We start from the raw sequence: 57,671 nt of genomic DNA, 5'->3' as shown, positions 1-57,671 counted from the left end.
GAAACAAGAGGGAGTATTAGGGACAGGGGGACAGGTACCACGTCCCAGTTGAACTGAAATATTTACTAAAGTATATTCAAAAGCCCTAGCTTGGTAATTTCCATTCCAAACTAGGGCATTATTTGAGTCACATAATTTTTATTTAGAGTAATTTGCATTAGTATGTTCATTAATGAATATGAAGTAAATGCACATAAGCCTTAAAACTTCTTGATGCCTGCTCTCCGAAACCCATCAAAGACATTATAGGCCGCAGTTATGATGAAAATCGCAATTGTAACTCCAATAATCCAATTGGTCATCTCGTCAGCAGCAGCTTGAGTACCATTAAATAGATTGAGCATATAGTCAATAAACGAGGCAGAGATGAAATCAGCATTGGTTATGATCACAATCGTAAGGACGATGGAAAAAAGGTTATAAACTCCGTTAAAAATGGCTAATTTATATGTCCATTGGCGGTTGATCCATTTAAAGATCGCTAAAGTGATTTCAGTAATAATGAAAAGGAGAATGACCGGCCAATAGGACAGCAGGACCTCTTGATTAAATGCTGGAAGGATTAGTTCAAGATCATTCACTCTATTTTTCTCATAGACTCCAATGAAATGGTCGGCATTAAAATAGAAAAAGACCCAAATCAAGGTCCAAATAATACTCGCAATAGCTTCCGCTTTTGGAATCGCTTTTTTCTTTGGAATAAACGGAATAGCTTTTAAATCTTCAGGGTTCCACTTTTCTCCAGTTTTTCTAAGAGAAGTTGGCGATACTCCTGAACGTTCTAACACAAAGAACACAAGTGTGATCCAGAATATTGCATGAATGAAGATGGTCATTGCTGTCCAAATGCTTTCCCCGAAAAGAATGGCCATTAATTTTCCAATCCCACCTTCACGGTTCCATTCGGAAAGTGAAACCATGTAATAAATAGCTAGACTAATCCCAATAGCAATAGGCATAACCATTTTAATTACTGAAATATATAGATCGTAAAACAAAGGCCCGATTAAATAAGCGGGACGGTCGCGATATTCATTAGCGAGTAATGCCGGATCTCCCAGTTCGGACAAGGTTTTTTTTACATCTTCCTCAGAATAATCATCTGGGAGCATATCTTCAATAGTGGACCTAAGCTCCATGGCGATGTCATCACGAGATTTTTCGGGCAATCTTCTTGTCACTTCCTGTATATATATATCAATCAGATTCATCGTTGTCTTCTCCTTTTAATAATGAATTCAACTCAAGTGTCATCCTTTTCCACTCTTCTTTTAATTGTTCATAAACCTCTGAACCATAGTCGCTCAATACGTAATACTTTCTCGGTCTACTTTCTGTTGTATCCCAGTTGCTCGTTACGAGTTCTTGTTTCTCTAATCTGCGCAATAGTGGATACAAGGTACTTTGCTCAATCGCGACACCTGCTGTTTCAAGTAATTGAACAAGTGAATAACCATATTGGGGAGTGTGCAATTGACTTAATACAGCAAGTACGAGCGTACCTCTTCTTAATTCTGTTTTATATGAATCCAACAAAGAACTCATTTGTTGATCACCTCATTATTTTATACTGTACATCATACACTAATGTATGTTGAATAACAATGTATGATAGGGAAGTTTACAGTGTCCCATGAAAAAAATTTATTTAGAGTTCCCTTGATTCGTAAGTAAACCATCCACCCAAAAAAGAATAAGACCCTCAATCCAGGAGAATCGAGGGTCTAACATTATCTACTAATGAGCTTTATCTAGGGCAAGTTTTATACCAAAACCAATCAGAACTGCACCTGTAATGCTTTCCATCGTATTTCTTGCTGTCGGTTTTTTCATAAAAGCACTAATTTGATGAATGGAATAGACATATAGGAGAAACCAAATTGCAGTCAGAACTGTATACGTAGCACCCATGATGAGAAAAGGTAAAAAGGTATTGCTTTCAGTGTTCACGAATTGAGGCAAAAACGTTAAGAAAAAGACTGCAACTTTAGGGTTAAGAAGATTTGTAAGGAAACCTTGTTTAAAACATGAAGAATGTCCAATCTGATGTTTGTTGTTTTCATCAGCGTGTGCTACCTCTTCCTTTTTCCGCAAAGACCATAATGTTTTGACTCCTAAATAAATTAAATAAACAGCCCCAACGTATTTAATGACAGAAAATATAAATGCAGATTTTACAATAATTGCTGAAAGTCCTAAAATGGCAGCAGATGTATGAACAAGAAGCGCGCAACAAGTCCCTAAGGCAGTTTTAAGTCCTCCAGTTTTTCCTACTGTGAGGGTATTTTTTGTTGCGATGGCAGTATCAGGTCCCGGTAAAATAATAAGAAGAATACACATGATAATAAACAAATAAAAATTCTCCATTAAATAAACTCCCCCTTATTAATTCGAATAATTGGAAAATTGTTAAATTTAATTTACCATATAAATTTGGTGAATAGGAGCTTTTTTTCGTGGGACAACGGGGACAGGTACCTCGTCCCACTTTTTAAGAATAGGTAAACATCACCGTTCAACCGGAAGAAGGAATCTCCCAATTTCTAGAAGAATATTTATAGAAAAAGAATCTAGGAGATGAAAACGTGAATCCATTGTTTACGATCGACTGCGGAGAGATCATGCTTCGCGAATACAGGGTGGAAGATGCAGACGCGATTTATGAAATTACCTCGCAGCCGGAAGTCCACGAATTTTTACCTGATTTTAAAACAACTCGCGAACAACGATTAGACTGGTCACAAATTACGAAATCCCTTCAAACAAACGATTCTTATCAGCGGTGCCAAATATTGAAAATCAAACTTACCTGAGATTGGGCATGATCTTAAAGGAAACAGGTGAATTTATCGGGTTTTGCATGACAGGCATTAAAGATGAATTGCCGACCCCAAATAGAGAAATTGCACACCGCGCTTTCCCGTTAAAAAGGATCGGCGCTTTTTTCATTCTAAAGATAGCAACACATTCATCGTTTTACGTAGTTCATTTTTCCTTGGGTAAGAGGATTGACCCTTTTTTGAGCAGTGCTGTAAAAATATTTGTATTTATTTATGTATCCTGCCTTCAACTCAGGGGAACATATTGAAAAATATGCATCTAGAGGTGTCTAAAATTCGTGAAAAAACTTGTTATTGCAGCGATCGTAATAGTTGGATTATTGTTACCAATGTTCTTTGCAAAGGCGGATGTCCAACTTGACGGAATTATTCCAATCAATTCAGAGAAAGTGAATTCGGTTCATGTGGAGCGGTTAGCTGGAGGAACTAGGACTTTTCAAATAAATGATGGTTATGAAGAAGTCGTCATCCGAAAGGTCATTAATTGGATCAACACCGCAAAACCTCTCAATGGAGTGAATCAATCTTTATTTTATAAATCGCCCGTAAAACTCCAAGTATTCATGAGTAATGGGGACGTAGCGATCATTGAACCAATTTTCAACTGCGTCACAGAAAACGGAGCAAAGACTTGTTCGATTATGGATGGAGAAGTGTTATTTATCGAAAATCATGTAAAGGTTCGACTAAAGTCTCAAGAGCTTTACGATTGGCTTTTGGTAGGGTGGGAAGAGGAAAGTTATGGACCGTCTAAAGAAGAATTACTTGATGAAACATTATATTTTCAATATTATTCCCATCTCGACAAAAAATACGCTGATTTCGTCATGTGTCCAAAAATCGATAGCATAGAAAGAATCGCTGGTGGCGACCGCGGTCATATCATACAAGCAAGTGCATTAAACTATAGTGCACATCACGGTGATCAACCCTATGACCGAATCCACTTTACGTTAACGGATACTCAGGAAAAGGGTGTTCATATAACGAATGTCTCGATAGAAAAGGGAATTTCCGATAAAGAAAGTGGCATACAATGCAGGCGCTAGAACCATTAGTTTATCCAATATTTGCCGCATTCTGATTCGAGAATAGTGCCTTTTCTATATTTGGGGAAAGGAATCTAACCTCACCACATATTACCGCTTATTAATATAAAAAATCTCCTGTAAAATGAATTTACAACTTTTATAGGAGGATCTTATGAAAAAAATAGTTTCTATGATTCTATCGCTAGTATTGGTGATGGCATTCATTCCACAATACTCTAATGCGGCAACAGCTAAATTTAAAGATATACCTACTTCGCATACTTACTATAAACAAGTCTCTTATTTAGAGGGAAATGGCTATATTACTGGTTACCCAGATGGTACGTTTAAGCCAAATAATAAGTTAACACGTGCTCATGCAGCGATTATTATTAGTAATGCATTAAAATTAGATACAACAAATGTGACTAATCCGAATTTTACGGATGTACCAACTTCACACCCATACTATAACCAAATTGCAGCAGTTGTAGAGGCTGGCGTGATGGGTGGGAAAGGTAATGGGAAATTTGACCCAAGTGGTACATTAACTCGTGGTCAAATGGCAGTTATTCTAACAAATGCTTACAATTTAAAAGGTGTTTCCAATAAACAATTTAAAGACGTACCTTCAAACCATTGGGCATATCAATTCGTGCAAGCTTTAGCTAAAAATGATGTGACAAGTGGTTACAGTGATGGAACTTTTAAACCGAATGCAAACATTACTCGTGCTCACTTTTCCGTATTCCTTTATAGTGCACTTGGTACTTTAGGTAAGAAGATGGAAGTTCACTTCATCGATGTTGGTCAAGGAGATTCGATTCTAATTGAATCACCAAATGGCAAAACGATGCTTATTGATGGCGGTACAAAAGCAGCCGGTGATGATGTTGTCGCTTATTTAAAATCACAACAAATTAGTCAATTAGATTATATGGTCGCAACTCACCCAGACGCGGATCATATCGGAGGACTAATCGATGTTTTTGCTGCTACTCAAGTAAGTAACTTCGTAAACAGTGGGAAAGTTCATACAACTGATACGTACAATGAATTATTGACTGCTGCTACAAATGAGGGATCAAACTATATTGAGCCAACAACTGGACAAACGATTAGTTTAGATCCATCACTGAAAGTACAAGTGCTTCATGCTGATGCTTCAGCAACTGACAATAACGATGCATCAATCGTATTAAAAGTAACTTATAATGAAGTATCTTTCTTACTAACAGGTGATGCGGATACGGATATCGAGTCAAAAATGGCTTCTAGTTACGATGTATCTTCGACAATTTTAAAAGCAGGTCATCACGGATCGGATACAAGTAGTTCATTAGCATTTTTACAAAAAGTACAACCTGCAGCAACTATTTTAAGTTACGGTCAAGATAATAGTTACGGTCATCCACATTCAAAAGTATTAAGTAATTTAATAACGGTCAGTTCAAAAGCTTACTCAACGGCCGAAAGTGGAACAATTACGGTCGTAACAAATGGGGCGACTTATAATATTCTTGGAAAAGAATTTACTGTTGGTACCGTGTCTACACCAACACCATCTCCAACACCTGTTGTTACAAATCCTAAACCAACTACAGGTGGGGATGCGAAATCAGGAACATATGTCATTCCAGGAGCTCCAACAAGTTTCAAAAATTGTACAGATATGAGAAAGTACTATCCAAATGGCGTCAAAAAAGGACATCCAGCCTACTCCACTTCTAGCGACCGCGATCAAGACGGATGGGCATGTGAACAATAATTAAAGTTAAGCCACTCGTAATGGGTGGCTTTTTTTAGTGCGAAAATAAAGGAGAGATAGGTAAAGATGTGTATTGATAGGAAGAGAAATTCGACCAATGCATAAAAGGAAGGCTTACGATTTAAGCGTAGATATTCTGTTTAACTCCTCTAAATAAGACAAATCGAATGATTTAGATGAGATAAAGGGAAAAATTAAATTATGGATTTATCCCAATTCAATCAAAACTTTTCCGTTTAATTATTTAATACTGTAAATATGTAGAAAATACTTTACAAAATATGTATTTATTTATAATTAAACTAAAATTTAATTAACCCTATTATATTAGCTCCTTACAAACCACTGAACACCCCCTATGTGTCAGTGGTCTTTTTATTTTCGAATAAAATTGTGAAGTAAAGTAATCGAATCCAAGCCGTGCTACATTTATGAAAGCGACTTACACGTACGATTCTTAAAGAAACTAGTTCTTTATGGTAAAGTTAAAAGAGATTGTGATATCTTTCGTACTTAAAGTAACGTAAGCACAATCATATTGATGAAAAAGGGATACGAAACATGCCGATTAATTCATTTGAAAATTACCCGATGAGTTGGAAGCCAACGATCGATAAAACGAAAAAGCCGATTTATCAAGCACTTGCGAGTCAATTGGAACAGGATATACTAAACGGTGTTATGCTTCCTGGAACAAAACTTCCTCCACAGCGAGAACTGGCTGACTACTTGGATTTAAATGTGAGCACTATTTCAAAAGCCTTTAAACTATGCGAGCTAAAGGGCTTGTTAAGTGCAACGGTAGGAAGTGGTACATTTGTATCGTATGATGCGTTATCGAATGCCTATTTACTTGAAGATACAAAGCCCAAGTACCTCATCGAAATGGGCGCAACACTTCCAGATAACGCTTCCTACGAACCGCTGTTACTTCAACTAAAAAGTATGCTGCAAGAGCCAGATTATGAAAACTGGTTTGGTTATGGTCGGGCTGGGGAAAGTCTTTGGCAAAAGGATGCTGCGCTAAAGCTAATTAGAAGAGGTGGATTTGAAACAACCGTTGATCACATTTTGTTTGCCAATGGGGCTCAAAATGCGATTGCTGCAACACTAGCAAGCCTTTGTAATCCTGGAGACCGCATTGGTGTTGATCAGCATACATACCCCGGATTAAAAACGGTTGCAGCGTTGCTAAATGTACAAATCGTACCGATAAAATCCGAAAACTATGAAATGAGTCCAACGTCTTTTGAAGATGCGTGCAAAAATGAAAATATTAAAGGCCTATACTTGATACCAGATTATCATAATCCGACAGGTAGCCTTATGTCGGTCGAGAATCGAAAAAGGATAGCTGTCATTGCGAAAAAGTATAATCAGTTCATTATTGAAGATGGATCGTATCATCTTCTCAGTAAAAATCCACTACCAGCTGTCGCATCATTTGCACCAGACCAGGTGATCTATATTGCAAGTTTATCTAAATCATTAGCACCTGGACTACGACTTGCCTATGTAGCAGTGCCGAGTCAATTCAAAGAGAGCATTGCAAAGGCACTTTATAATTTGAATATAACCGTCTCCCCCTTATTAGCGGAACTCGCAGCACGATTGATTGTATCAAATCAATTTGAAGTCTTAATTGAGGGGCATCAGGAGAAAGCTATTCGTAGAAATAAGATGGTTAACCAAATTTTTCATAAATATATTTGTCTTGGTGAAGAAACAGGGATTTTTCGTTGGTTGTTATTACCGGGAAAGATTACAGGTGTTGAATTTGAAACGTTAGCCGCACGAGAGGGAGTACAAGTGTATGCTGCGGAGAGATTCGTAGTTGGAAATAGTTCTCCAGAAAGGGCTGTTAGAATTTCAGTCTGTGCACCGAAAATACTTGAAGAGCTTGAGCAAGGATTACTGATTCTCAAAAGTTTACTAGACGAACTCTCATAATATTGTTTGCCATACAATTTTGACATTGTATGGTTTTTTAGTGCGTGTTACGATATTTCAAACTAATGGACAAAGATAAGGAGGATAAAAATATGAACAATCCAGTAATCATTGTTGGTGCAGGTTTAAGTGGTCTACGGGCTGCATCACTACTTACCAAACAAGGCGTTCAATGTAGGGTACTTGAGGCTAGAGATCGAATTGGTGGTAGGGCTTTGAGTACTTCTATTCCAAACAGTCCAGAACTAGGTAGATTTGACCTTGGCCCCACGTGGTTTTGGCCACAGCATGAAAGCCATATTGCGAATCTTATAAAAGAACTCAATTTAGAAACTTTCGAACAATATAAAACAGGTGAGATACTAATAGAAAGATTCCAAATCAAACCCCCAGAACGCTGTAAATTGCAAGAAGATACTGATGAAATGTGGGTTCGCCTGACAGGAGGTGTACTGTCACTTATTGATGCTATAGCAGAGACAATTCCACCAGAAATTGTGGAGCTAGAAACAAGTGTTAAGAAAATCCAGCTGAATGAGGCTGGGGAAATTTATGTTGTGGCAGAACTTGCTAATGGAAAGTCAAAAGAAATTCCTGCAAGTGCTGTTATTTTAGCTTTGCCACCTCGTCTAGTGGCGCGTTATATTGAATTCTCTCCTACGCTACCACCAAATTTGATATCTGACATAGAAAATAAACCTACTTGGATGGCAGATCAAGCTAAGGCTGTTGCAGTTTATGAACGTCCCTTTTGGAGAGAAATGGGGCTTTCCGGATTTGTGTTGAGTTCTGTTGGTCCCTTACAAGAAATATATGATGCTTCTCCAATTGATGGCTCTGGTGCATTATTTGGTTTCTTCGGAATGCCAGCAGAAGTTCGTAATGAAATGGGCGAAGAGAAAATTTTAAAATTGGTTAATAACCAGTTAGTTAAACTCTTTGGAAGTGAAGCTGACAACCCAAAGGCTATTTTTTATAAAGATTGGTCAAGCGATTCTAAAACGGCTGTTGAAGAAGATTATAGTCCATTTAGAAATTATCAGAACTATGGTCAACCACAGTTAGAAGGTAGTTGGGAAAACAAAATCCTATTTGCTGGTACGGAAACAGACCCACAATCCAGTGGACACCTTGAAGGGGCACTTCGTTCAGCTGAACAAGCAGTTTCAAAAATATTAGGGACATTGGGGACAGGTACCTCGTCCCATTTATAATACAAAAAACTAAATCTAGAATCCAACCTGGTGACAGAATGGGACAGTCTGTAGTAAGTAGTTCGGCGGAGCAAGATTACTCGTTGTTAGGGCTATAATTCAATATTATTTTTTATAGTAAATGTAGAAGATAACTAACGAGTGCGTGACTAAAATAAATCGTAGTATTAGTAATTTAATATTTAATATTAAGACAGAGACAGTCTACCAAAAGGCGCCATTCTTAGGAATCGGCGCTCTTTTTTCATCAAATGAGCAAATTGAAAAGCCTTGATTATTGGCTATTTAAAAATATAATTATAGGTTTGGACTTTTAGTGAGGAAAATGAAGAACATAATCTAAAATAGAAAATTATTAATTCGTCCTAATAATAAGCCATTAAAAAATACTAATATAATAAGTAAATAATCATTTATAAAATTAGTAATCTGAAATTTTAGAATTATGGTTCAATAAATGTTAATATGAATCACATAGTCCCTTCATAAGATTGTCATCTTGATATATAAGCTAGATACATAAAATTGACGGGTTCATCATTGATATTGAAAAAGAAGGTGTCTCATTGGAAAATTGGAGTAAAAGTCGGGGATTGTTTTTATCATCAGTGGCGACGGGAGCGATGTTGAATCCTCTTAATTCCTCCATGATTGCACTAGCAATTCCTAATATTCAAAAGGATTTTGATTTGTCTTTTTTGACTGTTTCATGGTTAATTACTTCTTTTTATTTAGCGGGTGCTGTGACACAGCCTATCGCTGGTAAACTTGGTGATTTGATTGGCCGAAGGAAACTGTTTCTAGGAGGTCTTATATTAGTAGCGATCTCTGCTATGGGTGCACCTTTAGCACCAGTATTTGCTCTTTTAATTATGATGCGATTATTTCAGGCGGTTGGCAGTGGAGCAATTTATCCCGCGGGAATTGGAATGGTTCGTGACCATATTCATGAAAGACAGGGAGCTGCTCTTGGATTCATTGCTCTATCTATGTCGTCAATGGCAGCGCTTGGACCTACGATTGGTGGATTTCTAATTGCGTGGGGTGATTGGCCAGCGATTTTTTTAGTCAATATCCCCGTACTGCTCGTATGCTTTTTACTAGGGTGGATTGTATTGCCGAAGGATGAGGCGAAAAAGAAATTAACTCGACAAGAATTGATTCAAAAAATGGATTTACTCGGTATATTGTTCTTTTCGGTTGGGATGATTGGTCTGCTTTTATTCTTATTATCTCTTAAAGCAACCGTAAATTATGTAGCAGGGATTATTGGTGTGATCTCAATATCGTTATTTGTTTGGCACGAGTTAAAAACAAAAATTCCCTTTATCGATATTCGTTTATTTCATTCGAATCGGAAATTATCTTTAGTATTCTTACAATATATTGTTCTGAATTTCATTTACTATAGTTTGTTTTTTGGTTTGCCTGCATATTTTCAAGATGGTCTCCATTTAAATGTCGCGCATAGTGGTTTGTTAATGCTTTTAGTGACAGGAACAGGGATCATCACGGCACCGTTAATTGGTCGTTGGGTTGATAGATCAGGTGTGGACCTACCAATTTTGACGGGGAATCTATTAATCGTGATTGGTTCTTTATTACTTTGGATTTTCTTTAGTCATGTTCCGGTGATCGTCACGGTGTTAATGGCTTCACTTATTGCAGCGGGGTGCAATTTTGGAAATGTTACATTACAAGTTGCCATGCTTGAAGCAAGTCCAGCCGACATGGTGGGAGTGTCTACAGGATTGTATCAAACGTCTCGACATTTTGGCTCGATACTCTCTGCCGTCTCACTTGGGTTAATATTTGGCGCAAAGTTTAATCCAGAGCACTTCACAACACTAATTATTGTCTTCATTGTGGCAGGAATCACGGTTGTCCTACTAGGTGTGAAATATTCAAGAACTAGGGACATAGGGGACAGGTACCTTGTCCCAAGTGACAAATGAAGTTAAGGGGGAATTTAACGGAGAATTCTCCCCTAGAAACTTTGTTGAAAAATAAAATTGAGGGAGGAGCTAGAATTAATGCAATACATAATTACAGCTTATGATGGTACAGATGAACAAGCTATTAATAGAAGATTAATGGCAAGAGAGAAACATTTAAAATCAGTAGAAAAAAGAGTCAAAGATGGTCAGCATCTATATGGGGCAGCGATTCTTGATGATAATGGTAAAATGATAGGATCAATGATGGTAGTGGATTTTCCATCAAAAGATGAACTAGACAATTGGCTAAAGGTTGAACCATATGTGGTGGAACATGTATGGCAAAAAATTGATATCCAACCGTGCAGCGTAGCATCTATCTTTAGATAATGGGACAACAGGGACAGGTACAGTGTCCCAATCAAAGTGAAGGCGGAAGTTAAATCCAAGTAATGGACTTTAACTTCCGCCTTCAAGTTTAAACATGTTAGTTTGGGAGCACGGCTTTCATCGGATAAAATTCTGTTGTCATTATACCAGCAATAACAGCTGGGTCTTCATCTACAAGTTTTGGAACTTGAGCTTCACTGTCAACTTCGATGATGGCAAGTCCGTGTGGAGCAGAAGGGTTTAAAACTGGGCCAAAGACGAGAGCAATCCCTTGTTTTTGCTTGTCTGTCCAATAGGCAATATGTTTTAACATTATTGCGCGTTCTTCTTCTGTCATATCATGATGAAATGTTAATCTTGGAGGAGTAGACTTTAACATAAAGTGTATTTTACCTGTATTCTCCGACATTCCTAAATGACCTCCAGCAATTACAATTTTTAAACACATATCAATTATGACCAAAAATTCCTTCTGAACACAAATGATCGATATAGAGTAAATTGGAATTGCAAGTGGGACAGTGTACCTGTCCCCTTGTCCCTAAATAATATTCGCATTTTGATCTTGAATGGATCGCTTTGCTTGTGGTCGATGATGGAACAGATAATAGAAGGTAGTTGATAACAATGTAATAATCCCCGCTACCGCATACATCATGCTGTAATTGACGATGGAAGCGATCAGCCCCATGAAGTAAGAACCTAATCCATAGCCTAAGTCGAAAAACAGTAAGAATGTTGCTGTTGCGATTCCTCTACGATGAATTGGGGAAAGCTTAACTGTAAGTGCTTGAAAACATGAAAATAACGCTCCATATCCAATTCCCATGAGTAAACCTGAAACTAAAACCATCTTTCCGGAATGAGATTGACTTAACATTAATAGACCAATCCCAAACAATAATATAGATGGATAATACAAATAATGTTCTTTATATTTATCGAATGCTTTCCCCACGATAGGACGAAACAAAACAATCATCATGGCAAATACAACGAAAAATAGACTTGCTATTTGAGTTTGATGGATTTCAGCAGTAAAAGAAGCTAAAAATCCAGATAAGGAGCTATAAGAAAAAGCAAGTAAAAATGCAAGTAATGAAATCGGCAAAGCTTTTAGTTCGATGAAATCACTAAAATGCATTTTCTTTTTCTCAGTTGGCACTGTCTGATCTAATACAGTCCCATTTTGTTTTTGCTGTGAAACTCGCAAAACAACTGCAAAAAGGAGGGAAAGTACTGAAATGATACAGGCAGCTACTAGTAATACTGTGATGTTTTTGTCCTTCCATAGAAATAGGCCACATGCTGGTCCAATTACCATTGCAAGACTCATAAACATACTAAAATAACCTACTCCTTCACCTTGTCGTGAAATGGGAATGAGCGACGAGGCAATCGTAGTAGTAGCAGTTGAAGCAAGAGCAAAGCCCATACCGTGAATAAAGCGAATGACTAGAAACACAACGATGCCCATTACCCCGAAATAACAGAAGGAGGCGATTAGAAATAGACCTAATCCCACTAAAGCAATTTTCTTACTACCAAAACGGTCAACCCATAATCCGGAGAATGGTCTAATCAAAACAATCCCAAGGGAATAAATCGTAATGGCTAAGCCCATTTGTTGTTCGTTCCCATTTAAAATATCTTTTACATATAAGGGAAAAGCGGTAGCTAAAATATAAAAGTTTAGGGACACAAAAAAGTTACTTAAACACACAAAAATAAAATCTTTTGTCCAAATTTTCTCATTCATTTATTTCTTCTCTTCTTTCTTACATAAATCACGTTTCAATATTAACTTTATGATTATATAGTTAAATAACTTTAATGTATAATTATTATTATTAATAATCATATTAGTTTAGCTAATGTAAAGGGGATTACTATGAATTTCGAACAGTTGGAATACATAAAAGAAGTCATTGAAACGAAATCCATGTCGATTGCTGCCAAAAATCTACATGTTACACAATCTGCAATCAGCCAATCGATTTCATTATTAGAAAAGGAATTTGGCGTTCAACTATTTAAGCGCTCACGTAATGGAACGATCCCAACTGATGAAGGGAAAACCATCATTGCGAAAGTCCTTGAAATCTTAAAGAAAGCCGATGAATTAAAAGAGGAGGTTCAATCCTTAACTTCTTCCTATATCGGGGAATTAAAAATTGCCACAGTCCCTAGCATATTTATGACGTATTTACCTAAAGCACTAGCTAAATTTAAAAAGGATTTCCCGCAAATAAAAGTAACGATTACCGAAATGGACAATAAAGATGTAATCGAAGAAGTGAATCAAAACAAAGTAGATTTAGGTTTGATTGCACTATTTAATACAGTTAAACACACAGTTCCAGAACATATAGCTTTTCACTCATTTCAAACTCAAGGGACCTTTCATGTAATTGTTCCGAAAGATTCTGTATTAGCATTTAGTAAAGAGCTTCAGTTAATGGATATACGAGAGTATCCGTTCGTCATATACGGGAAAAATTTCTATAACAATCTCATTGAGGATTTTGAAAAGCATTATGGCTCATTAAATATCATTTTTAAATCTACTAACTCAGAGGTAATCAAAAAATCCGTATCCGAGGGAGTGGGTATTAGTATTCTCTCTAGTTTAATGTTAATAGACGATCCCTATTTGGAAAGTGGGCGAATTATTTCAATCCCCCTTACAGGGAATCCACTTAATTTTCACCTCCTATTCGGTGGCATCTACTCAAAAAACCGAAGCCAAACCCGACTCATAAAAAAATTCCTCCTTGAATATTTTGAGGGACAATAGGGACAGGTACACTGTCCCAGTTGTAGTTCTCAATTGTACTTACTACTAGGTTTTTGCATACCATTTCATCTTTTTCCCATATTCAATATTGAACTTACCTGTACTTAGCCACTCTCTTTCCTGCGTGTCAATTTACTCCTAATTGCTTATTTTCACTTTCTTAATTTATCATTTGTACGCTGTTTGTTATCGGAAATGAACTTATTATTGCGCAATTTTACTATGAGGTCGATTGCTATCGGTCGACAATCTGGTACTTTAGATTTATACTATTCCCGGATTGTAGGTAAAAGAAATTTTTTAATAGACAATCAAAGGTTATTTTAGAGAGGAGTTTCAAGAAAATGAAACCAAAACAGGACAAGCAGGAAGTGAAATTAATTCCTCTTTTAATAGTTGCTATAATTGGTGCGATTATTTGGTTCATTCCTCATCCAGAAGGTTTAACAGAACAGGCATGGCATTTATTTGCCATTTTTGTCGCAACGATTATAGGTCTAATTATCAAGCCTATTCCAATGGGGAGTATGTCGATTTTAGCTTTAACCGTTATCATCGTGACCAAAACGTTAGCTCTTGAGGAGGCGCTTAGTGGTTTTCAAAACTCGACCATTTGGTTAATTGTCATTGCCTTCTTTATTTCGAGAGGTTTTATAAAAACAGGTCTTGGTACACGTGTTGCATATATATTTGTTCGTTTGTTTGGTAAGAAGACGTTAGGATTATCCTATTCTCTCATTGCCAGTGATTTAATTCTTTCCCCAGCGATGCCATCAAACACAGCGCGTGCTGGTGGGATTTTATTACCAATTATTCGATCATTGTCAGAAACATATGGCTCAAGATCGGGTGATGGTACAGAAAGAAAAATTGGTGCCTTTTTAACAACAACTTCTTTCCAAGCCAACATGGTTACTTCGGCTATGTTCTTAACAGCAATGGCTGCGAACCCATTAGCTGCAAAGCTTTCGGAAGATATTGCAGATACACCAATCACTTGGGTAGGTTGGGCAGTGGCAGCCATCGTACCAGGATTAATCAGCTTGATTGTCGTACCATTTATTATTTATAAAATTTATCCACCTGAGATTAAGGAGACTCCATCTGCAACAGAAGAAGCTCGTAAAAAACTTGATGCAATGGGACCTCTTAAACGTGAAGAATGGTCAATGATTGGGATTTTCATCCTGTTACTTGTACTATGGATTTTTGGCTCAAACTTCGGACTTGATGCCACTTCTACTGCTTTTATCGGTTTAACATTATTATTACTGACTAAAGTATTATCATGGTCAGATATCAAGCAAGAACAAGGTGCATGGGATACACTCATTTGGTTCTCAGTATTAGTCATGATGGCCATGTTCTTAAATAGTACGGGAATGATACCGTGGTTTAGTGAAATGATACAAGGCTTCATTGGTGGAACATCTTGGATCATTGCATTAGTCATACTTGTAATTATCTATTTTTATTCTCATTACTTTTTTGCAAGTAATACAGCCCATGTTAGTGCCATGTATGGTGCATTCTTATCTGTTCTAGTTGTTGCCGGTGCACCCCCACTCGTATCAGCCTTGATCTTAGCATTCTTCAGCAACTTATTTGGCTGTTTAACGAATTATGGTAGTGGGCCAGCCCCTGTGTTCTTTGGTGCAGGTTTCGTAACACAAGAGAAATGGTGGGGAATTGGCTTTGTCATCTCCATTATTCACATTGTGATTTGGCTTGTTATTGGTGGCCTATGGTGGAAAGTTCTTGGACTTTGGTAAAGCGAAAAGACATAGTTGAATTGCCCTTACCCAAAAAAATAAAGGCCTAGGTCTAGTAATAAAACTGGACTTAGGCCTTTTGCTTTTGTTCTAAATATCAATTAACTGCTTCTTCTTCCACTCTTCTCTTTTTCGGAACAAGGAATGTGACAGCAAGGCTAATCACAGCAATTCCACCCATGATGAGAAAGATGTCATGAATTCCAGTTGCAAGAGAAGCTGAGGTTGGAGTACTACCAATTTGTTGATTTAAAAATGATCCTAGTACTGCAACACCTATTGCCTGTCCTAATGTACGTACAAACGTATTGGATGAAGTTGCAGCACCTCGTAGTTCCCAACCCACAGCTGACTGTACAACAATTGTAAAGGTAGTGATGGATAATCCAAAACCTAATCCCATCACAAAGATGATCCCTACCATCAACCAAATAGAGGATGAAGTCGTGATCAAAGGTAAAGTCAATGTAGCTAAAGTTAGGAGACTGATTCCAATAAGTGATACAGGTTTAGGACCTACTTTGATTAAGAAGCGACTACCAATGGTTGCTCCAAGAGGCCATCCAATGGACATTGGTAATAAAATAAACCCGGAAAACGTTGCTCCTTGATGGAGGACATTTTGAATCCATAAAGGAATATAAGTCGTTAAACCGATTAAAATGATACTAGCTAAAAAAGCCACGAGATTCGGTATTAAAATTTCCCGATTTTGAAAAAGTTTTATCGGGATTAGAGGCTCAGGATGCTTCATTTGGATCCGTATAAAAACCCCTATAAATAAAATCACAACAATTAAAAGTACATAGGTCATGACAGAATTCCATTGGAAACTACTACCCCCAGAAAGAAGAAGATAGAGTAGGGCTGTTGATCCGATAGTAAACGTAATCGCTCCACCATAATCAATTTTTCGTTTTTGTTTTTCAATACGTTCTTCAAGGTGCTTGCCAATAATCCATATGGCGATCAGTCCAAACGGTAAGTTAAGGAAAAAGATCCAATGCCAACTAACAAAATCGACTAAGAAACCTCCAACTAATGGTCCAAAGAGGCCAGCGATTCCCCAAACTGAACTAAAAAGTCCCTGCACTTTCGCACGTTGCTCAAAGGTGAAAATATCTCCAATAATCGTAAAGGTAATCGGAATAACAGCGCCAGCGCCAATCCCTTGAATACCTCGAAATACAATTAATTGTCCCATACTTTGTGAAATCCCACATAACATGGACCCGATTAAAAATAAAGAAGTCCCAATGATAAAGATTTTTTTTCGGCCAAAAAGATCAGCTAATTTCCCGAAAATAGGGGTAGTAACGGCAGAGGTTAGTAAGTAAATCGCAAACACCCAACCAATCAGTTCAATTCCACCTAGCTTATTAACAATAGCGGGTGTTGCTGTGCTTACGATGGTTCCTTCTATCGCAGATAAGAAAGTAGCCACCATTAAAGCACTAGTAATTTTACGTTGATATGCATTCATTTTTTAACTCCTTTATGGGACATAGGGACAGGTTCCTCGTCCCATTTTTTACAATAAGAAATAATATACAGTTATTCAACTAAAGTCTATATAAATGAAGAAACTTTTTTGTGACTTAATCGTAAAAATAATACTTCTCTCTATACAGAAAAAAGCAAACACAATGACTGTGCCTGCTCTTTTAATGCAATGTGGAAATAAATAATAGCAAGAATCTCAAAAGCTTATGCAAATACTGACATTCTGTAACTAATTGACTTTAATGTATACTCCAACTTTTTCATAAAGAAAGAAACTTTAATAGTCATGACAGTGAATGCTGATAATAAGCGAATGAGAATTTTCAACATAAATCCCTCCACATTGTAATTTAGTGTTTATCTAACACTGGTATTAGTATTTATTAAAATACAAAATCTATTCGTCACGGTCTATAATTCGTTTACGATCTTCCATTTGTGGTGGCTCTTCAAACCAACCGTTTTTGATCATAATCTTAACTCCCTCATGCCCGTAGAAATAAATATCTTTGGCGAGTAATGCTGTTTTCATCGTTAAATCATTGCGTAAAGTGAAGAAAGTGGCAAAACTATTCCCCACAATACTGAAACCATTTAGTAAAAAGACACAAAACATCATGAGTTTATCAGAAAAAGGAGGGACGGTTGAAGTAGTAACAGTGCTTCCAGAAGTTGCGGAGAACTGAATATCGCTTTCTAATAGAATGTCTTCAAACATCTTAATTTGTTTCTTCGCCAATTCTTTTCCTTTAACAAAGTAATCTCGGACCTCTTTATTCTTTGCGCATTGGGCAAACCCAGTAACGAGTTGCATGCCGATATTATTTGACTCAATCCCGTGATGAATAATACCAACTTCAATATTATTTAAAACACGTTTTTCACCAAAAGGGCTAAATCCACTTAAGTAGCTTTTACTTTCGATATATTCCGTTGTTCGAGGCATGGTCACTTTTGGCGGAAGACTTAAAATACCTTTTTGCAGTAGATAAAGAGTCGCCAATTTATAAATCTTTTGAGTAACCGTCGTAAGCCCTTCATAAATTTGCATAACCTCATTGTTATAAGCCATATTGATATTAATAGTGTACATACCCATACTCACTTCTTTTAATAAACGAAGGAACATAATATCAAATCCATTATCATATAGCTTGGGAGCATCTAAATTTACATCTGCTTTTGTGAACCCTATAGGACAAACCATTCCTTGTTTCTCAAAAATCTTTTCCATTTCTAACACATAAAAATTTAACTCTTGCCAAAGACCTCCGGAAAGATTTCTACTTTCTTCGTCATCCGCATGTTTCATAAAATATTCCAGTAATCTCATGATTAACGTCTTTTCTTGATAAGTAAGCCAAAGTGTTCCAACTTCCGATGCGCTGATTGGGTTAGTAAGCAAAAGAGATCGATCCTCCTCAAATATTCCTTGAGTTAAATTGTTTCCATTTTTGAAATAAGCTATTCGGTTTTGGGACATGGGGACAGGTTCCTCGTCCCATTTTTATAGAAGAGTTTGGTGTAAAATGCTACTTAACAAGCGGCAGATTGGAGGTAGAATGTATGAAGCATAATCTCTAATCTAGTTCAGTCTTTTCTTAATAAATCAAAAAAATTCGATTTAATGTTTGCATTTGTAAGATAATATTTTATACTTTATTCATCAAAATAATTTGATGAAAGGAATAAGTTTATGAACTTGATGACAAATCAATTTGAGCAATTTGAAAAGAAATTCAAAGCTTTAGCTGATCAGAAACGATTAGAAATCATGTACGAACTTTGTCAAAAAGGTCAAACATGTGTATGCGATTTAACCGAAACGTTTGGTATGACTCAATCAAAACTTTCATATCATCTGAAAATTTTATTAGATGCAAACTTGATCACCAAGGAAACAAAAGGTACTTGGAGTTATTATGATTTAAATGATGAGGAAGTTAATAACTTATTATCTGAAGAACTTTGTTGTGTATTTAGAAAAACTGGAAAAGGTAGCTGCTGCTAATTTTTTTATCTACTAAATCAATTTTTTTTGATGAACAATTTCTGGTTTCAGTTCCCATAGGGATGTAATTATCTAATAAGAAGTGTCTGTAAGGCGTAAATAATGGAGGTTTAATTTAGTGATTCTAGCAATAATAGCAACATTAATTTTTTTAACAACACTACTTCTCGTAATTTGGCAGCCAAAAGGCTTAAATATTGGTTGGAGTGCATGTGGTGGGGCTGTCTTAGCTTTATTATTTGGGGTAGTAGGATTTAATGATGTACTTGAAGTAATCGGAATAACGTGGAATGCGACATTATCATTTGTAGCAATCATCCTAATTTCATTGATTTTAGACGAGATTGGTTTATTTGAATGGGCGGCGCTTCATATGGCCAGAGCAGCTAAAGGACATGGAATTAAAATGTTTGTCTATGTCAGTATTTTAGGTGCAATTGTAGCCGCATTATTCGCAAATGATGGTGCAGCTTTAATTTTGACACCGATCGTTTTAGCAATGGTACGTAATTTGCAATTTAAAGAAAAAATGATTTTTCCATTTATTATGGCAAGTGGGTTTATTGCCGATACGACATCTCTACCATTTGTCGTAAGCAACTTAGTAAACATTGTATCGGCAGATTTCTTTCAAATCGGTTTTGTCGAGTATGCTACAAGAATGATCCTTCCGAATATTTTTTCTTTAGTCGCAACCATAACAGTCTTATTAATTTATTTCAGAAAAAGTATTCCGCGTACATACGATTTATCGAAACTTAGAAAACCAGAAGAAGCAATAAAGGACATGAAAATGTTCAGACTTTCATGGGTTGTTCTTGGAATATTACTAATTGGCTATTTTTCGAGTGAATTCACTCAAATCCCTGTTTCACTTATTGCAGGTGTCATCGCCATCTTCTTTTTACTAATGGGCAGAAGTAGTCATGCAGTAAATACAAAATCAGTCGTAAAAGGTGCTCCGTGGAATATTGTCTTTTTCTCAATTGGAATGTATGTGGTCGTATACGGTCTAGGAAATGCTTGGCTAACTGATTCCTTAGCTAGTGTCATTCAAACAACTGCCGAACAAAGGTTATTTGCTGCGACAATAGGCATGGGCTTTATAGCAGCTTTCTTATCGTCTTTGATGAATAATATGCCAACTGTCATGATCGATGCACTAGCTATTGCTGAAACCAATACATCTGGTACGATTCGGGAAGCTCTTATTTATGCAAATGTAATTGGGTCTGATTTAGGTCCGAAAATAACACCGATTGGATCGTTAGCAACTTTAGTGTGGCTCCATGTTTTATCGTTAAAAGGAGTTAAAATTTCATGGGGAACATACTTCAAAACAGGAATTATCTTAACCATCCCAATTCTATTTATTACTTTACTAGGACTATACATTTCTTTATTAATGAACTAAAAGGAGATCGACACCATGTCTAAAAAAACAATTTACTTTTTATGTACAGGAAACTCTTGCAGAAGCCAAATGGCAGAAGGCTGGGCAAAAAAATATCTAAGTGATGAATGGAACGTTTACAGTGCTGGTATAGAAGCCCATGGATTAAACCCAAACGCTGTAAAGGCCATGAAAGAGGCAGATCTCGATATTTCCAATCAAACATCAGATGTGATTAATCCTGAAATCTTAAATAATGCAGATTTAGTAGTTACTTTATGTGGCGATGCTGCTGATAAATGTCCAATGACACCTCCAACGGTTAAACGTGAACATTGGGGATTTGATGATCCAGCTGGAAAAGAGTGGTCAGAATTTCTGCGTGTTCGTGATGAAATCGGTGAACGAATTAAGCAATTTAGTAAAACAGGGAAATAAGAAAACGCCTTTTAACAATTTTTATATTATAGGACAGAAGTGAAAAAGCTAAAGATAATTTCAACCATTGATCGTATTTGTTAACTTATAAAAAGTGTTAGCATTAACAGATTATATATAAAGGTAACTGAATATAGGATTAATATATTAAGGGGACGTAGCTGTAAAGGAAATATAGATATTAGTGGATTACTAGTTTAAATAGTTAAACTTTGAAAGGAGCTCGATTTAAGTGTAAAATCGTGCTCTCTTCACTTAAATTTCTCGTTCTTCTTCAATTTTGAGCATTTCTTCATCTATGATGTCAACTAATTCTTGAATACTAAACATATATAGAACAACCTCTTTGTCAGAATCTTCGATATGAATTTCAGCTTGAATCCTTATTTTTGTAGGTTGTCCTTTATAGATAACATGAAAGATTCCAATTTTTTTTACTTCGTTGTCTTCTTTCATAGAGTTAATTTCAGATTGAATAGTGCTGATTTCGTCCTGACTAAAACCCGACTCTAATATTGAGGTTGATAAACGTTTTAAAAAAGGTTCAACTTCTTCGAGATCAAAATTTATTCCAGCTGCAAATGGTGCTTCTTCGTAGTCGTTTGGATCGTTCTTTTTGTTAATCACAAATAGTTCCTCCAATTCTAAGTATTAATAAGAACATAAATAATCAATATCTATTAGTATGCTTGGCTGCTCTTTCTTTAATTATGCTACAAGATGCTTTTAAATAAGAAATAATAAAAAATAAGGTGAAATGAAATCTATCAATCGGACACAATTCAAGTAAATGAAAAGTGTCTTTTTTTATGATCAATTTTCAAAAGTTGTTTTGCTTATTTGAACCAAAACGGAAAAATGACTAGCAGAACCAAATTGTAAATAAAAAAGCCTCCTTGAAGGAGACTCATATTATTTAACTGTTTGGTTTGCCAGGAGGGTAAAAATAAGGTGGTACCTTGAGCCAACATCGTTTTTTCATAATGGATTTTTAGAATAGCACCATATCTCATCGCTTCAGTTTGAAATTCAAAGAACATTAATCCAACATCGTTTCTTACGGATTGGGCTGCACCTGTCGCGCATATTGAAATTCCTGCGGCTAACTTGGCACCTACTAAATTGGAGATTTCTGAGTCAGTCATTTTTGCTCCCAATGGAATAGCACTTGGATCAGATAAAGGCTTGGGTTCAGAAGTAGGAGGTAAGGGGATACCTTCTTGTTGAAGAAACTCCTTAAGTCTTGTAGCTTGTGAACTAGCACCAGCCAATGTTTTATGAAGTAACTCGTTTAGCTCTTTATCTTCGGTTGTGTTAATAGCAAGTTGCTCAAGCGCAACTGATTCTTCTAAGACGGTTAAATAAGTCCAACATGACATTACTTCGCCGACATGTAGAGCTGTTTTAGGTTCATCGTCAAATAGACTATGTATAACCTTCATCATTGCTTCGAATGCATGTTTTGGCATAGTGATCACCTCCACCTTTATTCTTGACATTTAGCAAAGTTTTTAAAACCGAAAAACTATGACTATAATGTGAAACGTTTTGTATTCATGTTTTGGTAAAGTGTCTTAATATTAATCCAAATGGGAGATTAAAGATTCAGAAAATTGTATTGACTCTCAACTTTTAGTACATTAAAATGAAAAACAAGTCATCTAGATGTATAGATGTATAGATGTATAGATGAAACAGAATGATTGTTATTTAAATTAATCCTAGGAGGGGGAGCATGAGTAATTTTAATACTCAAATTCCAAAGTACGTTCAAATTGCTAATAGGTTAAGAAAAAAAATAGAAGAAATGTACAAAGAAGGACAAGAAAAATTTTTAAGCGATGATGAACTAATAAAAATGTTCGATGTCTCTAGAATGACGATTCGGCAGGCAGTTCAATTACTAGTAGATGAAGGTCTTTTAAACCGTATTCAAGGAAAAGGCACATTTATTGTTCGAAAAGACAAATTAAAAACAGATATTGCTAAATTAGATAATTTTTTTCGTGGCTGGTACTTAAAAAACTTTACTGTCAAGTTGCTATATAGGGGATCTGTGCCTTGTCCAGAAGGAATAGATGAAAAATTGGGAGTAAAGCCTGGTGAAGAGGTTTATCAGGTAAAACGATTACGTCTATCAGAGGGCATACCAGTTGTAATCGATAACCGGTACCTTTTAAAAAAGTATGGTGAACAAATTACTGATGAGGAATATATTAATTATTCTTTCTCACATTTATTTTTAAATAAATTTAATATGGCCCTTTCTGAAGGAGAAATTGAAATAGAAGCAGTTCTTGCTAGTGAAGAGATTTCAAACATTCTGGGTGTTTCTGTCGGATCTCCAATTTTATATAGAAGTGTTGACTTAAAAGTAAAAAGTGATTGTGTTTTAACAGGTGCATCTTCCTATCGTGGGGACATGTACAAATACAAATCAGTATTAAGTTTAGAATAGAGATCGTAGTCATTTTTAAACTAAATCTATAGCTCATCATTATTTTGTAAGGGCTTCCATTTGTGTTTTATGAACAATAAAAAACTATCCAGGAGATGCCAAATAAGAAGTAATTGAAAATGAAATTTTTTTTACAGTCACTAGCGAAAAAATGTAACAAATCTTTTCACTATCACTATACTCAGTAAAAAATTAGATTAATACAAATGATTGTTCTATCAAGGGGGAGGAAATTTATGTTCTATTCTATTTTAATAATACTAGCTATTATTATCGCAATATATCTAGGGGAAAAGCTAGACATTAATACCGGTTTAGTTGCTTTAGCATTCGCTTATATTATTGGTTGTTTTGTTTTGGGGATGCCTATTAATGATTTATTGGCAACATTTCCAACCAAACTATTCTTAGTAATTTTCACGTTAGCGCTCTTCTTTAATTTTGCAGTAGTAAATGGTACTTTAGAGAAAATTGCTCATTTATTACTTTATAGATTTCAAAAACAAACAAAATGGCTACCTTTAATTTTGTATTTTATTACAGCGTTGGTTTCAGGAATGGGTGCTGGTTTCTTCACATCTGTGGCAGTTATGGGTGCGATTGCAATGGCATTATGTAAAACATCAGGAATGAATAAATTGCACGCTTCCTTCGCCGTTTCATTAGGTTCGCTTTCTGGTGCAAATTTCATGTATAGTGCTCATGGGGTACTCTTTAACTCTTTATTAAGTGAAACAGCTGTTGCAGACCTCGCGAATGTTCTGACAAGGGATATCTTTGTTGTTTCATTTATCTATCCAATATTTATCATGTTGTTCTTGATGATTTTTGATAGAAAAAACAGTCAAATTGCTGAATTGAATATTGAAAAACCAGAAGGATTTACAAAAAAACAAAAACTAAATATATCTTTAATCATTCTTCTTATGGTAATTGTATTAGGAGTGCCAATGCTATCTACATTTATGAAAGAGAATGAAATGATTCAGTTTATTAACCAACGTACGGACATTACGTTACTAGCAGTTGTATTTGCAATTCTTGCATACATACTAAAATTAGCCGAGGACAAACCTAAAGAAGTTATGGCAAGAGTACCATGGAATACTTTATGGCTCGTGTCAGGGGTAGGAATGTTAATTGATGTTGCCGTTGAAGCGGGAACAATCGATTTATTAGCCTCTATGATTAATAATATGCCATCCTTTATTGTTCCGATTGCTGTGGCAGTTATTGCTGGTATTATGTCAATCTTTAGTAGTACTTTGGGGGTTGTGGCACCACTTATGTTCCCAATGATTGCTGGTATTGTAGGTCCTACAGGCTTCAGTCCTTCGTTAATTGCGGTTGCTATTATAATTGGCGCCCAATCATCAGCATTAGCGCCATTCTCTACAGGTGGTAGTTTAATCCTTGGTAACAGTGGTTTAGACGAAGAAGAATCCAAGAAATTTTATAATGATTTACTTTATAAAGCAACGCCATTAGGGATAGGGTTTGCTATTGTTGCGACATTGATTTTAATGTTTATTTTATAGGAGATAATTATGCAAAAAATATTTGACGCTCATTTTCATATTATTGATCCAAAGTTTCCTCTTGTAGAAAATCAAGGATTTGTGCCTGATTATTATACAGTGAATCATTATTTAAAGGAATTAAAGGAAATGTCGATTGAAGTAACTGGTGGAGCCATTGTGTCAGGCTCATTTCAAGGGTATCATCAAGATTATTTTGCAGAGGCAATTTCACAATTAGGCAAGAATTTTGTGGGGATTACTCAACTTCCATTCGATACAACCGATGAAGAAATTTTCAAATTAAACGATGTCGGAATAAAAGGAATAAGATTCAACCTATACAGAGGCTTATCTGCTTCACCAAAGGAAATTAAAGAGCTTTCAGAGAAAGTTAATAAATTATGTAACTGGAAGACAGAACTTTATCTTAATTTGCAAACAATTGATAGTGAATTAGAAAAACTAATTTTTACTTTACCAAAAGTATCCATTGATCATCTAGGCATGCATAAGTGTTCAATAGATCAGTTGAAAAAAATTGTGAATGCAGATATTCCTATTCGTTTGACAGGCTTTGGACGGATTGGCTATGAACGTGATGAAGTCAGAGAATTAATTCCCATATTATATAGAGAAAACCCAAGTTCCCTTATGTTTGGCAGTGATTTGCCTTCAACACGAGCAAACTATCGATTCTCATCTAATGATATTGAATTAATTAAAGAAACAGTAGGTAAAGAAGCGCAAGATCGAATTTTCTTCCGAAATGGGGAAAAGTGGTACCTCGATCAATAACTTGAACAAGATTATATATTGCTGCTTAAACTATGCAACATCATTTAATACATGATTCCTGATATTTCCTTATAGTGGTCAGTTAAAAGATAGATTCGTAACTGATTACTATAAGGGGATTTTTTTATTTGGAAATGGGTGCTACTACAAGTGTTACTTTACTTAATGAAACTGACGCAAAAAGATAATGTGTCTGTTTTTTATAATAGCAAAGGAATGGCTAGAGTGTTTTAGGTGAATACAATTGTATTTTTGTTGCAAATGCAACAAAAATACGGTAAATTTATTTTATCATTTTAATTGTAATGGCAACAAAATAAAGTGTATAAGAAACAAAGTGTTCCTCGTCGATTGCTAGTTCAGTAGAGAGTATTATTTTCTAATAAGGGGATGTGAAGAAATGAATATAATAATAAAAAGATGTAACCGTGAAGATCTACAAACACTTCAAGAAATAAGCATTGAAACATTCAATGCTACGTTTAAAGATCAAAATTCACCTGAAAATATGACAGCCTATTTAGAAAAAGCATTCAACGTAAATCAATTAGAAAAAGAATTATTTAATACATCTTCGGAATTCTTTTTTGTTTCTGTCAATCATGAAGTAGCAGGCTATTTAAAGCTCAATACAAATGAAGCCCAGTCAGAACCAATGGGCGAAGAAGCACTTGAAATAGAGAGAATTTATATAAAGAGCGAATTTCAGAAACATGGGCTAGGTAAAATCCTATTTAATCGAGCAATCGAAATTGCACGAGAACAAAATAAAAACAAAATTTGGCTAGGTGTGTGGGAAAAGAACGACAATGCTATCGCTTTTTATAAGAAATTAGGATTTATAGAAACAGGTGCCCACTCATTTTATATGGGTGATGAAGAACAAATGGACTTAATCATGATCAAAACACTTCAGTGATTTTTTAACCTTTACAATTCCTCGATCTTGGACCAAGATTGTCCAAATGATATGAAAAAGGAGCCTACAACAATGTAGACTCCTTTTTTGTGTTGACTTTTATTACTTGTTGAATCGAAAATCACCTTTTTCTTTTATTGGGCAAAGCTTTTAAACATCGAACAATTGAGATGTCGGGTTGATTACTAGTTGTAGCGATGATGTTTTATCGGATAAGTTGTAGTTGTATTAGAACAATTAACTTGAACAATCATATATTATGTTGTGTAGTGCATCTTTAGTTGTCTTAATAAAAGATCCATGTAACCCAATAAAATAAAACGACTAATGTAAAAATAACGGTAGGTGGAATCACAACGATGGTTACTTTAATATAATCCCACCATGTCACCCTGACCTTTCCGTTTCTAACGATGTGCATCCACATGAGTGTGGCAAGCGTACCCATAGGAAGTAATAATGCACCCATGTCACTTCCGATTACGTTAGCCAAATAGGCAACTTTCAATTCAATAGCGTCAAGAGGCATATTTGTTAGTGTAGTTGTTCCAATCATAAGCGCGGGATGGTTGTTAAAAATATTAGATAAAACGGTAAGCAGGACACCCATTAAAACACTAGTGTTTAGTAAGTTGTCACTTACCATTGGACTCATCACATGAATTAACCAGTCTGATAATCCGATATTATTGAGTCCATAAATAATTACATACATACTAAAGGCAAATAAAATAATATACCAAGGTGTTTTTTTGAGCATATCACCTGGAGGTATTTTTAAATAAGCCCATCTCCAACCTAATAAAACGAGTGATCCAAGGATTGCCATGGTTGAAATGGGAAGTCCTAAATAAGAGGCAATGAAGAGACTACAACGAACCCCAAAAACAAAAAGAAGTACGTTTCTCATAAATCGAGTACGATCTTTCGCAGAATTTCCAAAAGCCGTTTGATTGATGGGATGATAAGAAGGAAGAGTCATCCCTGTTACATTTGTAGGAACAGTCTTTGGTAAGGTTTTTCTGAAATATAAAAAAAGTAAACAAACTAGTAATAATAAACCGAGTGTTGCAGGGACAAACATCATTGCTGTTTGTGAATATAAACTCATATCCACAATTTTTAATGAAATAAGATTAACGATGTTACTAACACCAATTGGAGCGCTGGACGCTGTTGCAATTAACCCTCCCGATAATAGATAGGGGATTTTTTGATGATTTTTTAAGCCCATATTGTTTAATAGCATAATGAGGATTGGTATAGCTATTAAAATACTTCCGTCATTGTTGAAAAAGAGGGTCATGAAAAAGCATAAAAGGTTGACATACCAAAATAATCGAATACCAGACCCTTTTGCTTTTTCGGCGAGCTTCTCTGCTACCCAGTTAAAGAACCCAAAGCTTTCTAACACAATGGCCATGGCAATAGTAGCAATAATCGTAATCGCAGCATCACTGATCGTTTGAGTAATCGTGAGGAGATCTTGCATTGATACACTGCCAAAAAGTATTATAATAATCGCACCGGCTGTAGCGGGGATTGCTTCGTTCATATTTCTAGGCCGCCATAGAATGAAACCTAGAGTAACCAAAAAGGTGAGAATGGTTATTATCGCTATTGGTTGCATAGAATTTTCTCCTATTCTTAATGTCATCTATTCAATTTCCTGGAATAGTTAATCTAGCAAAATAGAATTTGGACCTTTCACCTCCCTTCATCAAATTTGTGCTGCTGCTATACTTATAAATATGTGAAAAACGTGAATTCCCTTGGTTTAAAACCTAAATATATCAAATAGAAACGCATACCTTTTAACACGTTTTAAAGCCTTTTTCAGAAGGCTGTGAAAATTAAAAAATGCATGAATTCAAGTGGAAACTGAATTCATGCATTTTCTTTCATAGATAAATGTATTATGTTTTGATTTTGTAAGATATTTGATAGAAAAAAGTTTTAATGGGACGTCTAAAAAATGAAATTTAAGAATTCGGTGGTCCGCTCACTTATAAAATGTCCTTCTAAACTTGCCGCTGTCTACAGTGTTAGGCAACCGGTTTTTAGCACTTATTAATGGTGATATCATTACCCGGGTAACTACTTATGTCCCAGCCTTATTCCATCTATTGAACCACTAATTATTAAACGGGGAACATTAATCGGGTAGCCAGAATATCTTAAAGTAGGATTCTCTATTTTCATGCCAATTTGGATAGTATTGCTTAACTATTACTTTAGTAAATTAGATATTGCATAATATGGAGGTGAATTTGATTATGGCATTCCAAAATTTAAATAAAGAAATTACTGTCATTGAACTCTTGGGAGGAAAAGTACTAAACGGTTCAGTGATTGAATTGGGTAGTGATCTGATTGTCATTTATGATGGATTGAATTTTGTTTATATACCAATTGACCATATTAAATCATTGGAACTAGACGCTGATAATGAAAATAATATTCAGCAACCATCTGAAAGACCATCATTTATTTCGAATGTGTCGAACAAGGATCTAACGCTTACAAATATTCTTACTCGAGCAAAAGGAATGCACGTGGAGATTTTTGTAACGATAAACAAATCACTACATGGGGTTATTACGTCAGTGTTGGACGATTATTTTGTTTTTGAGTCTCCGATTTACAAAACGATGTTCATTTCAACTCAACATTTGAAATGGCTAATTCCATACATTAAGGATCAGTTCCCATACGGACTAAGTGAAAATGAATTTTTAAGTTTATCAAAGATTAAAAATCCATCACTTATTAATAATTTCATCTCTCAAATTGATCAACTTAAAAATCAACTCGTTGTCTTAAATCTTGGAGAAGAATCTTCTCATATCGGTCGAATTAAAAATATAAATGGTCAAATTATTGAGATTCAAAATGGGAAATCCAGATCGACCTATCTCAACCTCAACCATATTAAAATTGTTCATCAAGTGTAATAAAAACGATGCACTCAGATAAGGAGTTTTTTAAAGGCTCCTTGTCTGAGTTTTTTGCGAAGAAGGACTAGTAAAAAGTATTTTGTAAGATGCCTAGCACTTTTCTATCACCGAAACACTCACCAAAATCATTTCCCTATTTCTTTCTATAAGATAAATATTCTAAAAACCTCTTAGCTGCAAGGGAAAGTGACTTTTGTTCTCTCATAGCAATTCCAATATTTCGATAAGCAGGTACTTCAAGTTCTTTTGCGAAAATTTGGTATGGAATCCGTTGTAAAATGAGTTCTGGTAATATACTAATTCCCAGCCCGTTTTCCACCATCGACATAATGGCATAGTCATCCCATGTTGTAAAAGAAATTTGTGGTGAGATTTGGTGCTTCTCGAATATCTCAGAGATTTCTGCTTTTGCTCCTTTTTCTAATAACATAAATGGACTGTTCACCAATTCGTTGACTGGAAATTGATTGCAATCAGCCAGTGGGTGATCTTCAGGAATAACTACGAGCAATCGGTCTTGCTCCACAAATATTGTTTCCATTTCTGCATTTGTCGGTAGTCGCAAAAATCCAAAGTCGACCCGTCCTTCGATAATCCAACTTTCAATCTCCGTATAATCTCCTAACAGCATTTCAAAATCAATTCCAGGATAGTCCTTCCTAAAGTACTTAATTATATTCGGTAGCCAGTGGGTTGCCACACTTGAAAATGTTCCAATCCGAATGATCCCTGACTCGATATCATGTAAGTCCTCAATCTGCATCATTAACAATTCATGCTCATTACAGATTCGCTGTAATTGGGGCAGTAATTTTAAGCCGTCAGAAGTTAAAGTGATCCCGGCACGTCCTCTTTCGAAAAGAGTAATTCCCCACTCTGATTCTAAATCGTTGATCATCCGGCTAATGCCTGACTGGGTATAGTTTAATGCGTCAGCAGCTCTTGTAAAACTCCCATATTCCACTGCTTTAACGAAGGCCATATATTTTTGGATATTCATATTAGTCCGCCCTTACATTCCATTTTGTTATGTTAGACATGAGAAACATTCAAATTTGTAATACATATGAGTATGCTATGCTATTACTTATTGAAAATCAAGTTTGAAAGGGGAGTATATGTATTGAAGGTTTATGTACTGGAAATTTCACCTGACAGCGTTCAATTCCATATAAATTCTAGTAATTATGGAGAGAATATATGAAAAATGCCTATTTTAAATATGTCGTTGCATTGCTTCTATTTGGTTCAAATGGAATTGTTGCAAGTTACATAGTATTGAATAGTTATGAAATCGTTTATTTACGGACTTTAATTGGGAGCATATTTTTAATTTTCGTATTCGCACTGGCTAAGCAGAAAATGCAGTTTTGGAAAAATAAATCTCACTTGCTGTATTTGTTGATTTCTGGTGTAGCGATGGGAGCAAGTTGGATCTTTTTATTTGAGGCATTTGCACAAATTGGTGTAAGTATTGCCACGCTTGCTTATTATTGTGGCCCGGTCATCGTCATGATTCTTTCGCCACTATTATTTAAAGAAAAGATGACAAGCGCTAAAATACTAGGATTTCTAGCAGTGATAATTGGAATGGTTTGTGTAAATGGGCAAGCTTTTGCAGAGGGCAAAATCTCCATGGGATTGATTTTCGGAATCTTATCGGCCTTCATGTATGTCATCATGGTGGTATTCAATAAAAAGGCAATTAGCATAACAGGACTTGAAAATGCCACGTGTCAGTTAATGGTGAGCTTTTTAACGGTAGCCATTTTTATGGGATTTAAGCAAGGGTTTTCCGTTGAGATAGTGGAAGGAAATTGGATTCCGATTCTAATATTAGGCATTGTTAATACTGGCATCGGTTGCTATTTCTACTTTTCATCCATTGGTCATCTGCCCGTTCAGTCTGTGTCAATACTCGGATATTTGGAACCTCTCTCGGCATTGATTTTTTCAGCCGCCATCTTAGGAGAAACATTATCTCCTTTGCAAATAGTGGGGGCTGTGTTTATCCTAGGTGGAGCAGCCTATGGGGAGATGTTTCGGTCGAAAAGTAATGACCATAATGAATCGTATAAGGTTAAAAATATGTAAAGAACCGAGGTGATCGAATGCATATCCGACCAGCAAAAGAACTCTTTTTAAAGGGGAATGACAAAGGAATCTTACTCTTGCATTCCTATACAAGTCATACACGTGATATGAAAAAATTAGCAGAGTACTTGAACAAGCAAATAGATTGCACGTGTTATGTTCCATTATTCAATGGACATGGAGAACAGTCAGAGTCACTGTTAACCACAACAATACATGATTGGTGGAAAGATGTACAAGAAGCCTACGATTTTCTACAAACTCAAGGAGTTAAAAAAATTTCGGTTATAGGATTATCAGTAGGTGGAATCTTTACGTTAAAACTTGCACAGGAAAAGCCGATTGATCGACTTATTGTCATGAGCGTTCCAAAAGACCGTACACCTTAACGCTTAAAACAGCGACTCATTGATTATGCAAAAGCATATAAGCAACTAGAAGGGAAGTCTTCAGAAGAGATTGCTAAAGAATTAGTGTCGTTTCAAGAAATGTCGCTCCATTAATTTGAAATGTTCCAACAATTTATTCATCGCACAATGGATCATATTTCGGATATCACATCACCTGTAGCTATCTATAATGGGAACAAGGATGACACTTTGTACGAAGAAAGTGCAAATTTTCTATATGAAAATGTATCCTCAAGTGTTAAGCAGATAAAAGCTTTTCCAAACTCCAAACATTTAATTACTTTAGGAAAAGATCAAGAATCCGTTTTTGATGAAGTGTTGTCTTTTATGAAATGAAATAACTTAAAATATTATTCTGCAATCTGTTATTTTAGAATATTGATTTCCGTTCCGGGGACGCTTTCCGCGGGCGTGGCTTGAGCCTCCTCGTCACTGCGTTCCTGCGGGGTCTCAAGGCTCACGCTTTTCCCGCAGGAAGCTTTGCTCTGTAGCGAAAGGCGCAGCCGTCAGCTACACTCGCCCCTTCACTTCAATCAATTTAACTTATGAGTTATTTTACAAAGCAATTTGCTTAAATTATTCTGTAAAAATAGATTTATCCCGGCTTATCTTTTCAATTTTCGGAATCCCTTCCTAAACTTTATTAAAAGGATTTAAACGAAAGGGGAATATTTTTCTTTTTTTCATACAAATCGTTGATACACGTTGCTAATTGTTGAATTCCAAGATGAATCTTGTTTTCATTTACTTGTGAAATGCAAAGTCGAATGGCTGGCTGATTGTATTCGGCTAAAAACATTCTAGTAGCGTTCTCTACAAAAATATGTTTTTCATGTAATCGGTTTATTAATTGATCGACATTGATTTGTGGGGGCAAAAAGATAGTGAGATAAAAACCGAATTTTGGCTTAGTAAATTGTACATATTCCGGTAAATACAAAGCACAAGCTTCTACCAATAGATTCATTTTAGTTAAGTACAATTTTTTTACACTCTCTAAATGATACTGAAACATACCATTTTTTAAATAGATTTCTAGTGCTCCTTGTGAAAGTGGGGAAGTATTGAAGTCTGCGCTAAATTTATAATGTACAAAGGTAGAAATCATCTTTTCAGGGAGTACTACTGTCGCAATACGTAATCCAGGCAAAAATACTTTCGAAAAACTTTTCACATAAATTACTCTTCCGTTAGGTTCATAGGCAAACAACGGATCGGCTTTTGAATCTGTATCTAATTCTGCTAAAAAATCATCCTCTATAATGTAGACATCGTATTTTTCCGCTAGAGCTACAATTTTTTTCTTCTCTTCATTTGTATAATGATGACCAAGTGGATTATGGCATCTTGGAACGATGTAAAAGAACTTTAGATCATTCGTGCGAAATAAATCCTCAAGTCGTTCAAAATCAATACCGTCCATAGATAAGTCAATTCCTAACGTTGGAAGATGATTTAACCTTAATGTATCAAGCATGCCAAAGTAAGTAGGCTGCTCGATTAATATATTCCTTTTTCCATTTGGAAATGGTAGGGCAGACAGAATATGAAGCGCTTGTTGTGATCCGGAAGTAATGACGATCCGCTCAGGTGTCGTGAACACTTGTAATTGTTGTAAATACTTTGCAAGCTCCCCTCGCAATGAGTAAAGTCCTTGATGATCATTATAAGTAAATAATTGCTCTTTATAATGATCAATCGCTTGGTTCATACAATGCTGAAAATCCTCATATGGCATAATTCGTTGATCGGGCCCAGCAGATAAAAAATCAATCTTTTCATCCGGAGTAGGAGTTTGGAAGTAATCAACTACGTAATAACCGCTTTTAGGTTTTGCATAGACAATATGTTGCTTCTCCAATTCAAGTAAAGCCTTTACAACTGTATTTTTACTACATTGAAATTGTTCAGCAAGCAGTCGTATAGATGGTAATTTATCGCCTGTTTTTAACTGCTTTTCTTCTATTTGTTGCTTCACCCATTCTAAAATACCCCTATATTTTATGGTCATCTAAGCTCTCCTTAGCATCTGTCCCATGACAGATGGTGAATTTACTTCTATAAAAAAGAGTTGAACTTCACTACAATCATCCTAATTAGCTAATTGGTTTTACCATGATTATGAATGACATGTAATGCCTTGTGAAGGGGGAATTTGAATGGAAAGCAATTTAAAAAGAGGGATGTTACTCGGCTTGATTGGGATCATTTGTTTTAGTCTTACATTACCAGCGACAAGTATCGCGGTCCCTTATTTTGGTGCAACAATTGTTGGATTAGGTAGGACAGTCATTGCAGCAATCATCGTCAGTATTATTTTTATCGTTAAAAAAGAATCCTTACCAAATAAAAGACAAATAAAAAGTTTATGCATTGTTGCCCTTGGTGTGGTACTGGGGTTCCCGTTATTAACAACATTCGCCATGGAATCACTGCCGGTATCCCATGGTGCGATTGAATTGGCTTTATTGCCCCTTGCAACTGCTGGCTTTGCAATGATACGCGGAGGCGAGCGACCTTCAAAACGCTATTGGATTGCGAGTATAATAGGTGCGATAACAGTACTAGTTTATGCCGCTTTTTTAGGGCTAGGTCAATTACAAAAAGGAGATATTGCACTACTTATAGCAATTCTAATACTTGGCTTAAGTTATGCCGAAGGGGGAAAACTATCAAAAGAGCTTGGCAGTTGGCAAGTCATCGCTTGGGCAATCGTAATAGGAACGCCATTCTTTATGATCCCGGTTGGCTTAAGTCTATCAGCTGACATGTTACAAGCACCAATTGAAGCTTGGATTAGTTTATTTTACTTAGCTGTAGTAAGCCAGTTTTTAGGCTATGTCGCTTGGTACGGTGGCATGTCTCTAGGAGGGATCGCAAGAGTAGGTCAGATTCAATATTTACAGCCCTTCTTAATGATTGGCTTTTCCGTCATCTTCTTAGGAGAAACCATTACATGGCTAACAATTGTTTTAGCAATTATCGTAGTGATTTGTGTGATTATCGGAAAGGGACAGTAGGGACAGGTACCTCGTCCCATTTCACAAGGGGATACACTTAAAGAATCAAAACGTAGTAATGAGTGTTTGACAGAAAACTAGACTGTAACTATAATGGTTACAAGTTGCGTAATTAGTAACAGTTAATCCTATGAATTTGAAATCTGAATTAAAACGACATCTAATGCAATTTCCAGATAGACTTCAAGAGGAGGAATCAGTGTTGTTAAATGATAAACAAAAAGATTCATTTAATATTAAAGAAGAAAAATCTAACGTAAACTTAACGGAACTAAAAAGTTTTCCGGAATTAACGAGTATAGAGTTTGATGATTCCACAGGTTTTGTCTGTGATGTAAGTACAGGTATTTGTGGGCCGGTAACGGAAAAGAAAGAGGGAGAAAAATGAAAATAACTATTTGGTCAGATTTTGTATGTCCATTCTGCTATATTGGAGAAGCCAATTTAGAAAAAGCATTGGAAAATTTTGAGCATGCGGATGAGGTCGAAATCGAGTACAAGAGTTTCCTCCTTTCACCAGATGCACAATACACACCAGGTAAGGACTACTATCAAGCCTTTTCGGATCTAAAGGGAGTGCCTTTAGAACAATCAAAAGCGATGATGAAACAAGTAGTGGATATGGCATCGAATTCTGGCGTAACGATCAACTATGATATTGCGAAATTTACAAACACAGTTAAAGCACATCATGTCTTCCAATACGCGAAGGAACAAGGAAAAGGCACTGAATTCTTTAAACGCTTTTATAATGCGCATTTTAACGAAGGCGAAGTGTTAAGTGATGAAGAAACGATTGTCCGTTTAGCTAAAGAAATAGGTCTAGATGAAGCAAAAGTAAGAACAATCATCGAAGATCAAGAGTACGCGAATGATGTAACAACAGATCTTGCTGAGTCACGTCGGGTGGGCGTTCAAGGTGTACCTTTCTTTATATTCGACAATAAGTATGCAGCCTCTGGAGCACGACCACCAGAATACTTTAAACAAGTATTAGATAAAGTTTGGGAAGAAAAAGCAAATCAATAACTGTTAAGATGAATCGAAAACCTGAGAGAAACTGTTTTTACAGTGTTCTCTTGGGTTTTTTTAGTCTAATTTGATAATACTTAGTATTGAACTAGCATTACGTATGGTAATCCGAAATACATAATTTGCATCAATTGGGTAGAAAAGTAGGAAGCCTTTCCTAGTAATACATAAAATAAATATAGGGATTAATGGTAGTCGACTGGTTATTTACCTAAGGCTATAATGTAACTTCACATATCGAAATGGCAAACCTTATTGAAAAATGGGGACGCAAAGCCACAGATCTAAGACATCCTTGTTATGATGGCTGGGCTATCGAAGGGAGATCACAATGAAACTTTTTGCAAGAAGAATCATGATTATTTCAATCTTTATCATATTGTTTTCATTATTGGATTTCTTAGATAATACAATTATTCGCCTTTTTAAATTTGAGGATGAGGGGTTATTTGAATTAGTTGTAGATTTCATTAGCCCAATTTTTGAAGTAGCTTTAATGTTTTGGGCTTTGTTTACAGGTAAAAAAGTAATAGATCAAATTCAAAAAGAAGATGAACACTATAAACGTTTAGTCCAATTATCTCCTGAAGCCATTATTATTCATAAGAAAGGGAAAATCCTCTTTATCAATGAAAGTGGCGCAAACCTATTAGGTTTAAGTTCATCAAGTGAATTAATAAATCGAAACATCAATGAATTTGTCCATGATGATTCCAAAGAGCTGTTTCACAATTTATTAGGACAAATAGAAAAACGCCCAAATAGTGAATTCAACCAGCAAATTAAAGTGAGAAGAGTGGATGGTGCGATCATTGACCTAGAATATAAATCAACTAAGATTGATTTCAAAGGTCAATCGGTAAGAGAATTGATCGTCAGAGATATTACAATCCAAAAGAGCGAAATTGAAAATGTAAAGCGCTTAGCATATCAAGATGAGTTAACGGGATTACCAAACCGAAGAGCCATCATGAATCAACTTACTCAGTTGTTGAAAACATCAGAAAAGAATGAACTGAACTTTGGTGTTATGTTTATTGACTTGGATGGGTTTAAACAAGTGAATGACTCGTTTGGTCATGATGGAGGAGACATTCTCCTAAAGCAAGTAAGTGAATACTTTAAAAGATGTGTAGATGGAATGGGGACCGTCGCAAGAGTAGGTGGCGATGAATTTTTAGTAATTCTGAATCAAATTAATCACGATGAACATATAAAGGTTGCAGAAAAGATGATTGAAAGCCTAAGTTCTCCAATGATTATCTTTGGAAAAAAAGCTCGTGTTACTCCAAGTATAGGGATCGCCCTATATCCACAACATGGTCATGAAGTAAGAGAATTAATTAGAAATGCCGACGTGGCGATGTATCAGGCGAAACAACGTGGAAAAAATAATTTTCAACTATTTGGGGGAGGGACATAGGGGACAGGTCCCTTGTCCCACCCAAAAGGTGAGAAAGTGAACCTGCCCCTATTGTCCCTATACGAGAGTAAAATGTTACCCGAGTTGCGTGTGATGTCCTTGGATACGCTCAAAAGTTGTTTACATCCTTATATCGCAGTAGGCGGGACAGGTTATATGCCGTCTACATGCGAAAATACGCAATTGCATATCCCAGAAAAATACGCTTCATATATGTGGGGGTATCCAAGTAAATTTCTAAACAGAATGGCCAATGCGAATACAAGAGTAATCCTCGTAGCAGGGGATGGTGGATGGTCTGAAGGGTTTGATGAAAAGCAAGACTTAGAACGCCTACCAAAAAACTATTCTGGAAGTATATGGACAAATCGTATTGATAAGATTTCCCCAATATTAAAAGAATACTGAACCTAAATTATACTTCTAAGCGCGGAGAACGATTTACTTACCGCTAACTACAGATAAAAAAAGAGTAGCCTACCACTACTCTTTCATATTATTTTTCACTAAAAGCAATTTTTAACCCGATTAATGTAAACAAAGACCCTTGAATCATGTTCATCTTTTTAGAGATTGAAGTGTTTTTACGAAGGAACTCCCCAACTTTTCCGGCAAAGATACTGATTAAAGTAAAAATAACTAAAGTTTGAATAAGAAATAGAATTCCTAAGCCAAGCATTTGAGCAGAAACATTACCATTCTCATAGTTAATGAACTGTGGGAAGAATGCTAGGAAAAACAAAGAAACTTTCGGATTTAATAGGTTCATGATGACCCCTTTTTTGTACAACGAACGGTAATCTAAATTGTCCTGATGCTTAAGGTTAAAACTCGAATCCTTTTCCCTAAAAGACTTATATGCCAAGAATAACAAGTATGCAGCACCTGCATATTTTACAACGGTAAATGCAAAAGCTGATTGATAAATCAATGCTGAAATTCCGATGGTTGCCGCTGTAATATGTACTAATAATCCTGTACAAAGCCCTAACGTTGTATAGATCCCAGCGTTTTTTCCTTTAGCCATACTCTGCGCCAAGGTAAACAAATTATCTGGTCCTGGCATAAGAGTGAGGACGATTGCTGCACCCAAAAATGAAATAATCGATAGTAGCTCCATGTTTTTTCCTCCTTTTTATTTTGGGACAGTGAACCTGTCCCCACTGTCCCAATCCCTACACAACTCCAAATTCACTCAATAGTTCCGAACAAATATGAATTTTTACGGCTAAAGAAAGTTGTTCGTAGTGCTCTGGTTTTTTGAAGTTTAATCCGGTAAGTTGTGCTACTCGATCTAGACGGTAACGAAGCGTATTTTCATGTAAGGATAATTTTTTCGACAATTCATGTAAATTTCCGTTACACATAATAAATTGGGTAAGTGTATCGAACAGCAACAAGGTATTCTCCGCATCAAAATCTCTTAATGGATTTAAATAATGTTTGCTAAACCTTTGCATCGGTTCAGTTTGCGCAAAAGGAAAAATAGTTTTAAAGGTTCCAATCTCTTTATATTTTAACAATTCTGAATTTCCTAGATGGTGTAAAAGGGCAGCGTAGAAAGCTTCATGCATAGCTTGTTTGATCTCTTCTATTCGATAATGTAGATCACTTACTCCAATTGCGAACTTTATGTTTGGTTCTAAAAGTGTTTGAACGATTTCCTTAAATAAGATGTCTTGATCATGGGAGTCAATAAAATCATTAGAATATAATAGAAGAAACCCGTTGTTATATCGGAATAAGGAATTAGAGGGTGAATTCAGTTTGCTATTTTTAAATGAAGTTTGAATCTTAAAAAATTGTTGATTATCTAAATGTCCTTGAACATAAAAATATATAATGAAATAGTTATTCTTTAAGGATGGATTTAGTTGTAGCGCATGTTGCCTTATATGATCTGGATCAAGAGATTTATATAAGATTGTATCAATTTTTGTTTGACCGTAATGTAAGTTTCCTAGCAGTTCAATCGAATCTTTTATCGATATAATAATGTTTTCGAAATACATTGTTGAATCAATGAGAAAAATAGGAAAGTCCATTGATTCAGCATAGCGGAGCACAGAATCATGAATGGTCAATCGATAAACATTTTTAATGGCTAAACCACTTGCTTTTTTATTAACCAAGTATTTAATCGCATCATTAATAAGGTATTCTTCATCCTTTGCATATAAAAATGTGGTTAACGCAAATTGATGCTCTTGAAAATTACTATGAATATATCGATCCTTTAAACTGCGATCAAGCTCGTAGTCCAAAATTCCGCATGATGATATTTTTCTACTAAGCCCCTTTTCCCCTGCAATGAGCTTCATTCCATCGAAGACGTTTAAGTCTATTAAATCTTTTAGTGTCACATCCACGAACATTTCCCCTTGTGTTTAAATTCGTAATTTTTAATTATTCAGAATATTACGTGTAAATTCGTCATTTTTCAACATAAAAAGTTAATCGGTTTAGAAGAATTCAAACTAAAAGTTAAAAAAATATAATAGAATGAAGTGAATTTTGTAATAATTTATAATATTGGTAGTTTACAATCTATTCTAACTTTTGTAAAATGTGATTAATCTTATATTGCTAGCTTGGAGGGTGCATATTGATAGGGTTGAAGTGTTAAAGGATTTATTTTGCGGAAAATTATCAGAAATATCAAAAATGTGAAAGAAAACTTTGGAATATACTCCCAAAGGAACTAGTTTTAAAACACATCTAAAAGACACTAGGGGGAAATATCGTGAAAAAGTCATTATTAATGTTATTACTAATTATTGGATCCGCTATTATGTTAGCAGCGTGTGGATCAGATAATGCAGAAAAAGAAGAAGTATCTGCTGACCCAGAAAAATTAGTTGTACAAGTAGGGACAAGTCCAACATACCCACCATTTGATTCAGAAGAAAATGGGGAACTTACTGGTTTTGACATTGAGTTAATCAAAAAAATCGGTGAAGTTGAAGGTTTCGATGTTGAATTTGCAACTATGCAATTTGATGGTTTAATTCCGGCTTTAAAAGCAGGTCAAGTTGATGTGGTAGTAGGTGCATTATCAATTACTGACAAACGTCTTGAAAGTGTTAGCTTCTCAAACGCTTATTATAAATCTGGACTTTCTATTTTAACTAAACCTGATTCAGGAATTAAAGGCTTTGATGATCTAGATGGAAAATTAATCGGTATTCAAAAAGGAACTTCATCTTACAACTACATGATTGGTAACGGTATTGAAGATCAAAACATTAAACAATATGCTGATATTGCAACAGCTTATAGCGCACTTGATAACGGTGGTGTAGACGCAATTCTATATGACAACCCATCTAACATTAACTATATTCAAACACAAGATACAGATAGTGAAATTGTTGGTGACATTTTAGCTGGTGAATATTATGGAATTGCAATCAACAAAGATAAAGAAGATTTAGTTACAAAAATCAATGATGGATTAGCTAAACTTCAAGAAAATGGCGAATACGACAAACTATTTGTTGATTACTTAAATGGTGAAAAGAATGGTTTTGTAGAAGGGGTTGCAAAACCTGAAGATGTACTAATTAAAGTTGATTAAGAGTTTATCTATTAAATAGTATGAGATTCATATAAAGGGAAATTGGTAAAAAGCTAATTTCCTTTTATCTCCTTGCTAACATCTGAGATTTCTATGGCAAGATCATTTTAAAGGAGGGGCGCGAGTGAATACACAAGTCATTTGGGATAACTTTCCACAATTAATGGAAGGTCTTAAGTATACTGTATACTATTCGATTGCAGCAATTGTACTTGCGGTTATTTTTGGTTTAGTAGCTGCTTTGATGAAACTTTCTAAGATTTCTGTTTTAAGAGCGATTTCTTCGATTTATGTTGAGGTCTTCCGTTCGACGCCATTATTAGTACAATTATTCTTTATCGTGTTTGGTTTAACGGGAGTATTACCATTAAATGAATGGTTTGGTCAAAAAGCATACCCGATTATTGCAGCGACAATTACGCTCGCATTACATGAGGGTGCCTATATTTCCGAAATCATTCGAGCAGGTATTCTTGGAGTGGACCGCGGGCAAAAGGAAGCAGCCGCAAGTATTGGGATGAAAGAATTTCAAACGATGCGCTATATTGTCCTACCGCAAGCGTTTAAGCGTATGATTCCACCTCTTGTTAATCAATCAGCACAAACGATTAAAGATACATCTTTATTAGCACCAATCGGAATTATTGACTTAGTTTATCGTGGTCAAATTGTCATTTCATCAACATTTGAACCATTTACAATTTGGATTGCAATTGGTGTAATTTATTTCATTGTTATCTTCTCCGTATCACAATTTGCTGGCTATCTAGAAAGGAGGGTCCAACTTGATAAACGTTGAAAACCTTCATAAATCATATGGAAAACTTGAAATTTTAAAAGGGATCAGTACCGAAATTAAACCTCAAGAAGTGGTTGTTGTCATTGGACCATCTGGTAGCGGAAAAAGTACTTTCCTACGATGCCTGAATGGACTTGAGGAAACAACGAGTGGGAAAATTGAAATTGTTGGAAGAGAATTAACGAATCCGAAAACGGATATTCACGAATTAAGACAACATGTAGGTATGTGTTTCCAACAATTTAACTTATTCAAGCATTTAACAATTTTGGAGAACATTACAATTGGCCCAATTAAGGTTCTTAAGAGAAGCAAGGCAGAAAGTGAACAAATTGCCCGAGAATTATTGAAAAAAGTTGGGCTACAAGATAAAGAAAAAAATTACCCTGACCAGCTTTCAGGTGGTCAACAGCAACGTGTGGCTATTGCTCGTGCATTAGCGATGAAGCCAAAAGTTATGTTATTCGATGAACCAACATCCGCCCTTGACCCAGAAATGGTTGGGGAAGTGCTAAAGGTAATGGCGGATCTTGCACATGAAGGAATGACAATGGTAATCGTAACTCACGAAATGGGCTTCGCTCGTGAAGTGGGTGACCGAGTTATTTTCATGGATGGTGGCTATCTTGTTGAAGAAGGCTCCCCTGAAGAAATTTTCGGCAAACCAAAAGAAGAGCGAACAAAAAGTTTCTTAGCAAAGGTGCTATAACGACCATCGGATCGAGCTAACAAATAAAAATTTGAATTACTAAAGCTGTCTACTAGAAGAGGGTTTTTCCCTCTCAAAGTAAGGCAGCTTTTTTGTTGGTTCCGTCAGAATACTTTTTAGAAATGACTTCTATTAGAAGATAAAAACTAGTAGGAAATTTAATAGAAAAGACGGGGGGATGAAGACCAGAATCTTATCAGAGTAAGAGTGAAAAGATCTTCATGGGGGAATGAAGACCAAAATCTAATCAGAGTACAAGCAAAAAGGTCTTCATCAGGTGTATGAAGACCAGAAACAAATCATGGTACAAAGAAAAAGGTCTTCAATGGAAATATGAAGACCAAAATCTAATCAGAGTACAAGCAAAAGGGTCTTCATCTGAAAAAAGTCAAACTCTAAAAGGAAATCCAATAGGAAAGTCGTTCACCAATAGAATGAATACCAAAACTGGATAATAAAATAACTAATCATTTCCCTACAGTAGTTGTAATAAAATATAAATCGTCTCCAATAATTTGTAAAAAAATACAATCCGACACTAAGCATTTCATAACACCATTTAATATCCTTACGTCTTACATATCAATCAATCTTCCGTTTACACCAACCTGCAATATAGTTCATGTCATTCAATGTCCCACTCGAACCCTAACTCACCCATTAAACAAAAGGTAATTTCTCAATCAATTTACTCAACTAAAATTGATAATAAACTACGAAGAATATATATTTTTTTTAGAATTTCCAACAAAATTCAAATTTGAAACCAACTAAACACTAAAATTATAATAACACTATAAAGATTCAAGTCTGTACATTTGAAAGTCCATACCGATTGTAATCTAGTAAATTAAAAGGAGAGTTCAATATGAACATTAAAGATTTTAAACTAGAAAAATGGTTAAACCCAATCGTAGATGATGCAAAATATAATTTGGGCTCAAGTTGTGTAAAAGCATTTAACGTTGAAGAGTTATTTGAATTTATTGGTGCAGATGTCAATGAATTTACGAAGGAGCTCCAAAAAATGAGTCTTCATTATGGACACTTTTTCGGGTTTGAAAGGCTGTTAATTGCAATTAGCAAAATGTACGAAGATGTTACAAAAGATATGATCTTAACGGTACACGGGGGAACGGGGGCCAATAACCTGGTTATCACGGAATTAGTGGAGCCAACTGACAATGTTGTCGCAATTGTACCGAATTACCAACAGCATTATTCAATTCCAGAGTCTCTTGGGGCTGAGGTAAGATACCTTGAGCTAAAAGAAGAAAATGGTTATTTGCCTGATCTAAATGAATTAAAAAGTTTAGTCGACCAAAACACAAAAATGATCACCCTTTCAAATCCAAACAATCCAACTGGTGCATTCATAGAAAAAGAAATGCTTGAAGAAATTTGTAAAATTGCTGCTAGCGCGGATGCGTATGTGCTTTGTGATGAAATCTACCGTGGTCTAAAAGAGAGTTATATGACGTCAATAGTGGATTTATATGAAAAGGGAATTGCAACAAGTAGTACGTCAAAGGTGTTTTCAATGGCTGGTACACGCGTTGGGTGGATTGTAACAAGGGATAAAGCAACATTTGACCGACTTGAAAATAGACGTTCCTATGACACAATCTGTAATGGAATATTTGATGAATTAATCACAGCGATTGCATTTGAACATTTTGAAAAGATTTTGGAAAGAAGCCGAGAAATTGTTGGTGAAAGCAAAGCAATTTTTGATAAATGGATCAAAACGCAACCTCATTTATCGTGTGATTATGACCAATGGGGGACGACTGCCTTCATCAAATATGACTTTGATATCCCAAGTGATGAATTGTGTAAGGATATCCTTGAAAAAGTAAGTGTAGCTCTCTGCTACGGAGACTGTTTTGAAATTCCAAACACCTTCCGTCTCGGCTATGCATTCGGTGATCCGAAGACGTTAGAGGAAGGTCTCAATGTACTAGGAGAATACTTTGCTAACTTAAAAGTTGCTACAAGATAAATAAATTAATTTTAAAAGGTTGCAGGAAACTAGTTTTCTGCCGCCTTTTATTAATGTAAATCTAAATTAAAGAAGGGGGTAAAATCAAGAGGAAAATACTTGTGAATAAGGACAAACCTTCCTCACATATATATGTAACGAATAATAATAAGGAGGGTCAGAATGGTTAATCCGATTGTTGCGCGGTCATTGGATGAAATTCGTTTTTGGTCAAGAATTATGAAAGAACATGCTTTTTTCTTAAGCTTAGGTTTTACGTATGACCAAAAACAATTAATCGCTGAAGCGCAACACTTTATTGATCTATTCGAAAGGATCGAAGAAAAGTTAAGCAGACTCACGGTCAACTCCGAGCCACGTCTTGTTCAAGCATTTAATAATGAGGTACATCAGGCAGCTGTCGCTATTTGGGCTTATAAAAGAAAAGTGTTAGGTATGACACTACGGTGTGAAATTCGCCATAACAATTACCCTTTACTAATTGATCATATTAGTAGGGAAGCCGCATACTTTGCAAACCGCTTAAAAGAACTGAATGCAGGAGTCCTTGCCCCAAAACCAGATGATATTATTAAAGAGAACGTGTTCTTTCTTAAAATTATGGCAGATCACGCGAAGTTTATTGGCCACCTATTAGATCCGTCAGAAAGAAAACTAGTTGACCAGGCTAGAGAATTTAGTCATGATTTTGACCAATTATTATATCAGGCAATTGATCTAGAGCATATGAAACCACAATCAAAAACAATCCCATTATTAGATCAAATGCTTGATCAAAATCGCGTATCCGTGAAATCTTTACGTGATTTTAAGAAAACTGCTCGCGAATTAATCGAAGCATGTCGGATTAAAAGCAATATTCACCCTCTTTTAGCGGACCATACCTTTAGAGAAGCCGAGAGATTCTTGGAGATTATCGATTTATATGAGGCGACTTTGGAAAATGTCTAACCTTTAATTCTAAGCATCAATAAAATAAATGCTTAGAAGCTCTTTATTGGATGAAGAACATTTTTACAATTTAATGTAACGAAAAGGGTCTTCATCTAGTTAATGGAGACCTTTTTTTATGCTAGATGAATAGGGTCTTCATGTTGGAGACAAAGTTTTTTAAGAAGGTTGAGTTAATAGTTATGTCCTCAGACTTGTTAGTATTCAATGGAAGTATGATATAATTATGGGAAAAAACCCCTTAATGAATCAATGTGATGCAAATATATTTTTGATTTTCATTCTAGAATGCGAGCTAATAAATTCGTAAAAGCAGAGTTCACTGTCGAAAAATAATCGCATGAACCATATTTGTCATTTAATATATTCATATACATAATCACCAAAAGACCAACCACTTCAATTAAATACTCTAGGTTGGAGTTGAAGGAGTAATTAGTAACTATGCATAGAATCGGCGTTATCGGTCCACCCGCATCGATCGAACGTATTTTAGAAGTAGCAAATGAATTTGAACATGAAATTAAATTTATTCCATTTCCTTATCAAGAATCAAAGGAAGCAAAACATATTGTAAAAAAACATCATCATCAAGTGGATGGTTGGTTTTTTTCAGGTCCTATCCCTTATCAGGTGGCACTTACAGTTGAAAATGAAAATATGAATTACGCTTATGCTCCAAACACCGGAGCAGGTCTTTATCGAGCAATCATCCAATTATCTCAAAATCACGGGCAAATTTTGCAAGGATTTACAATTGATATTATTGAGACTGAAGATCTCCAAGAATCATTGAACGAGCTAGAGATTCCAGTTAGCGATTTATATATTAAATCATTTGACATAAATTTTAATTCACAGGAAATCATTCAGTTTCATCTAGATTTGTGGAAAGAAGGGAAGAGTAAGGGCGCTTTAACCTGCTTAAGATCCGTCTATCATGCGTTAGTGGAAGAAGGAATGCCTGTTTATCCGATTGCCATTACCAAGATGGAAATTCGACAAGCCCTACATATTCTTATTGAAAAAGTGAGAAGTTCCTACTTTAAAGATACGCAAATTGGTGTGGAAATTATCGAATTCGATCAGTATGAGCTACAAAGCGAAAAAATCCATACCCGTGTTCAGTTGCTACAGGAGGAATTAAAAATAAGGAAAACGCTCCTTGAATTTTGTGAAAAACTTGATGGGTCGTTCTTGGAAACAGGTAACGGTCGCTATCAGATTTTTAGCTCGCGAGGTGCTATTGAGCGAGAAATCGATATGTTGCAATTGACTGTGCAACAACTCACATTAGACACGGGTATACCGGTAGCGGTCGGGATTGGATATGGAGAAACGGCATCTGCTGCGGAGATGAATGCTTATACAGCTGTTCGACATTCAAAAGAGAAACCTAATCGTGGCTTTATTATCGTGCAGGAAGATGGCGTTATGATTGAATCAATAGGACAAGACGAAGAATTAAGTTATTCATTCCGTTCTCAAGATAAAGAAATGATAGAAAAATTGCATGAGGCAAACATCAGCATAAAAACCTATAACAAAATCGAAACATTAATCCAACGAATGAGCTGGGAGACATTTTCAGCAGCAGATCTAGCTACCCATTTATCGATGACTAAACGTAATGCTCAGCGAATTATTGCAAGTCTTTGTAAGTTAGATCTTGCCGAATATCAAGGAGAAGAATCTCAATCTACTAGAGGAAGACCAAGTAAAATTTATCGCTTAAAAAGTTAAAGTGTTTTATAACAAAAAATATAGTATTTAAACTGTAGAGAAATCGAGAAACTTTCGATTTTTCTGCAGTTTTTTTATTAAAGAAAAAGTAAAAAGTAATAAAAGTTTATATAGGTTATTACTTATAAACGAACAATTTTAATAAATATTATAATTAATGTTCGTTTTTAATTGTAAATAGTAACGAAATTCAATGGTTTACTCTTGATAAAAATTTTTTTATTAAAAATCTGAATTTTAGTATTGTTTAATTTTTATTGAGCATATATAATTTGATTAACGAAAATGTCGTTTAAGTGTCGCGAATGATATGAAGAAAGGATTTGTTTGTTATGGTACAGCAATTAATAGATGTTAATAGATCAATAGAATCGGTTCAAAGTGACGTAATTGGATGGAGAAGATATTTACATATGCATCCAGAAATTTCATTCCAGGAAGAAAAGACGGCTCAATTTGTTTATGAGACGCTTCAATCATTTGGAAATCTTGAAATCTCTCGACCAACAAAGACAAGTGTAGTTGCGCGTCTTATTGGTGGGCAACCTGGTAAAGTGCTAGGTCTCCGTGGAGATATGGATGCACTTGCAATTCATGAAGAAAATGACTTTGAGTTTGCTTCAAAGGTACCTGGTGTGATGCATGCATGTGGACATGACGCTCATACTGCCATGTTGTTAGGGACGGCAAAGATTTTGACTTCCATGAAAGAGTCGATTAAAGGGGAAGTTCGCTTTGTCTTCCAACATGCAGAAGAAATTCATCCAGGTGGAGCTCAGGAAATGGTAAAAGCCGGTGTATTAGATGGGGTTGACTGCATGATAGGCGTTCACTTAATATCAACCATTCCTGTTGGAAAGATCGTGTTGAATTATGGTCCAGTAACAGCTAATTCAGATCGTTTTGACATTACGATTAAAGGGAAAGGTGGACATGCTTCCCAACCTGAAAATGCTATTGATCCATTAGTAATTGGTGCACAAGTAGTGACGAATCTACAGCAAATTGTTGCGAGAAATGCCAATCCGCAAGATAAATTAGTGTTATCCGTAACGAATTTCCAAGCGGGATTAGGCGCTTATAATGTGATTCCAGATTCGGTTAAACTAAGTGGATCTGTTCGAAGTTTTGGAGAAGATGTACGAGAGCTTACAGTTCGTTCAATGGAGAGAATCGTAAAAGGAATTACTGAAGCTCATGGAGCAACTTACGAATTGGATTATCGCTATGGTTATGGGTCAGTCATAAATGAAGAAAACATAACAAAACTTGTCGAAGAAGCAATCTTAGAACAATGGGATGAAAATCCATTACTCGAAATGCCCGCTTTAATGGGTGGAGAGGATTTCTCTGCATTTTCAAATGAGGTTCCAAGTTGCTTCGTATTAATTGGGGCTGGAAACGAAGAGAAGGGGATTACTTACCCACATCATCACCCACGATTCACTGTGGATGAAGATTCGTTTAAAGATGGCGTTAAATTGTTTGTCCATACAGTGCAGAAGATTTTAGGATAGGCAAAAAGAAAAGGGGGAAATTATATGGTAAAAGAAACAGTTGACGTTCAGCCTGCAGTAGCTGAAGTTGAACATAAAGGGATTCTGAAATGGATTGAGACAGTCGGTAATAAACTACCACATCCATTTATGTTGTTTGTATATTTGTGCGGTATTTTTATTATCATCTCTGTAGTGTTAGCTGCGATGAATGTATCTGTAATTCATCCTGTATCAGGTGAAAATGTAGCCGTTAAAAGCTTATTAAGTCAAGAAGGCGTTCATTGGATTTTAACGAATATGTTGACGAACTTTACAAGCTTCCCACCACTTGGTCTGATTTTAGCAATGACCCTTGGTATTGGATTAGCTGAAAAAGTTGGATTAATTCAAGCGGTACTTCGTGCGATGGTATCGAATGTGCCTAAAGCGCTACTTGCATATGCAGTTGTATTTATTGGGATTTTAGGAAACATTGCTTCAGATGCTGCCATAGCGGTAATTCCTGTTATGGGGGCGATGCTCTTCTTAGCTGTAGGTCGACACCCACTAGCAGGGTTTGCAGCAGGTGTAGCAGGTTGGGGTGCTGGTTTTACAGCAAACATTATGATTGCTGGAACAGATGCACTGATCTCTGGAATTAGTACACAAGCTGTTCAAGCAATAAGTGCAGACTTGGTCGTTACTCCTGTCGATAACTGGTTCTTTATGTCTGTTTCGACTTTTATTTTAGCTATTCTTGGAGGCTGGATTACAGATAAATTTGTAGAGCCTCGTCTTGGAACTTATAATGGCAATGTGAAAATGAGTATGGAGCCATTTACTGCTAAAGAAAAACGTGCATTAAAAGCAACAGGTTTAACTGCATTAGCTTTCATTGCCTTCTTAGCATTTTTGGTTGTACCAGAAAATGGTTTCTTACGTGATCCGGAAACGGGAGGGATTTTATCATCTCCATTCATTAAAGGGATCATTCCAATCATTTTAATTTTCTTTATTCTAACGTCTGTCGTTTACGGAAAGGTCGTAGGTGTAATCAAATCTTCTGCTGATGTTCCAGCATTCATGACGGATATGATTAAATCAATGGCTAGTTTTATCGTATTAGTATTTGTCATTGCCCAATTCGTCGCATTCTTTAACTGGACAAACCTTAGCGTTGTGTTAGCGGTGAATGGTTCTGAATTTTTAGAAAGCATTAACTTAACTGGATTCCCAGCGATTATTTTATTCATCTTATTCGTGTCGTTGATGAATTTATTTATCACGAGTGGTTCGGCAATGTGGTCAATGTTAGCGCCGGTATTTATTCCAATGTTTATGTTGATCGGTTATAATCCAGCTTTCGTTCAAGTTGCGTACCGTATCGCAGATTCATCAACAAATATGATTACACCAATGAGTCCATATTTACCACTAATTTTGGCTTACTACCAACAATATAAGAAGGATGCAGGAATCGGAACATACTTCTCTACAATGATTCCATATGCATTATCATTCTTGATTGTCTGGGTAATCATGCTATTCATCTGGTTTACTCTAGGCTTACCATTAGGACCTGGAGTAACAGCAAAATAATGGGACATAGGGGACAGGTTCCTTGTCCCAAAATAATTTCTTGTGATGTTAATATTTGTAATATTGAAATAAAGGAGGTCCGAGCGAACATGCTCAGGCCTCTTTTGAATTTCAAAAAGTGGGAAACGTTTAGGCGATTATGGATTTTTTCAAATTTAATCAGTTAACAGTCGAAATCAAATAGATTTGTCATCATCCGACCTATCAGTAGTATGAAAATTTTCAGCTTTTTTATTAGTGAACCAATTAAATATTGACCAGTGATTTCTGAATAAAAAAACCGACATGTCTCAAAATAATGAACATGGAGGTGAATGGGAAATGAATAAAAACGAAAAGAAACACAAACATGAAGAGTTCGCGGAGGAGGTAGATTTCAATCGCAACCGCCGCAATCGTGAAGAGTTCGCCGAAGAAATCAATTTCCACCGCAGCCGCAATCGTGAGGAATTTGCGGAAGAGCAAAACTTCACTGAAGCAGACAAATAATAATGAATAATGTGAATCATAATGATAAGTTTTAAAAATTTAAAATAGTGAAAGCTACTCAACTCAATCTGACGAAAGATCGGGTTGGGTAGTTTTTTGTTTTTGCAGGTTCAGGATCATTTAATTTATTTGGAACGAACTTCTATAGTTGTATGATAACTGCCAAATAAGAAAAGCTACTAAAGACATAAGATATCAATAGAATATCATACCCATCTAGAATGCTTTGTACTAGTTCAATTATCTTTTGCCAATAGTAATTTTGAACCGTACTATTTTACATAAAGTTAAGTTTGCCTCTTCATACCTATTTTACATACTCCAATCTAAACGAAAGCTATCCGCCTAATCCCTTTCTCCAATATGAATAGGATAGTCTCCTTTTAGAAGTCTTCAAGAATTGTCATTGCCCGTAAGTGACTGTCACTCTATATCGAAAAGATAAGCAATATAATATATTGAAAATTTTGAAAAGTATTATAATTCACCTATTACATGTGATAGATAATTGATAGTTTACCTCTATATACAATTAATATGCAGATAGATATCCTTAATCTAGTAATTGATTCAATATTTGGAATATAGAAATTGGAGGGAACTTATGAAAAAGAAATTATTTGCACTATCATTAACAGGAATTTTGGCGGTAGGTGCTGTTACACCAGCTGCAATACCAGCCTATGCTGTGGGGGAAGGTCCAAACTACAATGGAAATGAATCCATTCAAACATCTAATCTGTACACTTATGATGAAATGGTAAAGTACCTTAAAACGCAAGATGCGAAGCAAGCGGCTATGCAACTTGAAGTGATCGGAAAAACGGTAAAAAATCGTGATATTTATTTAGCGAAATATATTTCGAATCCGAATAACCCAACTGTACTATTTTTAACGCAACAGCACGGAAATGAACAACTTACAACGGAAGGTACATTAGAATTCATCAAACATCTAGGAACAGGTAAAACAAAGGGCATCCTTGAAAACGTAAATATATTAATTGTACCGATGCTAAATGCAGATGGCGCAATGGGCGATGTTAATTTTTCTCTAGATGATTATGTTGCAGATGGGGGACGTCATTTAACACGTTACAATGCAGTTGGAACGGACTTAAACCGTGATCATGTCGATAAATTACAACCTGAAACACAAGCTCTACATGAAAATGTTTTACAAAAGTATGATATTGACTACATGATCGATCTTCATCACCAAGGGACGAACCTTGAACGAGATGGGAAATTAGTTTCAGGATCTATACTTTATCCAACAAACGAAAATGTGAAGCCAGAAGTATTAGAGAAATCCAAAAAGCTAGGTGCCGTTGTCTTTAATGCAGTTGATTCTACTGGCTGGGGTCATATCGGAAAATATAATGGTGGCAGTGGTGAAAATATTGGACGTAACGGTGCAGCTGTTCAATATGACATTTCTACACTATTATTCGAAATGCGCGGAATGTCTGACCATGAGGATCCTTCTCGTGTCATCGGACAAAAAAGTAACGGTTATTTAATTAAACAAACGATTACGACACTAGACGCAACGGTTCGCGCAATTGCAGATGGTTCAATTGAAAACGCAGATATCAGTTTCTGGGATACATTAGACACTCAAACATCTCGCCCTTCAGAATAATAAAAGGCTAAGGATATGAGTAAATATAGAGGCATTTACTCGATGAAAGCTTATAAATAAGATACTAGTTTGATAAAATAAAAATCAAATTTTTGGAGGAATATTATGAAAAAGAAATTTTCAAAAGTGATCTTACCAGCAACACTAGCACTTACAGTAGGTGTTTCCTCAGCAGCCTATGCAGCACCTCAATCCACACCAAACGGACCGTACATTGAAGACAACCAAAATATTTCTCTATCAAGCTATATGTCAAATGCCGAATTAACAAAAAAGCTTGAAAAACTTGCTGCTTCCTCTAACGGAAAGATGAAGCTTGAAATCGCAGGCTATACTAACTTAGCACCAGATGGCTATCAAACGGAAAACGACAAAGGTGAACCAATCTATGTAGCAAAATTTGGAGACAATGACCCAAATAAGAAACGTATCCTAATTACAGCTCAAATTCATGGTAATGAGCAAATTGGGGCTGAAGCAGCAATCGACCTAATTCAAAAGCTTTCTTCTAATGGGAAGGAAGTCAATGAGATTTTAGATAAAGTATCGATCTGGATCATGCCACGCATTAACCCAGAAGGAGCAGACAATCAATACGAGGGGAAATGGTATCCAACTCGCTATACTCATCAGACTTGGTTACCGGAAAACATTAATTTACCATCTGATACAGCTGCACCATGGTACTACAATAAAGATGGTAGTGAACGAGCTCAAAATAACGATGGCCGTGTAGTTTACGGAATCCCTGGATACGATCAAAACCGTGACTATAATCCAAATCTTGACTTTAGAGTAGAAGATCAGAATCTAAATAAGGTTGCTTCATTCCTAAATGATAAGTCAACAAATAATAGTAGATATGGAGGTTTCTACGTAACAGCTGAAGCACGCACAGTCACAAGTGTATTTAAAGAATTCCAACCGGATGTCTATGTAGATGTCCACCACCGTGGGTTCAATACCGTATCCGATGAAGATAATCGATCTGTACCAGTTCAATTTGCAGCAGTAGTGGCAGATCCTTACACAGATCCATTTACAGGCAAGCGATATGAAGTGGATGAAGATGTACTAACACTTGCAAAACAAGTTAATGCGTTATCAGCATTAACGCTGCAAAAAGGAAATTCTCACTTTGGGGCTGTTCAAAAATATCCTGATGTAAACTTACCAGGTACGGCTCTTGGTGCATTTGCACTAAATGATACTTCAATCATGTTAATTGAATTGAAGGGCCAAAGCCAAACTCTTGGACAAAAACAATCGGGTATGTTGAAAGAAACAGTAACACAGCCGCTAATGGCAGTCTTCAAAGGTTTAGCTGATGGTTCCGTTTACGAAGTTGATACAAAAGTATATGACGATATTCCAGAAGCTTCGAATTCAATTAGTGATCCAACTTCGAGAAATTAAAAACCTTCTTATTTAAATAGGACAAAAACATAGTGGCGATACTTTCATAAAAATGATCGTTTGCCACACTTAAAGGAATATCTTTTTAATTAAAAATATCTTACCGAGGATAGCATTTTTGCTATCCTCTTTATTTTGTAAGCTACCGTTTACACATAAAATTATAAATTAATTTAATTAAGAAAGTCACTAATCATTAGGTCCTTAATCTTATCTGCACTAGTAATTGAGAACGATTTCACTTTCTTTCATTTTACAAAACGTTAAAAGAGTTGTTTGAAACCTTTTACACAATGTCCAATTTGAATATTACTCCGCCAAAATATCATTAAGAATCAACACTAAAAGGGGGACTCATGATGTTAGAAACATTTCAATTTAACCTGTCGACGCGTATTGAATTTGGAAATGGACAAGTCAATCAACTTGCTACTTATGTAAAAGAATTAAATGGTTCAAAGGTACTGATCTTAACCGATAAGGGGATTAAATCAACAGGAATTGTCGACCGAGTGACCGGTTTATTGCAGGAGAGCGAAATTGAATATGTGATTTACGATGACGTAAAACCGAATCCACGAGATACAGATTGTATGATTGCTTACCAAATAGCGCAAGAAGAGAATGTCGATGTCCTAATTGGATTAGGCGGAGGAAGCTCTATGGACACTGCAAAAGCAGTTGGGGTCCTTTTGACGCATGGTGGCGATATTAAAGATTGGTATGGGCTTAATGTGTTACAACGTAAAATTACTCCTCTAATTTGTATTCCGACAACTGCTGGTACAGGTAGTGAAATTACCTTTTTCTCAGTTATTACAGACACTACAACAAAATTGAAAATGAATATTCTTGATAATAAAGTTGCTCCACAAATCGCGATCCTAGATCCAGAATTAACTTTAACTCTCCCTCCATTGATTACAGCCTCAACAGGAATGGATGCGCTGACTCATGCTATTGAAGCCTACACTTGTAATTTATCCGAGCCAATCACTGATGCTTTAGCGCTTTATGCGATTGATTTAATCGTTAAAAACCTCCCAGAAGCTGTCAATAACGGAAGCTCTCTAGTAGCAAGACGAAATATGTTAGCTGGTAGTTTAATTGCAGGGATCGCCTTTGGTAATTCCGATGTGGGTGGCGTACACTGCATGGCTGAGGCGTTAGGCGGATTGTATGATACTCCTCATGGCGTCGCAAACTCAATGCTTCTACCATATGTGTTTGAATATAATATCCCTTCTGATCTAGCAAAACACGCAAAAGTAGCAGAGCTTTTAGGGGTTACAACTGATGGGAAATCTGTTGAAGAAATCGCCTACGAAGGGGTGACGAAGCTAAAAGAATTAGCCATTGAAGTCGGCATCCTGAAAATGAGAGATTTAGAGAATATCAATGAAAAAGATTTTGAGTACTTAGCAGAAGCTGCAACTCAAAATGTCTCGGCTCCAAGTAATCCAAGAGAAGCAACGAAAGAAGATTATCTTAATCTGTTCCGAAAAGCTTATTCTGAAAAATAAGGGGTGAATGAATGGGAGATTTAAAATTAAATAGAACGTTAGGGTTTTGGGCTGCCTATTCTGCATCGGTAGGTCTTGTCGTATCCGGTACTGCGATGGTTGTATTAGGGAATGGTTACGGAATTGGGGGGCCGGCATTTAGTATTATTGCCTTAATCTCCTTATTTATCATTTTAAGTGTGGCCTTATCCTATTCGGAAATGGCTGCCATGATTCCTGGGGCAGGGATGGTGGGGGAATACACACTTTCTGCATTAGGAAAATTACCAGCGATTTTCGCCGTACTTGCAGGATATATCGTACTTGTTGGGACAGATGGCGGCACAAATATGATCGTTGGTGGACAATCCTTTGAAACACTTACAGGGGTACCGTGGTATATTGCAGTAATCGTTATTTTAATCTTTTTAGCTGCAATTAATTTGCTTGGGGTATCAGTCTTTGGAAAAGTTCAATCGGTTCTTGCAATCAGTATGATGGCCTTACTAGGAATCGTTGGTTTATTAGGTTTGTTAGGCATTGGAACTCAAGAGCAATTAGCAACAGCACCACCATTCTCTCCAATCACTTGGAAAGAACAAATGGGAACGTTGGGAATTGCCATTTGGTTATACATTGGAATGGAGTTTGTAGCTCCACTTGCAGAAGAAATCAAAAACCCAGGTCGCAATATTCCACTCGCCATGCTTTTTGGTTGTTTTACGATTTGGTTAGTAGACTTACTTTTCGGTTTAGGTGTAACAAAATATATCGCATTAGATGAATTAGCGGCTTCGACAATTCCTCATGTAGATGGGGCAGCGGCAATGCTAGGGAATACAGGTCTCGTGTTAATGGGAATAGTCTCAATTATCGCAGCGATCACAACTTGCGATACGTATTTAGCTGCAGTTCCTCGTATGCTTTATGGACTAGCAAAAGAAGGCTTGCTACCAAAGGCATTTGCGTATCTTCATCCAAAAACAAGAACGCCTTGGGTTGGGATTTTTACCGTAATTGGTTTAACGATGATCGTCTTAATTTACGCATTTGCAAACAATGCTAATATCGATTTTGTAACAACAATGATATCGGTGGCTTGTAGTACGTGGCTCATGTCTTACATCATTACACAAGTGGATGTTTTAATCTTGCGCAAAAAATACCCAAATGCACATCGTCCTTTTAAAACACCTTTATATCCACTACCACAGATTGTTGGGATTGTGGCATGTGTATATATGATTTATACACTGTACGTAGATTTAGCTGTACTGAAAATTTCAGCGATTGTGATTGCCATTTTGATTGTATTAAGTATTGCGTACTTAAAAGGAACTGGCCAAAAGTTATTCCAACCAGTCCCACTTGAGAAAGTATTCGAGGGTATTCAAAAACGTAGTGAATTAGACGAAGCCTACACATCAGAATCTACAAACTCAAAATAGAAATAAAAATGACAGTCATTCGAAATGTCCTGGTGAGAGTGACTGTCACTATAAAGCAAGGGGTGTGCCATGGGAATCTATTCAATCATCGACAATCGAGCTTGGAACTCTTTAAAATTAGTGACAGACCAATTCAACGCTTTTACAACTGTAACGAGAACCGACATAAATCGTATCGAGCTGGACGCTGAAAAGATTGGAATTAAAAGTATGTATTCTTCCTACAAAGTGATGAATAAATGGATGGGCCGTGTGTATATTTTTAAGTGGCATTGTTTTATTGAAGATTCAGCACTACCTCATAACCAAACAATCAAATTACAATATAGAGGGAAATTATTTGGTGAGAAAATTCCAGAGTTTACTTCCAAACATGAATTGGCTACAAAATTAAATAAAGATCCTGAGATTATAAAAATTTGTAAAGCAATTGATTTTGAAAAACTTGAACTTTCTTACTCGAAACGTGACAATGGTTGGAACATAGAAATTTGGCCGAACTATGGTGACTTTATTTGGATGCTCATCCCACCTGTTCGGTATTTCAGAAAACCAAATGATGTGGAAATCCAACAAACCATCCAACTTGTTCAACGAATCCGTGACGTTTTTACAAGTTGAAAGTGAAAATTGACGACACC

At 35.9% G+C, this 57,671-nt stretch carries 54 protein-coding genes, 1 pseudogene and 1 riboswitch (1 of these 56 cut by a window edge); of the genes and pseudogenes, 40 read left to right on the top strand and 15 right to left on the bottom strand.

The genetic code is table 11. The features are described from left to right. Positions 1-20 carry the 3' end of a MarR family winged helix-turn-helix transcriptional regulator gene (locus tag JOD29_RS10990; RefSeq protein ID WP_124764868.1) on the top strand. It extends 433 nt beyond the left edge of the window, so the window shows 20 of its 453 coding nt (coding positions 434-453); the start codon falls outside the window, past its left edge; the stop codon is at positions 18-20. A gap of 180 nt (positions 21-200) precedes the next feature. Here JOD29_RS10990 and JOD29_RS10985 read toward each other — a convergent pair whose 3' ends face one another. From JOD29_RS10985 to JOD29_RS10975, 3 genes are all read right to left on the bottom strand, one after another. Further along, positions 201-1,211, bottom strand: a complete 1,011-nt coding sequence (locus JOD29_RS10985) for an HAAS signaling domain-containing protein (protein ID WP_124764866.1) — start codon at positions 1,209-1,211, stop codon at positions 201-203. Next, positions 1,198-1,545: a PadR family transcriptional regulator gene (locus JOD29_RS10980; protein WP_124764864.1), complete on the bottom strand. Its 348-nt coding sequence runs from the start codon at positions 1,543-1,545 to the stop codon at positions 1,198-1,200. The genes JOD29_RS10985 and JOD29_RS10980 overlap by 14 nt, the downstream gene beginning before the upstream one ends. Positions 1,546-1,737: 192 nt before the next feature. Beyond that, positions 1,738-2,367: a LysE family translocator gene (locus JOD29_RS10975; protein WP_124764862.1), complete on the bottom strand. Its 630-nt coding sequence runs from the start codon at positions 2,365-2,367 to the stop codon at positions 1,738-1,740. 254 nt (positions 2,368-2,621) lie between these two features. On the opposite strand from JOD29_RS10975, the pseudogene JOD29_RS20440 reads away from it, so the two are divergent. The 7 genes and pseudogenes from JOD29_RS20440 to JOD29_RS10940 all read left to right on the top strand — a co-directional run. Continuing rightward, positions 2,622-2,911: pseudogene (locus JOD29_RS20440) on the top strand (GNAT family N-acetyltransferase); the annotation flags it as partial. Between the two features lie 207 nt (positions 2,912-3,118). Beyond that, positions 3,119-3,889: a hypothetical protein gene (locus JOD29_RS10965; protein ID WP_124764860.1), complete on the top strand. Its 771-nt coding sequence runs from the start codon at positions 3,119-3,121 to the stop codon at positions 3,887-3,889. A gap of 154 nt (positions 3,890-4,043) precedes the next feature. Further along, positions 4,044-5,639: an S-layer homology domain-containing protein gene (locus JOD29_RS10960; RefSeq protein WP_124764858.1), complete on the top strand. Its 1,596-nt coding sequence runs from the start codon at positions 4,044-4,046 to the stop codon at positions 5,637-5,639. Positions 5,640-6,200: 561 nt separating this feature from the next. Further along, on the top strand, positions 6,201-7,589 hold the full coding sequence (locus tag JOD29_RS10955) for an aminotransferase-like domain-containing protein (protein ID WP_124764856.1): 1,389 nt from the start codon (positions 6,201-6,203) through the stop codon (positions 7,587-7,589). A 92-nt stretch (positions 7,590-7,681) separates the two neighbouring features. After that, positions 7,682-8,803 carry a flavin monoamine oxidase family protein gene (locus tag JOD29_RS10950; RefSeq protein WP_124764854.1) on the top strand — a complete coding sequence of 374 codons (1,122 nt, stop codon included), beginning with the start codon at positions 7,682-7,684 and terminating at the stop codon, positions 8,801-8,803. Positions 8,804-9,426: 623 nt separating this feature from the next. After that, positions 9,427-10,758: an MFS transporter gene (locus tag JOD29_RS10945; RefSeq protein ID WP_124764890.1), complete on the top strand. Its 1,332-nt coding sequence runs from the start codon at positions 9,427-9,429 to the stop codon at positions 10,756-10,758. 78 nt (positions 10,759-10,836) lie between these two features. Next, on the top strand, positions 10,837-11,130 hold the full coding sequence (locus tag JOD29_RS10940; RefSeq protein ID WP_124764852.1) for a YciI family protein: 294 nt from the start codon (positions 10,837-10,839) through the stop codon (positions 11,128-11,130). A gap of 97 nt (positions 11,131-11,227) precedes the next feature. On the opposite strand, the gene JOD29_RS10935 is transcribed toward JOD29_RS10940, so the two are convergent. Then, a complete protein-coding gene (locus tag JOD29_RS10935; RefSeq protein ID WP_124764888.1) occupies positions 11,228-11,539 on the bottom strand; it encodes a YciI family protein in 312 nt (103 codons plus the stop codon). A 132-nt stretch (positions 11,540-11,671) separates the two neighbouring features. Further along, on the bottom strand, positions 11,672-12,889 hold the full coding sequence (locus JOD29_RS10930; protein ID WP_124764850.1) for an MFS transporter: 1,218 nt from the start codon (positions 12,887-12,889) through the stop codon (positions 11,672-11,674). 132 nt (positions 12,890-13,021) lie between these two features. Between JOD29_RS10930 and JOD29_RS10925 the strand changes: the two genes are divergently transcribed. Next, positions 13,022-13,927 carry a LysR family transcriptional regulator gene (locus JOD29_RS10925; RefSeq protein WP_124764848.1) on the top strand — a complete coding sequence of 302 codons (906 nt, stop codon included), beginning with the start codon at positions 13,022-13,024 and terminating at the stop codon, positions 13,925-13,927. A gap of 344 nt (positions 13,928-14,271) precedes the next feature. After that, complete coding sequence (locus tag JOD29_RS10920) at positions 14,272-15,699, top strand: anion permease (RefSeq protein WP_124764846.1); 1,428 nt, start codon at positions 14,272-14,274, stop codon at positions 15,697-15,699. Between the two features lie 97 nt (positions 15,700-15,796). Here JOD29_RS10920 and JOD29_RS10915 read toward each other — a convergent pair whose 3' ends face one another. The 3 genes from JOD29_RS10915 to JOD29_RS10910 form a co-directional block, all read right to left on the bottom strand. After that, positions 15,797-17,182: an MDR family MFS transporter gene (locus tag JOD29_RS10915; protein WP_124764844.1), complete on the bottom strand. Its 1,386-nt coding sequence runs from the start codon at positions 17,180-17,182 to the stop codon at positions 15,797-15,799. A gap of 224 nt (positions 17,183-17,406) precedes the next feature. Beyond that, a complete protein-coding gene (locus tag JOD29_RS20605) occupies positions 17,407-17,532 on the bottom strand; it encodes a hypothetical protein (RefSeq protein ID WP_275579646.1) in 126 nt (41 codons plus the stop codon). A gap of 67 nt (positions 17,533-17,599) precedes the next feature. Then, positions 17,600-18,607 (bottom strand): DUF3231 family protein, encoded by a 1,008-nt coding sequence (locus tag JOD29_RS10910; RefSeq protein WP_239585671.1) that lies wholly within the window; start codon positions 18,605-18,607, stop codon positions 17,600-17,602. A 300-nt stretch (positions 18,608-18,907) separates the two neighbouring features. Here JOD29_RS10910 and arsR point away from each other — a divergent pair, with 300 nt between their 5' ends. The 3 genes from arsR to arsC all read left to right on the top strand — a co-directional run bounded on the left by arsR (position 18,908) and on the right by arsC (position 21,044). Further along, the gene (gene arsR / locus JOD29_RS10905) at positions 18,908-19,213 is read left to right on the top strand and encodes an arsenical resistance operon transcriptional regulator ArsR (RefSeq protein ID WP_124764886.1); all 306 of its coding nucleotides are present in this window, start codon (positions 18,908-18,910) and stop codon (positions 19,211-19,213) included. A 118-nt stretch (positions 19,214-19,331) separates the two neighbouring features. Further along, positions 19,332-20,627, top strand: coding sequence for an arsenic transporter (locus JOD29_RS10900; RefSeq protein ID WP_124764840.1), 1,296 nt, complete (start codon positions 19,332-19,334; stop codon positions 20,625-20,627). 15 nt (positions 20,628-20,642) lie between these two features. Next, complete coding sequence (gene arsC / locus JOD29_RS10895; protein WP_124764838.1) at positions 20,643-21,044, top strand: arsenate reductase (thioredoxin); 402 nt, start codon at positions 20,643-20,645, stop codon at positions 21,042-21,044. A 255-nt stretch (positions 21,045-21,299) separates the two neighbouring features. Here the strand turns inward: arsC and JOD29_RS10890 are convergent, their stop codons facing one another. Both JOD29_RS10890 and JOD29_RS10885 read right to left on the bottom strand, forming a co-directional pair. Next, the gene (locus JOD29_RS10890) at positions 21,300-21,671 is read right to left on the bottom strand and encodes a hypothetical protein (RefSeq protein WP_239585670.1); all 372 of its coding nucleotides are present in this window, start codon (positions 21,669-21,671) and stop codon (positions 21,300-21,302) included. A 209-nt stretch (positions 21,672-21,880) separates the two neighbouring features. Continuing rightward, positions 21,881-22,513 (bottom strand): DUF3231 family protein, encoded by a 633-nt coding sequence (locus tag JOD29_RS10885; RefSeq protein WP_239585669.1) that lies wholly within the window; start codon positions 22,511-22,513, stop codon positions 21,881-21,883. A 266-nt stretch (positions 22,514-22,779) separates the two neighbouring features. On the opposite strand from JOD29_RS10885, the gene JOD29_RS10880 reads away from it, so the two are divergent. From JOD29_RS10880 to paiA, 4 genes are all read left to right on the top strand, one after another. Beyond that, positions 22,780-23,502 (top strand): GntR family transcriptional regulator, encoded by a 723-nt coding sequence (locus JOD29_RS10880; RefSeq protein ID WP_124764836.1) that lies wholly within the window; start codon positions 22,780-22,782, stop codon positions 23,500-23,502. A 236-nt stretch (positions 23,503-23,738) separates the two neighbouring features. Beyond that, positions 23,739-25,040, top strand: a complete 1,302-nt coding sequence (locus JOD29_RS10875) for an SLC13 family permease (RefSeq protein ID WP_124764834.1) — start codon at positions 23,739-23,741, stop codon at positions 25,038-25,040. Between the two features lie 9 nt (positions 25,041-25,049). Next, positions 25,050-25,817, top strand: coding sequence for an amidohydrolase family protein (locus JOD29_RS10870; protein ID WP_124764832.1), 768 nt, complete (start codon positions 25,050-25,052; stop codon positions 25,815-25,817). 400 nt (positions 25,818-26,217) lie between these two features. Then, positions 26,218-26,736: a spermidine/spermine N(1)-acetyltransferase gene (gene paiA, locus JOD29_RS10865; protein WP_124764830.1), complete on the top strand. Its 519-nt coding sequence runs from the start codon at positions 26,218-26,220 to the stop codon at positions 26,734-26,736. A 286-nt stretch (positions 26,737-27,022) separates the two neighbouring features. Here paiA and JOD29_RS10860 read toward each other — a convergent pair whose 3' ends face one another. After that, on the bottom strand, positions 27,023-28,366 hold the full coding sequence (locus JOD29_RS10860; RefSeq protein ID WP_124764828.1) for an arsenic transporter: 1,344 nt from the start codon (positions 28,364-28,366) through the stop codon (positions 27,023-27,025). 646 nt (positions 28,367-29,012) lie between these two features. On the opposite strand from JOD29_RS10860, the gene JOD29_RS10855 reads away from it, so the two are divergent. Further along, positions 29,013-29,690, top strand: coding sequence for a DUF2642 domain-containing protein (locus JOD29_RS10855; RefSeq protein ID WP_124764826.1), 678 nt, complete (start codon positions 29,013-29,015; stop codon positions 29,688-29,690). Between the two features lie 136 nt (positions 29,691-29,826). On the opposite strand, the gene JOD29_RS10850 is transcribed toward JOD29_RS10855, so the two are convergent. After that, entirely contained in the window at positions 29,827-30,693 is an 867-nt protein-coding gene (locus tag JOD29_RS10850; protein WP_124764824.1) for a LysR family transcriptional regulator, read from the bottom strand. A gap of 200 nt (positions 30,694-30,893) precedes the next feature. On the opposite strand from JOD29_RS10850, the gene JOD29_RS10845 reads away from it, so the two are divergent. The 3 genes from JOD29_RS10845 (at position 30,894) to JOD29_RS10835 (ending at position 32,533) form a co-directional block, all read left to right on the top strand. After that, positions 30,894-31,787: a DMT family transporter gene (locus JOD29_RS10845; RefSeq protein ID WP_124764822.1), complete on the top strand. Its 894-nt coding sequence runs from the start codon at positions 30,894-30,896 to the stop codon at positions 31,785-31,787. 17 nt (positions 31,788-31,804) lie between these two features. Next, positions 31,805-32,176: an alpha/beta hydrolase gene (locus tag JOD29_RS10840; protein WP_124764820.1), complete on the top strand. Its 372-nt coding sequence runs from the start codon at positions 31,805-31,807 to the stop codon at positions 32,174-32,176. 120 nt (positions 32,177-32,296) lie between these two features. Continuing rightward, positions 32,297-32,533 (top strand): alpha/beta hydrolase, encoded by a 237-nt coding sequence (locus tag JOD29_RS10835; protein ID WP_205101667.1) that lies wholly within the window; start codon positions 32,297-32,299, stop codon positions 32,531-32,533. A 307-nt stretch (positions 32,534-32,840) separates the two neighbouring features. Here JOD29_RS10835 and JOD29_RS10830 read toward each other — a convergent pair whose 3' ends face one another. Continuing rightward, positions 32,841-34,208, bottom strand: coding sequence for an aminotransferase-like domain-containing protein (locus tag JOD29_RS10830; RefSeq protein WP_124764818.1), 1,368 nt, complete (start codon positions 34,206-34,208; stop codon positions 32,841-32,843). Positions 34,209-34,356: 148 nt separating this feature from the next. On the opposite strand from JOD29_RS10830, the gene JOD29_RS10825 reads away from it, so the two are divergent. The 5 genes from JOD29_RS10825 (at position 34,357) to JOD29_RS10805 (ending at position 38,080) form a co-directional block, all read left to right on the top strand. After that, positions 34,357-35,217 (top strand): DMT family transporter, encoded by an 861-nt coding sequence (locus tag JOD29_RS10825; RefSeq protein ID WP_124764816.1) that lies wholly within the window; start codon positions 34,357-34,359, stop codon positions 35,215-35,217. Between the two features lie 202 nt (positions 35,218-35,419). Next, positions 35,420-35,605, top strand: coding sequence for a hypothetical protein (locus JOD29_RS10820; protein WP_124764814.1), 186 nt, complete (start codon positions 35,420-35,422; stop codon positions 35,603-35,605). Further along, positions 35,602-36,246 (top strand): DsbA family oxidoreductase, encoded by a 645-nt coding sequence (locus JOD29_RS10815; protein ID WP_124764812.1) that lies wholly within the window; start codon positions 35,602-35,604, stop codon positions 36,244-36,246. Before JOD29_RS10820 ends, JOD29_RS10815 begins: the two co-directional genes overlap by 4 nt. A 237-nt stretch (positions 36,247-36,483) precedes the next feature. Beyond that, positions 36,484-36,569: riboswitch (cyclic di-GMP riboswitch) on the top strand. Between the two features lie 11 nt (positions 36,570-36,580). Then, positions 36,581-37,672, top strand: coding sequence for a diguanylate cyclase domain-containing protein (locus JOD29_RS10810; protein ID WP_124764810.1), 1,092 nt, complete (start codon positions 36,581-36,583; stop codon positions 37,670-37,672). Positions 37,673-37,828: 156 nt separating this feature from the next. Continuing rightward, positions 37,829-38,080 carry a PI-PLC domain-containing protein gene (locus JOD29_RS10805; protein ID WP_338088307.1) on the top strand — a complete coding sequence of 84 codons (252 nt, stop codon included), beginning with the start codon at positions 37,829-37,831 and terminating at the stop codon, positions 38,078-38,080. Positions 38,081-38,168: 88 nt separating this feature from the next. Here the strand turns inward: JOD29_RS10805 and JOD29_RS10800 are convergent, their stop codons facing one another. After that, on the bottom strand, positions 38,169-38,792 hold the full coding sequence (locus tag JOD29_RS10800) for a LysE family translocator (protein ID WP_124764808.1): 624 nt from the start codon (positions 38,790-38,792) through the stop codon (positions 38,169-38,171). 55 nt (positions 38,793-38,847) lie between these two features. Continuing rightward, the gene (locus JOD29_RS10795; protein WP_158610565.1) at positions 38,848-40,041 is read right to left on the bottom strand and encodes a PucR family transcriptional regulator; all 1,194 of its coding nucleotides are present in this window, start codon (positions 40,039-40,041) and stop codon (positions 38,848-38,850) included. A 374-nt stretch (positions 40,042-40,415) separates the two neighbouring features. On the opposite strand from JOD29_RS10795, the gene JOD29_RS10790 reads away from it, so the two are divergent. The 14 genes from JOD29_RS10790 to JOD29_RS10725 all read left to right on the top strand — a co-directional run bounded on the left by JOD29_RS10790 (position 40,416) and on the right by JOD29_RS10725 (position 57,651). Continuing rightward, positions 40,416-41,249, top strand: a complete 834-nt coding sequence (locus JOD29_RS10790) for a basic amino acid ABC transporter substrate-binding protein (protein ID WP_124764804.1) — start codon at positions 40,416-40,418, stop codon at positions 41,247-41,249. Between the two features lie 124 nt (positions 41,250-41,373). Continuing rightward, positions 41,374-42,048, top strand: a complete 675-nt coding sequence (locus JOD29_RS10785) for an amino acid ABC transporter permease (protein WP_240033608.1) — start codon at positions 41,374-41,376, stop codon at positions 42,046-42,048. Next, positions 42,035-42,757 (top strand): amino acid ABC transporter ATP-binding protein, encoded by a 723-nt coding sequence (locus JOD29_RS10780; RefSeq protein ID WP_124764802.1) that lies wholly within the window; start codon positions 42,035-42,037, stop codon positions 42,755-42,757. Before JOD29_RS10785 ends, JOD29_RS10780 begins: the two co-directional genes overlap by 14 nt. Positions 42,758-43,625: 868 nt before the next feature. After that, positions 43,626-44,759 carry an aminotransferase class I/II-fold pyridoxal phosphate-dependent enzyme gene (locus JOD29_RS10775; RefSeq protein WP_124764800.1) on the top strand — a complete coding sequence of 378 codons (1,134 nt, stop codon included), beginning with the start codon at positions 43,626-43,628 and terminating at the stop codon, positions 44,757-44,759. Between the two features lie 162 nt (positions 44,760-44,921). Next, the gene (locus JOD29_RS10770) at positions 44,922-45,710 is read left to right on the top strand and encodes a DUF2935 domain-containing protein (protein WP_124764798.1); all 789 of its coding nucleotides are present in this window, start codon (positions 44,922-44,924) and stop codon (positions 45,708-45,710) included. 444 nt (positions 45,711-46,154) lie between these two features. Beyond that, positions 46,155-47,453, top strand: coding sequence for a helix-turn-helix domain-containing protein (locus tag JOD29_RS10765; protein ID WP_124764796.1), 1,299 nt, complete (start codon positions 46,155-46,157; stop codon positions 47,451-47,453). Positions 47,454-47,785: 332 nt separating this feature from the next. Then, a complete protein-coding gene (locus tag JOD29_RS10760; protein ID WP_124764794.1) occupies positions 47,786-48,970 on the top strand; it encodes an amidohydrolase in 1,185 nt (394 codons plus the stop codon). Positions 48,971-48,994: 24 nt separating this feature from the next. Next, positions 48,995-50,530, top strand: a complete 1,536-nt coding sequence (locus JOD29_RS10755; RefSeq protein ID WP_124764792.1) for an AbgT family transporter — start codon at positions 48,995-48,997, stop codon at positions 50,528-50,530. Between the two features lie 321 nt (positions 50,531-50,851). After that, a complete protein-coding gene (locus tag JOD29_RS10750; protein ID WP_158610564.1) occupies positions 50,852-51,019 on the top strand; it encodes a hypothetical protein in 168 nt (55 codons plus the stop codon). A 604-nt stretch (positions 51,020-51,623) separates the two neighbouring features. After that, positions 51,624-52,664 carry a M14 family zinc carboxypeptidase gene (locus tag JOD29_RS10745; RefSeq protein WP_124764790.1) on the top strand — a complete coding sequence of 347 codons (1,041 nt, stop codon included), beginning with the start codon at positions 51,624-51,626 and terminating at the stop codon, positions 52,662-52,664. Positions 52,665-52,769: 105 nt separating this feature from the next. Then, complete coding sequence (locus JOD29_RS10740) at positions 52,770-54,080, top strand: M14 family zinc carboxypeptidase (protein WP_124764788.1); 1,311 nt, start codon at positions 52,770-52,772, stop codon at positions 54,078-54,080. Between the two features lie 359 nt (positions 54,081-54,439). After that, on the top strand, positions 54,440-55,603 hold the full coding sequence (locus JOD29_RS10735; RefSeq protein WP_124764786.1) for an iron-containing alcohol dehydrogenase: 1,164 nt from the start codon (positions 54,440-54,442) through the stop codon (positions 55,601-55,603). An 11-nt stretch (positions 55,604-55,614) separates the two neighbouring features. Beyond that, the gene (locus JOD29_RS10730; RefSeq protein WP_124764784.1) at positions 55,615-57,030 is read left to right on the top strand and encodes an APC family permease; all 1,416 of its coding nucleotides are present in this window, start codon (positions 55,615-55,617) and stop codon (positions 57,028-57,030) included. 69 nt (positions 57,031-57,099) lie between these two features. Beyond that, complete coding sequence (locus tag JOD29_RS10725; protein ID WP_124764782.1) at positions 57,100-57,651, top strand: DUF3156 family protein; 552 nt, start codon at positions 57,100-57,102, stop codon at positions 57,649-57,651. The last annotated feature ends 20 nt before the right edge of the window (positions 57,652-57,671 follow it).

It is taken from the genome of Lysinibacillus composti (genome assembly GCF_016908465.1).
GTDB lineage: Bacteria > Bacillota > Bacilli > Bacillales_A > Planococcaceae > Ureibacillus > Ureibacillus composti_A.
The sequence above is the reverse complement of the archived record's forward strand: the minus strand, read 5'-3'. Positions and strand labels throughout refer to the sequence as shown.

Bases quoted from the DNA above. Each gene is read 5' to 3' on its own strand.
- JOD29_RS10950 (WP_124764854.1), top strand. From the start codon at position 7,682: ATGAACAATCCAGTAATCATTGTTGGTGCAGGTTTAAGTGGTCTACGG.
- JOD29_RS10805 (WP_338088307.1), top strand. From the start codon at position 37,829: ATGCCGTCTACATGCGAAAATACGCAATTGCATATCCCAGAAAAATAC.
- JOD29_RS10765 (WP_124764796.1), top strand. From the start codon at position 46,155: ATGCATAGAATCGGCGTTATCGGTCCACCCGCATCGATCGAACGTATT.
- JOD29_RS10810 (WP_124764810.1), top strand. From the start codon at position 36,581: ATGAAACTTTTTGCAAGAAGAATCATGATTATTTCAATCTTTATCATA.
- JOD29_RS10945 (WP_124764890.1), top strand. From the start codon at position 9,427: ATGTTGAATCCTCTTAATTCCTCCATGATTGCACTAGCAATTCCTAAT.
- JOD29_RS10880 (WP_124764836.1), top strand. From the start codon at position 22,780: ATGAGTAATTTTAATACTCAAATTCCAAAGTACGTTCAAATTGCTAAT.
- JOD29_RS10960 (WP_124764858.1), top strand. From the start codon at position 4,044: ATGAAAAAAATAGTTTCTATGATTCTATCGCTAGTATTGGTGATGGCA.
- JOD29_RS10920 (WP_124764846.1), top strand. From the start codon at position 14,272: ATGAAACCAAAACAGGACAAGCAGGAAGTGAAATTAATTCCTCTTTTA.
- JOD29_RS10855 (WP_124764826.1), top strand. From the start codon at position 29,013: ATGGCATTCCAAAATTTAAATAAAGAAATTACTGTCATTGAACTCTTG.
- JOD29_RS10840 (WP_124764820.1), top strand. From the start codon at position 31,805: ATGCATATCCGACCAGCAAAAGAACTCTTTTTAAAGGGGAATGACAAA.
- JOD29_RS10750 (WP_158610564.1), top strand. From the start codon at position 50,852: ATGAATAAAAACGAAAAGAAACACAAACATGAAGAGTTCGCGGAGGAG.
- JOD29_RS10885 (WP_239585669.1), bottom strand. From the start codon at position 22,513: ATGCCAAAACATGCATTCGAAGCAATGATGAAGGTTATACATAGTCTA.
- arsC (WP_124764838.1), top strand. From the start codon at position 20,643: ATGTCTAAAAAAACAATTTACTTTTTATGTACAGGAAACTCTTGCAGA.
- JOD29_RS10725 (WP_124764782.1), top strand. From the start codon at position 57,100: ATGGGAATCTATTCAATCATCGACAATCGAGCTTGGAACTCTTTAAAA.
- JOD29_RS10980 (WP_124764864.1), bottom strand. From the start codon at position 1,545: ATGAGTTCTTTGTTGGATTCATATAAAACAGAATTAAGAAGAGGTACG.
- JOD29_RS10825 (WP_124764816.1), top strand. From the start codon at position 34,357: ATGGAAAGCAATTTAAAAAGAGGGATGTTACTCGGCTTGATTGGGATC.
- JOD29_RS10985 (WP_124764866.1), bottom strand. From the start codon at position 1,211: ATGAATCTGATTGATATATATATACAGGAAGTGACAAGAAGATTGCCC.
- JOD29_RS10930 (WP_124764850.1), bottom strand. From the start codon at position 12,889: ATGAATGAGAAAATTTGGACAAAAGATTTTATTTTTGTGTGTTTAAGT.
- JOD29_RS10730 (WP_124764784.1), top strand. From the start codon at position 55,615: ATGGGAGATTTAAAATTAAATAGAACGTTAGGGTTTTGGGCTGCCTAT.
- JOD29_RS10915 (WP_124764844.1), bottom strand. From the start codon at position 17,182: ATGAATGCATATCAACGTAAAATTACTAGTGCTTTAATGGTGGCTACT.
- paiA (WP_124764830.1), top strand. From the start codon at position 26,218: ATGAATATAATAATAAAAAGATGTAACCGTGAAGATCTACAAACACTT.
- JOD29_RS10875 (WP_124764834.1), top strand. From the start codon at position 23,739: ATGTTCTATTCTATTTTAATAATACTAGCTATTATTATCGCAATATAT.
- JOD29_RS10940 (WP_124764852.1), top strand. From the start codon at position 10,837: ATGCAATACATAATTACAGCTTATGATGGTACAGATGAACAAGCTATT.
- JOD29_RS10925 (WP_124764848.1), top strand. From the start codon at position 13,022: ATGAATTTCGAACAGTTGGAATACATAAAAGAAGTCATTGAAACGAAA.
- JOD29_RS10740 (WP_124764788.1), top strand. From the start codon at position 52,770: ATGAAAAAGAAATTTTCAAAAGTGATCTTACCAGCAACACTAGCACTT.
- JOD29_RS10815 (WP_124764812.1), top strand. From the start codon at position 35,602: ATGAAAATAACTATTTGGTCAGATTTTGTATGTCCATTCTGCTATATT.
- JOD29_RS10755 (WP_124764792.1), top strand. From the start codon at position 48,995: ATGGTAAAAGAAACAGTTGACGTTCAGCCTGCAGTAGCTGAAGTTGAA.
- JOD29_RS10775 (WP_124764800.1), top strand. From the start codon at position 43,626: ATGAACATTAAAGATTTTAAACTAGAAAAATGGTTAAACCCAATCGTA.
- JOD29_RS10850 (WP_124764824.1), bottom strand. From the start codon at position 30,693: ATGAATATCCAAAAATATATGGCCTTCGTTAAAGCAGTGGAATATGGG.
- JOD29_RS10770 (WP_124764798.1), top strand. From the start codon at position 44,922: ATGGTTAATCCGATTGTTGCGCGGTCATTGGATGAAATTCGTTTTTGG.
- JOD29_RS10745 (WP_124764790.1), top strand. From the start codon at position 51,624: ATGAAAAAGAAATTATTTGCACTATCATTAACAGGAATTTTGGCGGTA.
- JOD29_RS10760 (WP_124764794.1), top strand. From the start codon at position 47,786: ATGGTACAGCAATTAATAGATGTTAATAGATCAATAGAATCGGTTCAA.
- JOD29_RS10955 (WP_124764856.1), top strand. From the start codon at position 6,201: ATGCCGATTAATTCATTTGAAAATTACCCGATGAGTTGGAAGCCAACG.
- JOD29_RS20605 (WP_275579646.1), bottom strand. From the start codon at position 17,532: ATGTTGAAAATTCTCATTCGCTTATTATCAGCATTCACTGTCATGACT.
- JOD29_RS10975 (WP_124764862.1), bottom strand. From the start codon at position 2,367: ATGGAGAATTTTTATTTGTTTATTATCATGTGTATTCTTCTTATTATT.
- JOD29_RS10830 (WP_124764818.1), bottom strand. From the start codon at position 34,208: ATGACCATAAAATATAGGGGTATTTTAGAATGGGTGAAGCAACAAATA.
- JOD29_RS10800 (WP_124764808.1), bottom strand. From the start codon at position 38,792: ATGGAGCTACTATCGATTATTTCATTTTTGGGTGCAGCAATCGTCCTC.
- JOD29_RS10860 (WP_124764828.1), bottom strand. From the start codon at position 28,366: ATGCAACCAATAGCGATAATAACCATTCTCACCTTTTTGGTTACTCTA.
- JOD29_RS10835 (WP_205101667.1), top strand. From the start codon at position 32,297: ATGTTCCAACAATTTATTCATCGCACAATGGATCATATTTCGGATATC.
- JOD29_RS10870 (WP_124764832.1), top strand. From the start codon at position 25,050: ATGCAAAAAATATTTGACGCTCATTTTCATATTATTGATCCAAAGTTT.
- JOD29_RS10735 (WP_124764786.1), top strand. From the start codon at position 54,440: ATGTTAGAAACATTTCAATTTAACCTGTCGACGCGTATTGAATTTGGA.
- JOD29_RS10845 (WP_124764822.1), top strand. From the start codon at position 30,894: ATGAAAAATGCCTATTTTAAATATGTCGTTGCATTGCTTCTATTTGGT.
- arsR (WP_124764886.1), top strand. From the start codon at position 18,908: ATGACAAATCAATTTGAGCAATTTGAAAAGAAATTCAAAGCTTTAGCT.
- JOD29_RS10935 (WP_124764888.1), bottom strand. From the start codon at position 11,539: ATGTCGGAGAATACAGGTAAAATACACTTTATGTTAAAGTCTACTCCT.